General features: G+C 60.6%; 55 protein-coding genes and 1 pseudogene (2 of these 56 only partly in view). 33 read left to right on the top strand and 23 right to left on the bottom strand.

Features of this window, described 5'->3' with window-relative positions:
* Positions 1-109 carry the end of an MBL fold metallo-hydrolase gene (locus tag FBY02_RS07185; protein WP_144925255.1) on the top strand. Its footprint begins 755 nt before the window's first position, so only the last 109 of its 864 coding nucleotides appear in the window; its start codon lies beyond the left edge, outside the window; the stop codon is at positions 107-109.
* A gap of 172 nt (positions 110-281) precedes the next feature.
* On the opposite strand, the gene bkdR is transcribed toward FBY02_RS07185, so the two are convergent.
* Entirely contained in the window at positions 282-770 is a 489-nt protein-coding gene (bkdR, locus tag FBY02_RS07190) for a Bkd operon transcriptional regulator BkdR (protein ID WP_003202929.1), read from the bottom strand.
* 191 nt (positions 771-961) lie between these two features.
* On the opposite strand from bkdR, the gene FBY02_RS07195 reads away from it, so the two are divergent.
* From FBY02_RS07195 to FBY02_RS07215, 5 genes are all read left to right on the top strand, one after another.
* Positions 962-2,197, top strand: coding sequence for a 3-methyl-2-oxobutanoate dehydrogenase (2-methylpropanoyl-transferring) subunit alpha (locus tag FBY02_RS07195; RefSeq protein WP_144925257.1), 1,236 nt, complete (start codon positions 962-964; stop codon positions 2,195-2,197).
* 1 nt (position 2,198) lies between these two features.
* Positions 2,199-3,257, top strand: coding sequence for an alpha-ketoacid dehydrogenase subunit beta (locus FBY02_RS07200; protein ID WP_144925260.1), 1,059 nt, complete (start codon positions 2,199-2,201; stop codon positions 3,255-3,257).
* Positions 3,258-4,526, top strand: a complete 1,269-nt coding sequence (locus tag FBY02_RS07205) for a dihydrolipoamide acetyltransferase family protein (protein WP_144925264.1) — start codon at positions 3,258-3,260, stop codon at positions 4,524-4,526.
* A gap of 14 nt (positions 4,527-4,540) precedes the next feature.
* Positions 4,541-5,926: a dihydrolipoyl dehydrogenase gene (lpdA, locus tag FBY02_RS07210; protein WP_144925267.1), complete on the top strand. Its 1,386-nt coding sequence runs from the start codon at positions 4,541-4,543 to the stop codon at positions 5,924-5,926.
* Between the two features lie 254 nt (positions 5,927-6,180).
* On the top strand, positions 6,181-7,200 hold the full coding sequence (locus FBY02_RS07215; protein WP_144925270.1) for a branched-chain amino acid aminotransferase: 1,020 nt from the start codon (positions 6,181-6,183) through the stop codon (positions 7,198-7,200).
* Positions 7,201-7,305: 105 nt separating this feature from the next.
* On the opposite strand, the gene FBY02_RS07220 is transcribed toward FBY02_RS07215, so the two are convergent.
* The gene (locus FBY02_RS07220) at positions 7,306-8,061 is read right to left on the bottom strand and encodes a helix-turn-helix transcriptional regulator (protein WP_144925273.1); all 756 of its coding nucleotides are present in this window, start codon (positions 8,059-8,061) and stop codon (positions 7,306-7,308) included.
* A 103-nt stretch (positions 8,062-8,164) separates the two neighbouring features.
* Positions 8,165-8,506, bottom strand: coding sequence for an FKBP-type peptidyl-prolyl cis-trans isomerase (locus FBY02_RS07225; RefSeq protein WP_047701034.1), 342 nt, complete (start codon positions 8,504-8,506; stop codon positions 8,165-8,167).
* A 178-nt stretch (positions 8,507-8,684) separates the two neighbouring features.
* Between FBY02_RS07225 and FBY02_RS07230 the strand changes: the two genes are divergently transcribed.
* Together FBY02_RS07230 and FBY02_RS07235 are read left to right on the top strand one after the other, a co-directional pair.
* Positions 8,685-9,746: a M4 family metallopeptidase gene (locus FBY02_RS07230; protein WP_144925276.1), complete on the top strand. Its 1,062-nt coding sequence runs from the start codon at positions 8,685-8,687 to the stop codon at positions 9,744-9,746.
* The gene (locus FBY02_RS07235) at positions 9,746-10,069 is read left to right on the top strand and encodes a protealysin inhibitor emfourin (RefSeq protein ID WP_144925281.1); all 324 of its coding nucleotides are present in this window, start codon (positions 9,746-9,748) and stop codon (positions 10,067-10,069) included. Before FBY02_RS07230 ends, FBY02_RS07235 begins: the two co-directional genes overlap by 1 nt.
* 4 nt (positions 10,070-10,073) lie before the next feature.
* On the opposite strand, the gene FBY02_RS07240 is transcribed toward FBY02_RS07235, so the two are convergent.
* A complete protein-coding gene (locus FBY02_RS07240) occupies positions 10,074-10,382 on the bottom strand; it encodes an RcnB family protein (RefSeq protein WP_041022179.1) in 309 nt (102 codons plus the stop codon).
* 341 nt (positions 10,383-10,723) lie between these two features.
* Positions 10,724-12,802, bottom strand: coding sequence for a bifunctional diguanylate cyclase/phosphodiesterase (locus FBY02_RS07250; protein ID WP_144925287.1), 2,079 nt, complete (start codon positions 12,800-12,802; stop codon positions 10,724-10,726).
* 245 nt (positions 12,803-13,047) lie between these two features.
* On the opposite strand from FBY02_RS07250, the gene pncA reads away from it, so the two are divergent.
* Entirely contained in the window at positions 13,048-13,677 is a 630-nt protein-coding gene (gene pncA, locus FBY02_RS07255; protein ID WP_144925290.1) for a bifunctional nicotinamidase/pyrazinamidase, read from the top strand.
* 4 nt (positions 13,678-13,681) lie between these two features.
* Positions 13,682-14,323: a DUF1345 domain-containing protein gene (locus tag FBY02_RS07260; RefSeq protein WP_144925293.1), complete on the top strand. Its 642-nt coding sequence runs from the start codon at positions 13,682-13,684 to the stop codon at positions 14,321-14,323.
* Positions 14,324-14,380: 57 nt separating this feature from the next.
* On the opposite strand, the gene FBY02_RS07265 is transcribed toward FBY02_RS07260, so the two are convergent.
* Both FBY02_RS07265 and FBY02_RS07270 read right to left on the bottom strand, forming a co-directional pair.
* Positions 14,381-15,682, bottom strand: coding sequence for an ATP-binding protein (locus FBY02_RS07265; protein ID WP_144925296.1), 1,302 nt, complete (start codon positions 15,680-15,682; stop codon positions 14,381-14,383).
* 4 nt (positions 15,683-15,686) lie between these two features.
* Positions 15,687-16,388, bottom strand: a complete 702-nt coding sequence (locus FBY02_RS07270) for a response regulator transcription factor (protein WP_144925299.1) — start codon at positions 16,386-16,388, stop codon at positions 15,687-15,689.
* A gap of 267 nt (positions 16,389-16,655) precedes the next feature.
* Here FBY02_RS07270 and FBY02_RS07275 point away from each other — a divergent pair, with 267 nt between their 5' ends.
* The 3 genes from FBY02_RS07275 (at position 16,656) to FBY02_RS07285 (ending at position 21,550) form a co-directional block, all read left to right on the top strand.
* On the top strand, positions 16,656-17,807 hold the full coding sequence (locus FBY02_RS07275; RefSeq protein ID WP_144925302.1) for an efflux RND transporter periplasmic adaptor subunit: 1,152 nt from the start codon (positions 16,656-16,658) through the stop codon (positions 17,805-17,807).
* A gap of 14 nt (positions 17,808-17,821) precedes the next feature.
* Positions 17,822-20,911: an efflux RND transporter permease subunit gene (locus tag FBY02_RS07280; RefSeq protein WP_144925305.1), complete on the top strand. Its 3,090-nt coding sequence runs from the start codon at positions 17,822-17,824 to the stop codon at positions 20,909-20,911.
* Between the two features lie 192 nt (positions 20,912-21,103).
* On the top strand, positions 21,104-21,550 hold the full coding sequence (locus tag FBY02_RS07285) for a hypothetical protein (RefSeq protein WP_144925308.1): 447 nt from the start codon (positions 21,104-21,106) through the stop codon (positions 21,548-21,550).
* 74 nt (positions 21,551-21,624) lie between these two features.
* On the opposite strand, the gene FBY02_RS07290 is transcribed toward FBY02_RS07285, so the two are convergent.
* From FBY02_RS07290 to FBY02_RS07320, 7 genes and pseudogenes are all read right to left on the bottom strand, one after another.
* Entirely contained in the window at positions 21,625-23,919 is a 2,295-nt protein-coding gene (locus tag FBY02_RS07290; RefSeq protein WP_256662478.1) for an autotransporter outer membrane beta-barrel domain-containing protein, read from the bottom strand.
* A gap of 245 nt (positions 23,920-24,164) precedes the next feature.
* The gene (locus tag FBY02_RS07295) at positions 24,165-26,192 is read right to left on the bottom strand and encodes a hypothetical protein (RefSeq protein ID WP_144925314.1); all 2,028 of its coding nucleotides are present in this window, start codon (positions 26,190-26,192) and stop codon (positions 24,165-24,167) included.
* Positions 26,193-26,241: 49 nt separating this feature from the next.
* Positions 26,242-27,036 carry a hypothetical protein gene (locus FBY02_RS07300; RefSeq protein WP_144925317.1) on the bottom strand — a complete coding sequence of 265 codons (795 nt, stop codon included), beginning with the start codon at positions 27,034-27,036 and terminating at the stop codon, positions 26,242-26,244.
* A 268-nt stretch (positions 27,037-27,304) separates the two neighbouring features.
* Complete coding sequence (locus FBY02_RS07305) at positions 27,305-28,492, bottom strand: pyridoxal phosphate-dependent aminotransferase (protein WP_144925320.1); 1,188 nt, start codon at positions 28,490-28,492, stop codon at positions 27,305-27,307.
* A 42-nt stretch (positions 28,493-28,534) separates the two neighbouring features.
* Positions 28,535-29,398 carry a methyl-accepting chemotaxis protein gene (locus tag FBY02_RS28665; protein WP_371921400.1) on the bottom strand — a complete coding sequence of 288 codons (864 nt, stop codon included), beginning with the start codon at positions 29,396-29,398 and terminating at the stop codon, positions 28,535-28,537.
* A pseudogene (locus FBY02_RS28670) lies at positions 29,393-30,160 on the bottom strand (MCP four helix bundle domain-containing protein); the annotation flags it as partial. The pseudogene FBY02_RS28670 and the gene FBY02_RS28665, both read right to left, overlap by 6 nt.
* A gap of 299 nt (positions 30,161-30,459) precedes the next feature.
* The gene (locus FBY02_RS07320) at positions 30,460-31,596 is read right to left on the bottom strand and encodes a glycerate kinase (protein ID WP_144925327.1); all 1,137 of its coding nucleotides are present in this window, start codon (positions 31,594-31,596) and stop codon (positions 30,460-30,462) included.
* 221 nt (positions 31,597-31,817) lie between these two features.
* Between FBY02_RS07320 and FBY02_RS07325 the strand changes: the two genes are divergently transcribed.
* Positions 31,818-32,831, top strand: a complete 1,014-nt coding sequence (locus FBY02_RS07325; protein WP_144925330.1) for an aldo/keto reductase — start codon at positions 31,818-31,820, stop codon at positions 32,829-32,831.
* Between the two features lie 162 nt (positions 32,832-32,993).
* Entirely contained in the window at positions 32,994-33,878 is an 885-nt protein-coding gene (rarD, locus tag FBY02_RS07330; RefSeq protein WP_144925333.1) for an EamA family transporter RarD, read from the top strand.
* A 120-nt stretch (positions 33,879-33,998) separates the two neighbouring features.
* On the opposite strand, the gene hppD is transcribed toward rarD, so the two are convergent.
* Together hppD and FBY02_RS07340 are read right to left on the bottom strand one after the other, a co-directional pair.
* Entirely contained in the window at positions 33,999-35,075 is a 1,077-nt protein-coding gene (hppD, locus tag FBY02_RS07335) for a 4-hydroxyphenylpyruvate dioxygenase (RefSeq protein ID WP_144925336.1), read from the bottom strand.
* Between the two features lie 248 nt (positions 35,076-35,323).
* Positions 35,324-36,268, bottom strand: a complete 945-nt coding sequence (locus FBY02_RS07340) for a DMT family transporter (protein WP_144925339.1) — start codon at positions 36,266-36,268, stop codon at positions 35,324-35,326.
* A gap of 113 nt (positions 36,269-36,381) precedes the next feature.
* On the opposite strand from FBY02_RS07340, the gene FBY02_RS07345 reads away from it, so the two are divergent.
* Together FBY02_RS07345 and FBY02_RS07350 are read left to right on the top strand one after the other, a co-directional pair.
* Positions 36,382-37,248: a LysR family transcriptional regulator gene (locus FBY02_RS07345; RefSeq protein WP_144925342.1), complete on the top strand. Its 867-nt coding sequence runs from the start codon at positions 36,382-36,384 to the stop codon at positions 37,246-37,248.
* A 318-nt stretch (positions 37,249-37,566) separates the two neighbouring features.
* Entirely contained in the window at positions 37,567-37,932 is a 366-nt protein-coding gene (locus FBY02_RS07350; RefSeq protein WP_144925345.1) for a histone-like nucleoid-structuring protein, MvaT/MvaU family, read from the top strand.
* 93 nt (positions 37,933-38,025) lie between these two features.
* Here the strand turns inward: FBY02_RS07350 and FBY02_RS07355 are convergent, their stop codons facing one another.
* On the bottom strand, positions 38,026-38,562 hold the full coding sequence (locus FBY02_RS07355; protein ID WP_144925348.1) for a DUF4946 domain-containing protein: 537 nt from the start codon (positions 38,560-38,562) through the stop codon (positions 38,026-38,028).
* 173 nt (positions 38,563-38,735) lie between these two features.
* On the opposite strand from FBY02_RS07355, the gene gloA reads away from it, so the two are divergent.
* Positions 38,736-39,257 carry a lactoylglutathione lyase gene (gene gloA / locus FBY02_RS07360; RefSeq protein WP_139648649.1) on the top strand — a complete coding sequence of 174 codons (522 nt, stop codon included), beginning with the start codon at positions 38,736-38,738 and terminating at the stop codon, positions 39,255-39,257.
* Positions 39,258-39,502: 245 nt separating this feature from the next.
* Here gloA and ahpF read toward each other — a convergent pair whose 3' ends face one another.
* The 4 genes from ahpF to galU all read right to left on the bottom strand — a co-directional run bounded on the left by ahpF (position 39,503) and on the right by galU (position 44,370).
* The gene (ahpF, locus tag FBY02_RS07365) at positions 39,503-41,065 is read right to left on the bottom strand and encodes an alkyl hydroperoxide reductase subunit F (RefSeq protein WP_144925351.1); all 1,563 of its coding nucleotides are present in this window, start codon (positions 41,063-41,065) and stop codon (positions 39,503-39,505) included.
* Positions 41,066-41,190: 125 nt separating this feature from the next.
* Entirely contained in the window at positions 41,191-41,754 is a 564-nt protein-coding gene (gene ahpC / locus FBY02_RS07370; protein ID WP_020294651.1) for an alkyl hydroperoxide reductase subunit C, read from the bottom strand.
* A 172-nt stretch (positions 41,755-41,926) separates the two neighbouring features.
* Complete coding sequence (gorA, locus tag FBY02_RS07375) at positions 41,927-43,282, bottom strand: glutathione-disulfide reductase (protein WP_144925354.1); 1,356 nt, start codon at positions 43,280-43,282, stop codon at positions 41,927-41,929.
* Positions 43,283-43,530: 248 nt separating this feature from the next.
* Positions 43,531-44,370, bottom strand: a complete 840-nt coding sequence (gene galU, locus FBY02_RS07380) for a UTP--glucose-1-phosphate uridylyltransferase GalU (RefSeq protein WP_011061681.1) — start codon at positions 44,368-44,370, stop codon at positions 43,531-43,533.
* A 234-nt stretch (positions 44,371-44,604) separates the two neighbouring features.
* Between galU and FBY02_RS07385 the strand changes: the two genes are divergently transcribed.
* Both FBY02_RS07385 and FBY02_RS07390 read left to right on the top strand, forming a co-directional pair.
* Entirely contained in the window at positions 44,605-44,820 is a 216-nt protein-coding gene (locus FBY02_RS07385) for a hypothetical protein (protein ID WP_055129562.1), read from the top strand.
* A gap of 116 nt (positions 44,821-44,936) precedes the next feature.
* A complete protein-coding gene (locus FBY02_RS07390) occupies positions 44,937-45,218 on the top strand; it encodes a hypothetical protein (protein ID WP_047700839.1) in 282 nt (93 codons plus the stop codon).
* Positions 45,219-45,243: 25 nt separating this feature from the next.
* On the opposite strand, the gene FBY02_RS07395 is transcribed toward FBY02_RS07390, so the two are convergent.
* Positions 45,244-45,594 (bottom strand): hypothetical protein, encoded by a 351-nt coding sequence (locus FBY02_RS07395; protein WP_144925357.1) that lies wholly within the window; start codon positions 45,592-45,594, stop codon positions 45,244-45,246.
* Positions 45,595-45,799: 205 nt separating this feature from the next.
* On the opposite strand from FBY02_RS07395, the gene FBY02_RS07400 reads away from it, so the two are divergent.
* From FBY02_RS07400 to ada, 5 genes are all read left to right on the top strand, one after another.
* Positions 45,800-46,102, top strand: a complete 303-nt coding sequence (locus FBY02_RS07400; RefSeq protein WP_144925360.1) for a DUF1883 domain-containing protein — start codon at positions 45,800-45,802, stop codon at positions 46,100-46,102.
* A gap of 25 nt (positions 46,103-46,127) precedes the next feature.
* Positions 46,128-46,298: a hypothetical protein gene (locus tag FBY02_RS28085; protein ID WP_178111985.1), complete on the top strand. Its 171-nt coding sequence runs from the start codon at positions 46,128-46,130 to the stop codon at positions 46,296-46,298.
* Positions 46,299-46,461: 163 nt separating this feature from the next.
* Entirely contained in the window at positions 46,462-47,184 is a 723-nt protein-coding gene (locus FBY02_RS07405) for a 2OG-Fe(II) oxygenase (protein WP_144925363.1), read from the top strand.
* Complete coding sequence (gene alkB / locus FBY02_RS07410; protein ID WP_144925366.1) at positions 47,171-47,851, top strand: DNA oxidative demethylase AlkB; 681 nt, start codon at positions 47,171-47,173, stop codon at positions 47,849-47,851. Before FBY02_RS07405 ends, alkB begins: the two co-directional genes overlap by 14 nt.
* A gap of 88 nt (positions 47,852-47,939) precedes the next feature.
* Positions 47,940-49,013: a bifunctional DNA-binding transcriptional regulator/O6-methylguanine-DNA methyltransferase Ada gene (gene ada, locus FBY02_RS07415; RefSeq protein WP_144925369.1), complete on the top strand. Its 1,074-nt coding sequence runs from the start codon at positions 47,940-47,942 to the stop codon at positions 49,011-49,013.
* Here the strand turns inward: ada and FBY02_RS07420 are convergent.
* Complete coding sequence (locus FBY02_RS07420; RefSeq protein WP_144925371.1) at positions 48,977-49,465, bottom strand: GyrI-like domain-containing protein; 489 nt, start codon at positions 49,463-49,465, stop codon at positions 48,977-48,979. The two genes, ada and FBY02_RS07420, sit on opposite strands and share 37 nt — an antisense overlap.
* A 149-nt stretch (positions 49,466-49,614) precedes the next feature.
* Here FBY02_RS07420 and FBY02_RS07425 point away from each other — a divergent pair, with 149 nt between their 5' ends.
* The 8 genes from FBY02_RS07425 to FBY02_RS07465 all read left to right on the top strand — a co-directional run.
* The gene (locus tag FBY02_RS07425; RefSeq protein ID WP_144925374.1) at positions 49,615-50,682 is read left to right on the top strand and encodes a nitronate monooxygenase family protein; all 1,068 of its coding nucleotides are present in this window, start codon (positions 49,615-49,617) and stop codon (positions 50,680-50,682) included.
* A gap of 306 nt (positions 50,683-50,988) precedes the next feature.
* Complete coding sequence (modA, locus tag FBY02_RS07435; protein WP_144925381.1) at positions 50,989-51,741, top strand: molybdate ABC transporter substrate-binding protein; 753 nt, start codon at positions 50,989-50,991, stop codon at positions 51,739-51,741.
* Positions 51,742-52,422: a molybdate ABC transporter permease subunit gene (modB, locus tag FBY02_RS07440; RefSeq protein ID WP_144925384.1), complete on the top strand. Its 681-nt coding sequence runs from the start codon at positions 51,742-51,744 to the stop codon at positions 52,420-52,422. It begins immediately after the preceding gene.
* A gap of 3 nt (positions 52,423-52,425) precedes the next feature.
* Positions 52,426-53,505 carry a molybdenum ABC transporter ATP-binding protein gene (gene modC / locus FBY02_RS07445; protein WP_144925387.1) on the top strand — a complete coding sequence of 360 codons (1,080 nt, stop codon included), beginning with the start codon at positions 52,426-52,428 and terminating at the stop codon, positions 53,503-53,505.
* Positions 53,506-53,733: 228 nt separating this feature from the next.
* Positions 53,734-54,789 (top strand): DNA topoisomerase IB, encoded by a 1,056-nt coding sequence (locus tag FBY02_RS07450; protein ID WP_144925392.1) that lies wholly within the window; start codon positions 53,734-53,736, stop codon positions 54,787-54,789.
* Positions 54,790-54,892: 103 nt separating this feature from the next.
* On the top strand, positions 54,893-55,456 hold the full coding sequence (locus FBY02_RS07455; protein ID WP_041024891.1) for an ATP-dependent Clp protease proteolytic subunit: 564 nt from the start codon (positions 54,893-54,895) through the stop codon (positions 55,454-55,456).
* 267 nt (positions 55,457-55,723) lie between these two features.
* Complete coding sequence (locus FBY02_RS07460; RefSeq protein ID WP_144925395.1) at positions 55,724-55,906, top strand: general stress protein; 183 nt, start codon at positions 55,724-55,726, stop codon at positions 55,904-55,906.
* Between the two features lie 63 nt (positions 55,907-55,969).
* On the top strand, positions 55,970-55,983 hold the beginning of the coding sequence (locus tag FBY02_RS07465) for a hypothetical protein (RefSeq protein WP_144925398.1). It continues 214 nt past the right edge of the window; 14 of the gene's 228 nt are visible here — the first part of the coding sequence; its start codon is at positions 55,970-55,972; the stop codon falls past the right edge of the window.

Below are 55,983 nucleotides of genomic sequence, written 5' to 3' on the forward strand. Positions count from 1 at the left end.
GCCGACGCTGCTGTTGCCGGCGATCCAGGTCAATGTGCGGGCAGGCAAACTGCCGCCGGCCGAGGCCAATGGCGTGACCTATCTGAAGATTCCGCTCAACCAGCTTTGAGAAAGCCTGTGAGAGCTGTAGTCGGTTCGCACTTCACTGACGCGGACCACCCTTGTGGGAGCGGGCTTGCTCGCGAAGGCGGTGTATCAGTCGACGTTGATGTCGCCTGATACACCGCCTTCGCGAGCAAGCCCGCTCCCACATTGGGTCGGCGGTGACGCGGTATTGAGGTTCAGGTACCCAACGTCAACCCATTGGCCGGCAACGGCAGCGCGGTCTTGTAGCGCACCTGCTTGAGCGCGAAGCTGGAGCGGATATTCGCCACGCCCGGGACCTTGGTCAGGAAGTCCATCATGAACCGCTCCAGGGACTGGATCGTGGGTACCAGTACGCGGATCAGGTAATCCGGATCGCCCGCCATCAAGTAGCACTCCATCACTTCGGGCCGGTCGGAAATCGCCTCTTCAAAATGCTGCAGTGCCTCCTCCACCTGCTTCTCCAGGCTGACGTGGATGAACACATTGACATGCAGGCCCAGCAGGTCGGCATCCAGCAGCGTGACCTGCTCGCGGATCACCCCCAGCTCCTCCATGGCCCGTACGCGGTTGAAGCACGGCGTTGGCGAAAGATTGACCGAACGGGCGAGATCGGCGTTGGTGATGCGGGCGTTTTCCTGAAGGCTGTTCAGAATGCCGATGTCGGTGCGATCCAGTTTGCGCATGAGACAGATATTCCTGATTTTTATCGTTGTGCAGATTTTTTATCTGCAAATAGTCCGAACAGCAAGCCAACAGAGAAAAATATTCTTCGCCGTCGAGCCTATGATTGTTGTAGGACAATTCTTCTTATCCAGGAGATTTGTCAGCTAGCGCGCCCACTACAAGAAATTCACAAGATCGAGCGTAGAAAGCCATGAACCCAGCGTACGAACCGCTACGCCTGCACGTCCCCGAACCTTCGGGCCGTCCCGGCTGCAAGACCGACTTCTCCTACCTGCATCTGAGCGACGCGGGCACGGTGCGCAAACCCTCCATCGATGTTGAACCGTCCGATACCGCCGACCTGGCCCGGAGCCTGATCCGCGTGCTCGACGACCAAGGCAATGCCCACGGCCCATGGGCCGAAGACGTGCCTCTCGACATCCTGAAAAAGGGCATGCGCGCCATGCTCAAGACGCGGATCTACGACAACCGCATGGTGGTCGCCCAACGCCAGAAAAAGATGTCGTTCTACATGCAGAGCCTCGGCGAGGAAGCCATCGGCAGCGGCCAGGCCCTGGCGCTGAACATCGACGACATGTGCTTCCCGACCTATCGCCAGCAAAGCATCCTGATGGCCCGTGACGTACCGCTGGTGGACATGATCTGCCAACTGCTGTCCAACGAGCGGGACCCGCTCAAGGGCCGCCAGTTGCCGATCATGTATTCGGTCAAGGACGCCGGCTTCTTCACCATCTCCGGCAACCTCGCCACGCAGTTCATCCAGGGCGTGGGTTGGGGCATGGCCTCGGCGATCAAGGGCGACACCAAGATCGCCTCGGCCTGGATCGGTGACGGTGCCACCGCTGAATCGGACTTCCACACTGCCCTCACCTTCGCCCACGTCTACCGGGCACCGGTGATCCTCAACGTGGTCAACAACCAATGGGCAATCTCCACCTTCCAGGCCATCGCCGGCGGTGAAGCCACCACCTTCGCCGGACGCGGTGTCGGTTGTGGCATCGCCTCGCTGCGGGTCGATGGCAACGACTTCATGGCCGTCTATGCCGCCTCGCGCTGGGCCGCCGAACGCGCCCGACGCAACTGCGGCCCGGCGCTGATCGAATGGGTCACCTACCGCGCCGGCCCGCACTCCACCTCTGACGATCCGTCCAAATACCGCCCCGCCGATGACTGGAGCCACTTCCCGCTGGGCGATCCGATTGTCCGCCTCAAGCAGCACATGATTCGTATCGGCCAGTGGTCGGAGGAAGAACATGCTGCCGTCACCGCCGAGCTCGAAGCCGAGGTGATCGCCGCGCAGAAGGAAGCCGAGCAGTACGGCACCCTCGCTGGCGGGCAGATTCCAAGCGCCGCGACCATGTTCGAAGACGTCTACAAAGAGATGCCGGAGCACTTGAAGCGCCAGCGTCAGCAGTTGGGAGTCTGACATGAACGATCACAACACCAATATTGCGCTGGATACCGCCATGACCACTACCACCATGACCATGATCCAGGCCCTGCGCTCGGCCATGGACGTGATGCTCGAACGTGACGACAACGTCGTGGTGTTCGGCCAGGACGTGGGCTACTTCGGCGGCGTGTTCCGCTGCACCGAAGGCCTGCAGAACAAGTACGGCACCTCGCGGGTGTTCGACGCGCCGATCTCCGAAAGTGGCATCGTCGGCGTGGCGGTGGGCATGGGCGCCTACGGGCTGCGACCGGTGGCCGAGATCCAGTTCGCCGACTACGTCTACCCGGCCTCGGACCAGATCATTTCCGAGGCGGCCCGCCTGCGCTATCGCTCGGCCGGCGAGTTCACCGCGCCAATGACCCTGCGCATGCCCTGCGGCGGCGGCATCTACGGCGGCCAGACCCACAGCCAGAGCATCGAAGCGATGTTCACCCAGGTCTGCGGCCTGCGCACCGTGATGCCCTCCAACCCGTACGACGCCAAGGGCCTGCTGATTGCCTCCATCGAGAACGATGACCCAGTGATCTTCCTCGAACCCAAGCGCCTGTATAACGGCCCGTTCGACGGCCACCACGACCGCCCGGTGACGCCATGGTCGAAACACCCGACGGCCCAGGTCCCCGACGGCTACTACACGGTGCCGCTGGATGTCGCCGCCATCACCCGTCCAGGCAAGGACGTGACCATCCTCACCTACGGCACCACGGTTTATGTGTCCCAGGCCGCCGCCGAGGAAACCGGCATCGATGCCGAGGTCATCGACCTGCGCAGCCTGTGGCCGCTGGATCTGGACACCATCGTCAAGTCGGTGAAGAAGACCGGCCGTTGCGTGATCGTCCACGAAGCCACCCGCACCTGCGGCTTCGGCGCCGAACTGGTGTCGCTGGTCCAGGAACACTGCTTCCATCACCTGGAAGCGCCTATCGAACGCGTCACCGGCTGGGACACGCCCTACCCGCATGCGCAGGAGTGGGCGTATTTCCCAGGGCCGTCCCGTGTGGGCGCGGCGTTGAAACGGGTCATGGAGGTCTGAATGGGCACGCACGTTATCAAGATGCCGGACATCGGCGAAGGCATCGCGGAAGTAGAACTGGCGGCATGGCACGTCAAGGTCGGTGACCTGGTGACCGAGGATCAGGTCCTGGCCGACGTCATGACCGACAAGGCCATGGTGGACATCCCTTCGCCCGTGCATGGCCGGGTCATCGCTCTCGGCGGTGAGCCGGGTGAAGTCATGGCGGTGGGCAGCGAACTGATCCGTATTGAAGTGGAAGGTGCTGGCAACCTGAAGGAGTCGGCACAGGCGCCGGCTGCGGCGCCAGCCGCCGAGCCCGCGCCGCCCAAAGCACCTGAGCCTGTGACGCAAAAGCCTGTCGCCGCGCAATGCCCGGCCCGGCAACCCCAGACCCCGGTGGCCCGCGATCCCGAGGAGCGCCCACTGGCCTCGCCGGCTGTGCGCAAGCACGCACTGGACCTGGGCATCCAACTGCGTCTGGTCCAGGGCAGCGGCCCTGCCGGCCGGGTCCTGCACGAAGACCTGGAAGCTTATCTGGCCCAAGGGCCTTCGACGCCGGCCAAGGGCGGCTCAGGCTACGCCGAGCGCCACGACGAGCAGCAGATCCCGGTGATCGGCATGCGGCGCAAGATCGCCCAGCGCATGCAGGAAGCCACCCAGCGCGCCGCCCACTTCAGCTATGTTGAGGAGATCGACGTCACCGCCCTCGAAGAGCTGCGGGTTCACCTGAATGAAAAACACGGCGCCAGCCGTGGCAAGTTGACCTTGCTGCCGTTCCTGATGCGGGCGCTGGTGGTGGCTTTGCGGGACTTCCCACAGATGAACGCGCGCTATGACGACGAAGCCCAGGTCATCACCCGCTCCGGTGCGGTGCATATCGGCGTTGCCACCCAGAGCGACGTCGGCCTGATGGTGCCGGTGGTGCGCCACGCTGAGGCCCGCAGCCTGTGGGACAGCGCGGCGGAAATCTCGCGCCTGGCCACGGCGGCCCGCAATGGCAAGGCCAGCCGTGACGAACTGTCCGGCTCGACCATCACCCTGACCAGCCTCGGCGCGTTGGGCGGGATCGTCAGCACACCGGTGCTGAACCTGCCGGAAGTGGCGATCGTCGGCGTGAACAGAATCGTCGAGCGGCCTGTGGTGATCAAGGGCCAAGTGGTGATCCGCAAGATGATGAACCTCTCCAGCTCATTCGATCACCGGGTGGTCGACGGCATGGACGCTGCGCAATTCATCCAGGCCCTGCGCGGCCTGCTCGAACAACCCGCCACCTTGTTTGTGGACTGATACCAGGAGCAGGCATGCAACAGACTTTGAACACCACCCTGCTGATCATTGGCGGAGGCCCTGGCGGTTACGTCGCGGCGATCCGCGCCGGCCAGCTGGGCATCCCGACCATTCTCGTGGAAGGCCAGGCGCTGGGCGGGACGTGCCTGAACATAGGCTGCATTCCGTCCAAGGCACTGATCCATGTGGCCGAGCAATTTCATCAGGCACAACTCCATAGCCAGGGCTCGGCCCTGGGTATCAGCGTGTCGGCGCCGGTGCTGGACATCGGCAAGAGCGTGGAATGGAAGAACGGTATCGTCGATCGCCTGACCACCGGCGTGGCCACACTGCTGAAGAAGCACAAGGTCCAGGTCATTCACGGCTGGGCCAAGGTCATCGACGGCAAGACCGTCGAGATTGGCGATAGCCGCATCCAGTGCGAACACCTGCTGCTGGCGACCGGCTCGAAAAGCGTCGACCTGCCGATGCTGCCAGTGGGCGGGCCGATCATTTCCTCCACCGAAGCCCTCGCCCCCACTTCGGTGCCCAAGCACCTGGTGGTGGTCGGCGGCGGCTACATCGGCCTGGAGTTGGGCATCGCCTACCGCAAGCTTGGCGCCGAGGTCAGCGTGGTCGAAGCCCAGGAACGGATCCTGCCGGCCTACGATGGCGAACTGACCCAACCGGTGCACGAGACGCTCAAACAGTTGGGGGTGAAGCTCTACCTCAAGCACAGCGTCGAAGGGTTCGATGCCCAGGCCAGAACCTTGCAAGTGCGCGACCCCGCTGGCGACACGCTGAACCTGACCACCGACCGAGTGTTGGTGGCGGTCGGGCGCAAGCCCAATAGCCAAGGCTGGAATCTCGAAGCGTTGGACTTGGCGATGAACGGTGCGGCGGTGAAAATCGACCACCGCTGCCAGACCAGCATGCGCAACGTCTGGGCCATCGGCGACCTGAGCGGCGAACCGATGCTCGCCCACCGGGCCATGGCCCAGGGCGAGATGGTCGCCGAACTGATCGCTGGCAAGGCGCGCGAATTCGCCCCAGCGGCGATTCCCGCAGTGTGCTTTACCGACCCGGAATTAGTGGTCGTGGGCAAGACGCCAGACGAAGCCAAGGCCGCCGGCCTGGATTGCATCGTCTCCAGCTTCCCGTTCGCCGCCAACGGCCGGGCGATGACGCTGGAATCGAAGAGTGGTTTCGTGCGGGTGGTGGCGCGTCGGGACAACCATGTGATCGTCGGCTGGCAAGCGGTCGGAGCCGGGGTCTCGGAATTGTCCACCGCGTTCGGCCAGTCCCTGGAAATGGGCGCACGGCTGGAAGACATTGCCGGCACCATCCACGCCCATCCGACGCTGGGCGAGGCGGTGCAGGAAGCGGCGTTGCGGGCGTTGGGGCATGCGTTGCATCTGTGACCAGGGATTGAGGGTGTGAGTGACTGCCTCTTCGCGAGCAAGCCCGCTCCCACATTGGATTGCGTTCGCACAAACGACCGAGATCAACTGTGGGAGCGGGCTTGCTCGCGAATTCGCAAGAACAGCGCCCTTTATCTGCCTGTCACCCATCGAGCAGGCTGCGAAACAGCCCCGGAATGAAGTATTGTTGTCCCCATCCAAAAAACGTCAGAAGCCTTGACCGTTTCGACGGTTATGAAGATATAGAGGGTGTCATGGGTAACGAGAGCATCAATTGGGACAAACTGGGCTTTGACTACATCAAGACCGACAAGCGCTACCTGTCGCACTGGCGCAATGGTGCCTGGGATACCGGCACCCTGACCGACGACAACGTACTGCACATCAGCGAGGGCTCCACTGCCCTGCACTACGGCCAGCAGTGCTTCGAAGGCCTCAAGGCCTACCGCTGCAAGGACGGCTCGATCAACCTGTTCCGCCCGGACCAGAACGCCGCCCGCATGCAGCGCAGCTGCGCACGCCTGCTGATGCCGCACGTCGATACCGAACAATTCATCGAAGCCTGCAAGCAAGTGGTGCGCGCCAACGAGCGCTTCATTCCGCCTTATGGCACCGGCGGCGCGCTGTACCTGCGCCCCTTCGTGATCGGCGTGGGTGACAACATTGGCGTGCGCACCGCACCCGAGTTCATTTTCTCGGTCTTCTGCATTCCGGTCGGCGCCTACTTCAAGGGCGGCCTGACCCCGCACAACTTCCTGATCTCCAGCTTCGACCGCGCCGCCCCACAAGGCACCGGCGCCGCCAAGGTCGGCGGCAACTACGCCGCCAGCCTGATGCCCGGCTCCCAGGCCAAGAAGGCCAGCTTCGCCGACTGCATCTACCTCGACCCGCTGACCCATTCGAAAATCGAAGAAGTCGGCTCGGCCAACTTCTTCGGCATCACCCATGACAACAAATTCGTCACGCCCAACTCCCCGTCGGTCCTGCCAGGCATCACCCGCCTGTCGCTGATCGAGCTGGCCAAGACCCGCCTGGGCCTGGAAGTGGTTGAAGGCGATGTGTTCATCGACAAGCTGTCGGATTTCAAGGAAGCCGGCGCCTGCGGTACCGCGGCGGTGATCACCCCGATCGGCGGCATCAACTACAAGGACAAGCTGCACGTGTTCCACAGCGAAACCGAAGTCGGCCCGATCACCCAGAAGCTCTATAAAGAGCTGACCGGCGTGCAGACCGGCGACGTGGAAGCGCCGGCGGGTTGGATCGTCAAGGTCTGATCCGGTAGTACCGAGGGGGCCTGCCCTCTCGTGTGGTGTTGCTGATGACGCCATCGCGAGCAGGCTCGCTCCCACGGGGTGCCTCGGTGTTCATGGGGCTTGCGTTCAACGCAACTCCACTGTGGGAGCGAGCCTGCTCGCGATAGCGCCGGCGGGTTCGACATCCCGTTCGGCACTGACACCCAATCGCCCAACCATCTCCCGACGCCCCTTGGCCGTCACCGCCAATGCCCGGCTGTCCAGGTCCTGGGTCACCCACTGGCGTTTGATCGCCAATTGCAGCAATGCCGCTCCCAAGGCACCGCCCAGATGGGGCCGACGCATGCTCCAGTCCAGGCAGGGGCAGGCGAATCGGCGTCGCTCACGGGCCAAGGCCTGGACGTCGATGCCCAACGCCTCGAACAGCGTCTTGCCGGACTCACTCAGCCGATAATCCTGTCCTTCCATCTCTAGCAACCATCCGGCTTCGATCATGCGGTCATGCAACCGCACCGCGAGGGTGCCGGCCATATGGTCGTAGCAGGTGCGGGCAAATTGCAGGCGATCCGGAGTGCGCGACACAAAAGCCGGCGCGGTTTTCTGACCGATCACCATCAGCGCTTCCAGCGCCTGGGCGACACGCTTGTCCGCCAGGCTGTAGTAGCGATGACGGCCCTGGACGTGCAACCGCACCAGGGCCAGGTCCTTGAGCTTCGTCAAATGCGCACTGGCAGTGGAGGCGCTGACCTCGGCGATACTCGCCAATTCCGTACTGGTGCGGGCATGCCCGTCCATCAACGAACAGAGCATCCGGGTACGCGCCGGTTCGGCAATGCCCGCAGCCACTTGGGACACACCCGTATCTGAATATTCTGCGCTCATATTTCGCTCCCGGACGAATCAAGCCATGCATCGACTGGAGATAGTAGCAACACTTTCTCCAACACGAACAAGGCAGCGCTTCATGGTGGGTTACCCCACCCCGTCAATCATCCCGGGTCAGCACTTCCAGCAGTTCGATTTCAAAGATGAGGTTGGCGTTGGGCTTGATGTGAGCGCCCATGGATCGCTCGCCATAGGCCAGGTGCGCCGGCACCAACAGCTTGCGCTTGCCACCGACCTTCATGCCCATCAGGCCCTGATCCCAGCCCTTGATCACGCGTCCGGTACCGATCACGCACTGGAAGGGCTTGCCGCGACTGTAGGACGAATCGAACTCGGTGCCATCCTCCAGAGTGCCGCGGTATTGAGTGGTAATCAGTGCGCCTTTGACTACGCTTTTACCGTCGCCCTGTTCCAGGTCGATGATTTGCAGTTCTTCGTTCATGGGCATTCCCGTGTGATTTCCAGGCGCGGGTTTTCGCAGAAATCAGCGCGCCTGGCAACTCCAGTGGCCTGTGAGCGCAGCGTGCGCCTGCAGATGAATCCGGTAAACAGGAGGGAACCGCGGCGCCCGCATCAGTTCACATGGGTATCGACCCTGCTATTCAGATAAGGATGTTCTGATGATCGACTCTCGCCCGCTCCATGGCTTCATTCCTCCTTATATTCTCAATCGCATCATCGCCCACGGCTCCGAACAACAACGCTCCAGTGCCCTCGGTACCCTGACCCATGTGCGCAGCCTGCGGCACAACCCCGGGCCGCCCAGCACTCCTCCCGCCGCCGCAGCACTGCCCAAGCCAGGCAAGGCCGGACACCCGCAACGCAGCGTGCACGATGCACAGAATGGCATGGAGCTGCCTGGCCAGCCGGTGCGCCTTGAGGGTCAAGCGGCCAGTGGCGACGCGGCCGTGGACGAGGCCTACGACGCCCTGGGCGCCACCTATGATTTCTTCTGGAAGGTCCTGGGTCGCGACTCCATCGACAACAAGGGCTTCGCCCTGGTGGGCAGCGTGCATTATGGCCAAGGTTACGAAAACGCCTTCTGGAACGGCGCGCAGATGGTCTTTGGCGACGGCGACGGGGAAATTTTCCAGCGCTTTACCCGCTCCCTGGATGTCGTGGCCCATGAGCTGGCCCATGGCGTCACTGAAAGCGAAGCGGGATTGATCTATGCCAATCAATCCGGTGCCTTGAACGAATCCATCTCCGACGTGTTCGGCGTGCTGGTCAAGCAGTTCGTCCTCGAACAGACGGCCGATCAGGCCGATTGGCTGATCGGTGCCGACCTGCTCACCGACAGGATCAACGGCGACGGCCTGCGCAACATGGCCAATCCCGGCACCGCCTACGATGACCCGCTCCTGGGCAAGGACCCACAGCCCGCCCATATGCGCCAGTTCGTCATCACCCGCGAAGACAACGGCGGCGTACACATCAATTCCGGTATCCCCAACCGCGCCTTTTATCTGATAGCTACCGCACTGGGCGGATTTGCCTGGGAAAAGGCCGGCCGTATCTGGTATGAAACCTTGTGCGACAGGAGTCTGGCCAACGATGCGACCTTCAGTGCCTTCGCCCACCTCACCGTCGAGCATGCCCGCCGGCGTTTCGGCGAGCGGGAGGTACGCGCGGTACAGGACGGCTGGGCCCAGGTCGGCGTCAACCTGACCGAGGAGAGCTGATGAAAACCCTTCCAGACCTTGACGACAACGCCGTGGTACGCCTCTCACGCCAGGGCGGCGTGGCGGCGATCCACGCCTTGACCCGCCCACGGGAGATCGAATTCGCCCAATGCGACCTCGACCAGCGCACGCGCATCTGTTCGGTTCTGGAGGGTTGCCTGCCGCTGACCTCCTCCGCCTCGGGCCGCGGGGATCAACGCTTCTTCCAGATCGAAGTGCGTTATCGCGCCAACGATCAGGACGATGAAATGGTGTTGCAGGTGCCCGAGGACCGGGCACCTGGCGAGCTGGTTCATCTGTGGGACAAAGGCGAAATACTCTGAAGGCCTAACGCGTGGCCGGAACGATCTTGACGATCGCGCCGGACACGGTTTCGATCAGCAAGTACTTATCGTCGATATGCACCCATTGCTGGTCGTTTGTCGGCTGTTCGAGCTTCTTCTGCTTCCAGTCTTTCATGGCTCTGTCCGCGCGCTGGTAATCGGCGGGTACCCGGTCGTTCTCCACCAGCCTGCGGCCATTGCTCGGCGAATGCTCCAAGGCATCCCCGGTTTTCTCGACCGCTTGTGCAACAGGCCCAAGGGCTCCGAGGCCAACGATCAGGGCCAGGCTGGCGATCAGGGTTGGTTTGCGCATAGAAAGACTCCAGTTATCAAGGTACTGAATCTCCGACTTCAACGGCGGCGAATCATTCCTTTTACTGTAGCGACCAACAGGATGCACAAAACCTGTGGGAGCGGGCTTGCCCGCGAAAGCGGTGCATCTGCCACAAAGATATTGAATGGACCGCCACCTTCGCGGGCAAGCCCGGCTCCCACAGGGTCCTGTGGCGTACAAAAAGGCTGCGTACCCCCGAATCCAGTGTGGGAGCGAGCCTGCTCGCGATAGCGGCGGTTCATTAGACAGCTTTGTGGCAGATACACCGCTATCGCGAGCAGGCTCGCTCCCACAGGGGAATTCCCACAAGAGACGCAGTTTCAGACCACCGCCAAGCGTGGCGCCTTGCGGATATTCTGCAGAAAGCGATCGGCCGGCAGCGGATGGCCCAGCAGGTAGCCTTGCAGCGAATCGCAGCCCAGTTGGGTCAAAAAGTCCTGCTGCACATCGGTTTCCACCCCTTCGGCGACGATCCGCAGGCCTAGGGCCTGACCGAGGGCGACGATGGCCGAGACGATGGCGGCGTCGTCGCTGTCGTGCTCCAGGTCGCGCACGAAACCGCGATCGATCTTCAGCTCATTGGCCGGCAAGCGCTTGAGGTACATCAGGCTCGAATAGCCGGTGCCGAAATCATCGATGGACAGGTCCACGCCCATGTCCGAAAGCTGCTGCAGCACCGTCATGCTGGCATCGGCATCGCTCATGGCGGTGGTTTCAGTGATTTCCAGAGTCAGGTTATTGGGCAGCAGTTGATGAACCTCCAGCGCCTTGGCGACACTTTGCACCAGCCCGGTGTGGCAGAACTGCAAGGCCGAGAGGTTCACGGCGATACGCCAATCGGTATAACCGAGCACGTACCATTCCCGCATCTGGCGACAGGCCTCGTTCAGTACCCATTCGCCGATGGGAATGATCAGCCCGGTCTTTTCCGCCAGGTCGATGAAGGTGTCGGGCATCAACAGGCCCTGGGTCGGATGGTGCCAACGCAACAACGCCTCGGCGCCGACCGGGCGACCATTGGCGGCATCGAACTTGGGTTGGTAATGCAGGCTGAACTGCCGCTGTTCGACGGCGATGCGCAAGTCTTGCAGCAACTGCAATTGCTTGCGGGCATTGCTGTTCATCGAGGCATCGAAAAAACTGTAGCCGTTTTTGCCGGCGCCTTTGGCGTGATACATCGCCGCATCGGCGTTCATCAGCAACTCTTCAGCACTCAGCCCATTGCCCGGATACACCGCGATACCGACGCTGGCGGAAATCTGCAGATCATGCTCGGCGACCCGGAACGTGCGGCCGATCAAGCCGACCTGGCGCGCCGCCAGCCGCAACGCATCGTCAGGCTCGGCCAGTTGCACCAGCAGCACGAATTCATCGCCGCCGATCCGCGCCAGGGTGTCCTGGCTGCGCAAGTCTTCGCGCAGGCGCAGGGCCACGTCCCGCAACAGTAAATCCCCCATGTGATGGCCGAAGGCGTCGTTGACCGGCTTGAAGCCGTCCAGGTCAATGAACATCAAGGCGAAGCAGCCACCCTGCTCCTGCACCCGGTGCATGGCCTGGTCGATACGGTCGGCCAGCAGCACCCGGTTGGGCAATCCGGTGAGAGGGTCGTGCAAGGCCAGTTGAGTCAGTTCCCGGTTCGCCAGGGTCAACGATTGGGCCAATTCCGCGGTACGGGCTTCCAGGCGTGCGTCGAGAATCGACGTGAGCAAGGCAATGGCCAACACCGCTAAGGTCGTGATCAACACCACGTTGTCCAGGCCCTTGCCGCTCAAGCCATCCAGGGAGCCACAAAAGCTGCCCTCCCTGAACTGCGCCCCGGCCATGCCGGTGTAATGCATGCCGACAATGGCGATGCCCATGATCACGGCAGCACCGGCACGGGCCAGTCGCACATGCGGGCTGTTGTGGCGCAGGCGAAAGGCAATCCACAACGCCGCCGCGGAGGCCGCTACCGCGATCACCAGCGAAGCACCGAACAGCGTCGGGTCGTAGTCGATGCCCGGCTGCATCCGCAGGGCCGCCATGCCGGTGTAATGCATGGCGCTGATGCCGGCGCCCATGATCAGCGCGCCGAAAGCCAACTGCCAGGCCGGCAAACGTGGCTGGCTGACCAGCCACAGGGCAAAACCGCTGGAAAAGATGGCGATCAACAACGACAGCGCGGTGATCGACACATCGTAGCCAAGCTCCACCGGCAGGGTGAATGCCAGCATGCCGATGAAATGCATCGACCAGATGCCAACCCCCATCGCCAGCGCACCACCGGCCATCCAGAGGTGGGCAGCACGGCCACGGGTGGTGGCGATACGCCCGGCCAAGTCCAACGCGGTATAGGACGCCAGTACCGCAACCAATAGGGAAATCGAAACAAGGGCGGGGGAATAACTGCCGATGAGCATGGGGGTTTTCTCGTAACTGAAACACCGAACTGCCTCCATGCCCGGTTGAGGCCTGGATTGTACCCAATCCCTTTAGAAGAAGTATCAAAAAGCCATCAATCTTGGAATTTTGCGACGAAAGACATCTTGGTCTGTATGGAGATTGTCAGTGGATGTGCCACCGTTGCGCAGGCAGACCCTGTGGCGATACTGGATCCGACCCGGTTCGGCTAAGCTTGCACACGGACTTCAAGGAGAACGCAGCAATGACCCGCGCCACAACCACTGCATTATTGGTGATAGACGTACAAAACGACTTCATCCCGGGTGGGCCGTTGGCCGTGCCAGGAGGCGACGACATCGTACCGCTGATCAACCGCTTGGGCCGTTCATTCAACCAGGTCGTCCTGGCCCAGGACTGGCACCCGGCCGGGCACGCTTCGTTTGCGTCCAGCCACCCTGGCAAGCAACCCTTCGACACCACCCAGTTGCCCTACGGCGAACAAACGCTGTGGCCCGACCACTGCATACAAGGCAGCCAAGGTGCGGCGCTGCACCCGGCACTGGACCTGCCCCACGCCCAACTGATCATCCGCAAGGGCTGCAACCCGGACATCGACAGTTATTCGGCGTTCATGGAGGCCGATCGCCAGACGCCCACCGGGTTGGCGGGATACCTCAAGGAGCGTGGCGTCGACACCGTTTACGTAGTGGGGCTGGCCCTGGATTTCTGCGTGATGTTCACCGCCCTGGATGCCCGGATCGCGGGGTTCAATGCCGTCGTGGTACTCGACGCTTGCCGGGGCATCGATATCGAGGGTTCGATGGAAACGGCGATCCGCCGGATGCAGACAGCAGGCGTGGAGCTGATTCAGTCCACTGCCATGACGGCCTGACCCGGTGCCCTTCCTCGCTCGCACCCACCCACGCCTGTCCGGCGCAACGGCCCTTGGCCTGATCGCGGGACTCCTGGTTCCCGCGGACTCTGTCATCAGCAAAATCCTGGTCGGCTGGAATGTCGGGGTCTGGACGTACCTGACGCTGATGTTCTGGTTGACCGTCCGGGCCAAGGCTCCCGACGTCAGGCGCATCGCCGAGATCGAAGACGAAAATGCCGGGCTGGTCCTGCTGGTGGTCTGCATCGCGGCGCTGGCCAGCCTGGCGACCATCACCTTCGAGCTGGCCGGCAGCCGCGACCTGCAAACCGCGGGCAAACTGATGCACTACGGTTTCACCGCGCTTACAGTCATCGGTTCATGGCTGCTGATCGGGGTGATCTTCAGCGTTCATTACGCGCGGTTGTATTACACCTGGGACGGCAAGGAGCCGGCCCTGCGGTTTGCCGAAGGACTGACCACGCCCAATTACTGGGACTTCCTGTACTTCTCGTTCACCATCGGCGTGGCCGTCCAGACCTCGGACGTGGGCGTAGCCACCCGGCAGTTACGCAAGATCGTGCTGGCGCAGTCGTTGATCGGGTTCGTGTTCAACACGGCGATTCTCGGGTTCTCGATCAATATTGCGGCGGGGTTGTTTGGGTGATGAGGGGGGCGGTGCGACGTTTCGCTGAATCCCCTCGCCACAGGAAACTGCCGATTATTACCGGGGCATTGGCAGCCACAACCTGAAGCGTGCGCCGCCCAGCGGTGAGACGTCAGCCGTCAAGCTGCCGCCCTGGGCTTCCAGGGCGCGGCGGCTGATGGCCAGGCCCAGGCCGAAGCCGCCCGTGGCGCGGTCGCGACTGCGGTCCAGGCGGTAGAACGGCTCGAACACCCGCTCGCGTTCACCGTCGGGAATGCCGATGCCGTCGTCATCGACCCAGATCTGGCAGCCCTCATCGCCCACCCGCACGCCGACCTGGATCCGCTTCTCGCAATAACGCATGGCATTGCGCAACAGGTTCTGCAGCGCCCGGGCCGTCAGCCGCGGGTCCAGCACAAAGCGCTCCAACGTCCCATGCAAGAGCACGTCAATCACCACGTCCGGCGCCGCCAGGTCCTCGTCGACGCTGCCAAGGATGCTGTCGATGAACTCGTCCAGCGGCACTTCGACCTGCTCCGGCAGACGCTCGGGATTCTGCAACCGGCTGTAGGAGAGCAATTCCAGCACCAGCTCGTCCAGTTCGCGAATATGCGCCACCAACCCTTGCAGGCGCTCGCGGCTGGCCGGCGGCAAGTCATCGGACAGCGCCAGGGCCAGGCCGAAGTCGAGCCGGGTCAAGGGCGTGCGCAGTTCGTGGGAGACCGCGTTGAGCAGGTCCCGTTGCTGATTGAGCAGGCTTTCGATATCGCTGGCCATGGTATCGAACACATGGGCCAGGCTACCGATGTTCGAGCTGGAGGCGATGTGTGTGCGCTCGCTCAAGTGACCCTTGCCGAAGCGTTCGGCGGTGCTCCTGAGACGCTCCAGGTCGCGCCAGTGCGGCCGCAGCCACAGCAACAGGCACGCCAGCATCGTCGCGCCGATCAACACGTTGATGCTCCAGTACAACCAACTGACGTCGGCCGGATCCGGAGGAACGACCATCTTGACCGCCATGCGCTCGTCCAGCGGCGCCACCGCCAGGGTTCGCCAGGCCCAGTCGCCGAGGCGTACCACATTTTCACCCTGCTTGAGGCGGGCTTGTTCATCGGCACTGAAGTCCGCATCATCGATGGCAGCCAGCTCGATGCGCAGCGGTTCGAACTCCTTGTCCATCTGCGCCGCCAACGCCGGCCATTGCTCCCTCGGCACGGCCTGGAACTGCTTGCTCATCAGGGTTTGCAGGCCACGGGAATAGTCGAGGTTGTAGCTCATGAACCGCTCATGGAACAGGCGGATCACCAGTTCCGGCATCAGGTAGATCGCGGCGCTGTAGGACACGATGGTCACCAGATAAAGGCGGATCAACAGCTTCCACATCGACTCAGCACTCCCACTCGGAGCGGCTGAACAGATACCCCTTGCCCCACACCGTCTTGATCTTGCGCGCTTCGCCGGCGTTGTCGTCGAACTTGCGCCGCAACTTGGAAATCGCCACGTCCACCGAGCGGTCGGTGCCGTTGAATTCGATGCCACGCAGGCGTTGCAGGATCTGGTCGCGGCTCAGCACTTCACCGGAATGACGGGCCAGCACCACCAGCAGGTTGTATTCGCCGCTGGACAGCTCCACCGCCTGCCCGCGCCAGGTCACGGTGCGCTCGGACAAGTCGATACACAGGTTGCCCATGAGGATGCGGTCGTTGGCCGTCTGCGGCTCGCTGAGGCTGCTGCGCCGCAGCAAGGTCCGTACACGGGCCAGCAGCACCCGTGGCTCGCACGGTTTGGTGACATAGTCGTCGGCGCCCATCTCCAGGCCCAGCACCTGGTCGTGACTGTCGTCCCGGGCGGTCAGCATCAGGATCGGCAATGTCGCTGAATCGGCCCGCAGCAAGCGGCACACCTGCAAGCCGTCCAGCCCCGGCAACATCAGGTCGAGAATCACCAGATCCGGCGGGTCGACCCGCGCCCGTTCGCGTACATGATCGCCCCGGCTGAGCACATTGACCTGATAGCCGTTGCGTTCCAGGTAACTGGCGATCAATTCGCTGAGGGCGGAGTCGTCTTCCACCAGGAGGATGTTGGGCATGGGTACTTCCAGAAAAGTGCTGTGGCGCCTGACAGACCCTCTTCGCGAGCAAGCCCGCTCCCACAGGAGTTATCGTGAACCTTGTGGGAGCGGGCTTGCCCGCGAAGGCGTCAGTACAGTCACCTGAAAATCCAGCTGCCAAGGATATACGCCCCCGCCCGTCCCCGAGCAAACCCCTTACACAATTTCACACACCCCCTACAAAGCTTTACCGCTGTGCCCCACCGTCCCCCGTAGCATGGCGATGTTCATCATTGGGGAAGCACCATGCCAAAGAACTCTTTCGCCACCCTGGGCCTGTTGCTCGGGGTACTGTCGTTGAGCGCCTGCGACAAGGCCTCGCCGCCCACGGACGAAGCGCCGCGCCCCACCGTTGCCATCGAAACCGTCGAAGCTCGGCCACTGTCCATCAGCAGCGAATTGAGCGGACGTATCGCCGCGCCGCGCATCGCCGAAGTCCGTGCACGAGTGCCCGGCGTGGTCTTGCAGCGGGTCTACCGCGAAGGCAGTGATGTGAAGAAAGGTGATGTGCTGTTCCGCATCGACCCGGCGCCGTTCAAGGCCGACCTGGACAGCGCCGAGGCGGCGTTGCGCAAGGCCGAGGCCAACGCGTTCCAGGCGCGCTTGCAGGCACAGCGCTACGCACGATTGATCGAAGACAACGCCATCAGCGCCCAGGACTACGACAACGCCCGCGCCGCCGCCCGCCAGACCGCCGCCGACGTCGCCGCCAGTCAGGCAGCCGTCGAGCGGGCCCGGTTGAACCTGGGTTATGCCACGGTCACCGCGCCGATTGCCGGACGCATCGGCCGGGCGCTGGTCACCGAGGGCGCGCTGGTGGGGCAGAACGAAACCACGCCGCTGGCGCTTATCCAGCAACTGAACCCGATCCACGCCGACCTCACCCAATCGACCCGCGAACTCAACGAACTGCGCCGGGCCCTGCGCGCCGGCCAGTTGCAGCAGGTTGGCCAGGACCAGGCCAAGGTCACGTTGATCCAGGACGACGGCAGCCTCTATCCACTGCCGGGCAAGTTGTTGTTCACCGACATCAGCGTCGACCCGGGCACCGGCCAGATCACCCTGCGCAGTGAGTTCCCCAACCCTGATCTCGACCTGCTGCCTGGCAGCTTCGTGCGCGTGCGCCTGGAGCAGGCCTTCGACCGCCAGGGCATCAGCGTGCCGCAACGGGCCATCCAGCGTGACAGCGCAGGCACAGCCCAGGTGCTGCTGGTCGACGCCGAGCAGCAAGTCAGCCTGCAACCGGTGGAACTGGGCAGCGTACAGGACAACCGCTGGATCGTTACCCACGGCCTGAAGCCGGGCGACCGCATCGTCGTCGAAGGCCTGCAACATGCCCGCCCCGGTGAAAAAGTCCAGATCGACAACTCCCCTCTTCCACTTGCCTCTGGTCAGTAAGCAGGACATTTCCCATGCCGCAGTTCTTTATCGACCGTCCGGTATTCGCCTGGGTGGTCGCGCTGTTCATCCTGCTGGCCGGTGTGCTGGCGATCCCGCAATTGCCGGTGGCCCAGTACCCGGACGTCGCGCCACCGCAGATCGAAATCTACGCGGTGTACCCCGGTGCCTCGGCGCAAACCGTGGACCAGAGTGTCGTCAGCCTGATCGAGGAAGAACTCAACGGTGCCGACAACCTGCTGTACTTCGGTTCCCAGAGCAGCCTGGGCAGCGCCACCATCACCGCGACCTTCAAGCCCGGCACCAATCCGGAACTGGCTCAGGTCGACGTGCAGAACCGTCTCAAGGCGGTGGAGTCGCGCCTGCCCCAGGCGGTCACCCAGCAAGGCTTGCAAGTGGATAAGGTCTCGGCCGGCTTCCTACTGCTGATCACCCTCACGTCCAATGACGGCAAGCTCGACGACGTTGCCCTCAGCGACTACCTGGCACGCAACGTGATGAACGAAATCAAGCGCCTGGACGGTGTCGGCAAGGCGCAGTTGTACGGCGCCGAACGGGCCATGCGAATCTGGATCGATCCGCAGAAGCTGCTCAGCTTCAGCCTGACCCCGGCCGATGTGAACGCTGCCGTCCAGGCGCAGAACGCCCAGGTTTCAGCGGGCAGCATTGGTGACCTGCCGAGCCGCGGTAACCAGGAAATCACCGCGACCATCCTGGTCAAGGGCCAGTTGTCGACGCCGGAAGAGTTCGCCGACATCGTACTCAAGGCCAACCCCGACGGCTCCACGGTACGCATCGGCGACGTGGCACGGGTGGAAGTCGGCAGCCAGGAGTATCAGTTTTCCACGCGCCTCAACGGCAAGCCCTCCACGGCGGTCGGCGTGCAGCTATCGCCGGGGGCCAATGCCCTGAATACGGCGACCCTGGTACGGGCGAAAATGGACGAACTGGCGCGCTACTTCCCGGCCGGCGTGGAGTACAAGATCCCCTACGACACCTCGCCATTCGTCAAGGTCTCCATCACCAAAGTGATCTATACCCTGGGCGAGGCCATGCTGCTGGTGTTCGCCGTGATGTTCCTGTTCCTGCAGAACATCCGCTACACCCTGATCCCGACGCTGGTGGTGCCGGTGGCGCTGATGGGCACGTTCGCCATCATGCTTGCCCTGGGCTTTTCCATCAACGTGCTGACCATGTTCGGCATGGTGCTGGCCATCGGCATCCTGGTGGACGACGCCATTGTCGTGGTGGAGAACGTCGAACGGATCATGGCCAGCGAAGGGCTGTCGCCCAAGGACGCGACGCGCAAGGCGATGCAGCAGATCACCGGGGCCATCATCGGCATCACCCTGGTCTTGGTGGCAGTGTTCATTCCGATGGCGTTCATGCCCGGATCCGTCGGTGTCATCTATCGGCAATTCTCGCTGTCCATGGCCACGTCGATCCTGTTCTCGGCATTGCTGGCCCTGAGCCTGACGCCTGCGCTGTGCGCCACCTTGCTCAAGCCCATCGTCCAGGGCGAGCATCACGCCAAGGGCGGCTTCTTTGGCGGGTTCAATCGCCGCTTCGATCGACTGGGCGAGCGCTATCAAGGCTGGGTCGCCTATGCCCTCAAGCGTACCGGTCGCTACCTGGTGATCTACGGCGTGCTGCTGGTGGGCATGGGCCTGTTGTTCAGTCGCCTGCCCTCCTCGTTCCTGCCGGTGGAAGACCAGGGCTACACCATCACCGACATCCAACTGCCGCCCGGCGCGAGCAAGAACCGTACAGTGCAAGTGGTCGAGCAGATCGAAGCCCACAACGCCGGCGAGCCGGGTGTGGGGGACAGCACGGTGATCCTGGGCTTCAGTTTTTCCGGCAGCGGGCAGAACGCAGCGTTGGCGTTCACCACCCTCAAGGACTGGTCGGAACGTGGCAGCGACGACTCGGCCAGTGCCATAGCCGAGCGCGCCAACCAGGCCTTCGGCGGGATAAAGGACGCCATGGCCTTCGCCGTATTGCCACCCCCGGTGGATGGCCTGGGGACGTCCAGCGGCTTCGAGTTCCGATTGCAGGATCGCGGCGGTCTCGGCCATGCCACGCTGATGCAGGCCCGCGACGCATTGCTTGCCGCCGCCGAAAAGAGCCCGCTGCTGATCAACGTGCGCGAGAGCGCCCTGGCCGAAGCGCCGCAGGTGCAACTGGAAGTCGACCGCAAGCAGGCCAATGCCCTGGGGGTATCTTTCGCCGACGTCGGCAACGTACTGGCGACCGCCGTGGGTTCAAGCTACATCAACGATTTCCCCAACCAGGGGCGCATGCAGCGGGTGGTGGTCCAGGCCGAAGGCGACCAGCGCAGCCAGGTGGCCGATCTGCTGAAGATCCATGTGCGCAACGATGCCGGGAAAATGGTGCCGCTGTCGGCCTTCGTCCAGGCCAAGTGGACCCAGGGCCCGACGCAACTGACCCGCTACAATGGCTACCCGGCCATCAGCATTTCCGGCGAACCGGCACCGGGCTACAGCACCGGCCAGGCCATGGCGGAAATCGAACGGCTGGTGGCCCAGGGACCAGCCGGGTTGGGCCAGGAATGGACCGGGTTATCGTTGCAGGAACGCCTGTCCGGCAGCCAGGCGCCGATCCTGCTGGGCCTGTCGCTGCTGGTGGTGTTCCTGTGCCTGGCGGCGCTGTACGAGAGCTGGTCGATTCCTGCCTCGGTGCTGCTGGTGGTGCCGCTGGGGGTACTCGGCGCGGTGCTGGCGGTGTCACTGCGGGGCATGCCCAACGACGTGTTTTTCAAGGTCGGCCTGGTGACCATCATCGGCCTCTCGGCCAAGAATGCGATCCTGATCATCGAGTTCGCCAAGAGTCTCTACGACGAAGGCCATGACCTGATCGACGCCACCCTCCAGGCCGCACGCCTGCGCCTGCGGCCAATCATCATGACCTCCCTGGCGTTCATTCTCGGCGTGGTGCCCCTGGCGATCGCCACGGGAGCCAGTTCGGCGAGCCAGCAGGCCATCGGGACCGGGGTGATTGGCGGGATGATCAGTGCAACGTTGGCGGTGGTGTTTGTGCCGGTGTTTTTTGTGGGGGTGATGAGGTTGGTGCTTAAATACCGATAAGGACGTTTGACACACCTCTGTACCCATCAAAATTCGTAGCATTGTTATCAATCACAAAAACGCCGCCCTGTATAGTTGTCAGCTCTGACAGTATACAGAGCATGCACATAGGGCTTAGATAAACGCTCCATGCATATGACATCGCAGGATGCCCGCTGGATCTCCCGTCGATCATTTACGGAGCTTTTACTCATGAGCAGAGCAGCCACGAAACTGGATCAAGAAGCCCTTGCGAGCGAAGTCAACTTCACTGCCAATCTTGAAGACAATTCAAACTTCAACGCAGCCATAACCACACTAAAAAGTTCTACCACTCCCAATCGGGGTGAAGTGTGGGTGGTGGTAGCAACGGAATGGAAGAATGGCCTGCCAAGAACCTTCACGATCACTTTCTCAAAAGACATCAAAGAGGAAACGGATGGCGTCATTACGGATAATGACGAGCACGTCAGCTTGATCTACAACAATTATGCAGATCCAAACAGTCCTACACTGCAAAAAGCCAGAAGAGGCTCCATTCAGTACACAATGGGCGCTGATATGCGCTTCACTGGATCATTCACGGCGTATATCGACAAAGCTCAAGGAAACGATAGCTATCTATGCACCGGCCTCTTCGACACAGAACTCAGTTGGTAACCAAGCGTAAAAAAGCCCTGATCTTTCGATCAGGGCTTTTTCTTTGTCTTCAGTCGATTACCGATCTGGACGACTCACCATTTGAATTGCACGCCGACGGTACCACCTATGGGCATCTCAATACCTTTACCGTTCATATATTCAACCTCAGCGTGTGCCTGCCAGCGCTGGGACAGATTGACGGCAATACCAGCACCCAATTCGGCGCGTGATCCCGACAGGTCGTTATTGAACACGTTATTGTTGACCTTCACTTCGTTGTTTTTGGCGAACTCATGGGCCAATGCCGCACGCACATAGGGTTGTACTGTCGCGCCATTGTCCAATTGCATATCACGCCCCACCGTCACGCCGGCCTTGCCGAGCAACGAATAAGTACGATCACCCTCGGCCTGCAAACCGTTGTCAAGATGGTAGTCCTTACCCTGAATAGCCACCGCGGACCACTGGGTAAACGGCTCGATGAAATAACCATCGTTCAGTTTGATATTGCGACCGACTTCCACCGAACCGCCAAGGCCACTGTTGTCGTAATCACCCTTGGACCGTTTACCATCGCTCATGCCGACCTTGGCATCGTTCTGGAAGCGGTTGAGTTTAAGTACGCTGTCGACGTAGTAACCACTGTCCTCATCCATCCAGGTCAGGTAGGTACCAATGTAATAGCTTTTGATCGTGCCAGAAGTACCGCGATGCAAATCCAGATCCGAGGTACTGTGCCCTGCCATCACACCCAGCAGCCATTGCCCGTCGCCCAACGGCAGAGGTGCATCGGCACCCAGCGCGAAGCCTTGTTGAGCTTGGCGGTATCCCCCCCCGTAACTATCAGACACGTTGTACTTGTTGCCATAGGCCCTGAGCCATGCGCCGGACTTTTGTGAATTGAAGCGTAATTCCCCCATTCGACTACGCAATGGACTCAACTCACCGTACCAAACCGTCGGCGCGGTATTGAACAACGCCATAACGGCACGGGTCGAAGGGCTGACCGTACGGGCCGTGGGGTCAAGGAACCAGTCGTTACCAGTATCACTCTGCTTCAATCCATAGGAATAGGTGCCCAGATCAACCGCGCCATCGGCGTTTGCCAGGGCGAAAGTAGCGTCTCCTCCTCCGGTGTGAACCACCTGGATCGGCTGACCACTGGCCGGGTCAACGCCGCTGCTGGCAATCATGATTTGATGGCTGCCCGTTGCTGTGCCCGTGACATTAAGGAAATCGGTCTGATTAGTCGCGAAATCTGTGCCGATTTCGAACAGGCCGTTACCGGACAAACTTTCCACATTCAATCGATAGAAGGCGTTATCGGCGCCGAATCTTACCGTGCCGCCGGTGAGGACCAAGTCACCGACCTGGCTATCACCCGTCATGACCCAACTCGACTGGTCGATGCTGGCCGTGGCCACGTTATCCATGACACCAGTCATCTGCGAACCTTGCAGCAACGCCACCGTAGCGGTGCCGCCTGCGTCAGCGCGCACATCACCGGTCAATGAAGCCTGAGTGAAAGCTAGCGCGGCAACACCGTCGCCAGCCACCTGGACATTACCTGTCAGATTGCTGCGCTCGACATTCATCGCTGCATTACCGGCACCTCGTACTTCGAGAATCGTCCCGTTGCTACCGGTCAGCGTCGATCCGTTGAGCACATCTATCTGCGAAACCGCTGCTGAAGTGCCCGCATAATCGACAACAATAGCGGAACCGTTCCTACCCTCGACGCTAGACTGATCCAGCGTCAGCTTATTGACTTCGGATACGCCAGTTTCAAGCCCCAATATGACGCCATTCTGACCACCGATAATGCGCGTGCCATTGCTGGCAGAGGCTGTGCTGCTCAACAGTGAAATACCGAAACTCGTAGCCCCCGTACCCTCGACGATCGAATTTGAGAAATCCAGGACACTGAAAGCCGTCGCGCGGGCACCGCCTGTAACACCTGTAATGGTGCTATTAGTGGCCGTTACTGTTGAGCCGATCGTGGTACCGACAACATGCAAGGCCGTTAAACCCAGCTGATTTCCGGTGACGGTGCTGCCATTGATGGTGGCGTCACTGTCGGCGAGTTCCAGTCCAGCAAGTACATTTCCACCAGTAACCGTCGTGTTAGAAAGATTTATTGATGCACCCTGTCTACCAATAATTCGTCCAGTCGTGGCTCCACTGGTATTCAATGTGGATTGTGAGGCAAGGATACCTAGGGTTTGCGCGCCGTTAACGTTCAATGTGGAGTTCTGCGAGAGCGACCATGTTTCCACGGGGTCACCGTTGGTGATGGTCTGGCTTTGACCGACTAATGTTCCAGCCAGCGTTGGCTCAACCAGCAACAACGATAAGGACAGAGACGAACCCCTCAGCCATAACGCCATTGCCGGTGTCATTCCAGCGTACTTTATTGATCGCATAGTAGAACTACCCACAATTTGTCATCAGATAAAATTGATGAAGTTTATTTAGCGAGCGATAGACCCCTCACCCAGACGGCCGACAAATTACAGATATACGTCACAAATTGATGTAGGACTAATCCGATCACGCACAGGGATTTTTCCTCATATCAGCCAACGCCAATGCCGGGAAAACCCGATAGTTCCCCGACATTGGACACTGCCAATTATTTTGTAGGCGTCCCCTCACAATAGTTATAGCTGGTATTCAGCAAAGAAACCTCATTCAAAAATTCAGCAGAAGGCGTCAACACCCCGCCAATGGTGACCTCATACCATATTTTTATGAAACCATTCGGCAGGCCAGAGCTATGTGGCGGCTGGATAGGCTTAATTTTCGACAAATAAGGTTCTATATTTTTTACAAAAATCGCGCCCGTCTCCGAGCCTGTAATCGTGTAAGTACCCGTATAGTCAGTCCCATCGATGGGAATGAGCCCCGCAGCATCGGTTGTCCCAACGGACTTCAGAGTAACCACCGTATTAGCCGGCATATGAGTCGGATCGATATCAACAGTAACAGGCAGCTCCCAGGTATTTCTTATCAAGGAAGCACATGAAACAAAATTGCCCGAGCCATACAACCTGACTCTGGGTGGAGGCAAATTGATCCGAACGGCATCTACCTGCACCTCGGTAGGCAGCGACCTCATTCTGTTGCGGCCACCGTCCTCCTCAATTGTCCAATAGGCTATTTTTTTACCGGTCCCGGCATTATCAATAACACTGGCAAGCATCTCAAACGTTAACAACGGCACCGTACCGGCAGCTAATTGTTCACTGTGGACTTCCACACCGTTAAACCATAACTTGGCGATCTCATCGCCAATCGGCACCCAAGTAGTAGGTGCCTCAATCATCGGCGTACTAATGTCCGCCGGCTTTCCACGGTCATCTGCAGTAATATGGTTTTCCGTGCCGGAACCACCTACCGCTACAACCTTGACCTTCGTCATATTAGGGTTTTCCAGCCCGGGAAAAATCGGATTGATAGGCCCACGGTAGGTAAAATCAAGAGCCGATGGTGTGGGGTTGGAAGGAACCAAAGCTTCAGTCCCACGTGAAAAATCATATTCAGCAGTGATGGGTAATTCTGCGGTAGAATTCCCCCAAAGCGCAATTAACCTATTAATAGCCACGAGAAATTTAAGAGTCTTATTAGGGGTTTCCTCTCCCAGCAACTGCCCCGTTAAGGGGATTACCGTATTACCATTGGCGTTACTGATTTTCGGGATGATCCGATCAGTCTCCTGTCCATTAGTGGTATAGGGCACCTCTAGAAATACGTCACTCTCCAGGTCCTCCAGATCTATGACATCTGGCAATTGTCCTTTAGGAATAAAACAATCAATAAGTTGTGGTCGCGGACGACGCCGAACAATGAGTGGTCTAGGAAGTGCGGGCTCACTTTCATTTCCCACCACATCGAACAACACATACCAAACATAATGCTGACCATCCATTTGAGGGAGAGCAGCCTTTGGAATCGACACTTCGCCAGGTGACGTAAGCAATTGTGTATGTATCGGTGTGCCCGAGCCATAATTCGGCCCCACGTAAACCTCAACGCGGTCGTCCTCGCGATGAAACTCATAGCCCGTGTTAATGGTTAATTCGAGGGCTGTATTGTTATCGAGCCAATCATCGTCGATGACCGCCCCAGCTGGCAAATTCACCAGCACAGCCGCTTCCGGTTTCAGTCTCAAACCTGTTTTCTCATGCTCAGGTGCGAACCGGTCAATTTCAGCAGGGACGAACTCCAGCGGGTCCCAGTTACCATTCGGCCCCCAAATAACTACCAGCTCGAATTCGTAGGTAGTTGAAGCTTTAGTGGTGTCATCGTCCACAAGCCCCGCGGTTGGCACCGGGATGTCAAGCGTCGCGGGGCGAGTGGCAACGAGACCGAAAGGCTGCTCATCGAGCTCCGTTTCTACGCCTCCTTTATGTAGAACCAGTCTCCATATATCAGCATCATCCGGATCGGGGATATCACTGGATTTAAATCGAAGAGTCATCGTCCCTGAGTCAAGGATCGTTTTGGGGATCAAATCATCTACTATCTGTCCGACAATGATTGGAGGGTCCAGCAGGATGCCCGAATCAGACGTCGAGGAGCGTAACGCCGCCCGAGAACGGTCTGCGATTTGCCGCAGCGTCAACACTTCACCATTAACGTTTATGCTTTTACTGGTCATTTTGATTCTCCAAGATATTTATTGATCAGGTCATCTGGAACTCCATTCCTCAGGCAAATCCCCCACAAGGCTGTTCTTCCCCAGGTATTATGCGATCAATCTTGACGAGGCCCTTTCCTGACCTGCCTTTAGGAATACCATTTCGATAAATCGTATATTGAGCAACTCCGGAATCGGAATCCACCATGGGCCTTACATAGGGTACAAATGGAATTTCCATGATAAATCCATTGATCGCCTCGCTATCGCTTAACGTTTTGCGAAACTCGTAAACAGGTGTCAAAGCCGGGGGGCTGCCGTTTAATGTGTCGAAACCCTGCCACTGAAGAACACATTCATCCTGTCCACGAAAAATAGATTCCGGCAATATCTCTACTCTTACCTTTTCCCAGATCGGAACTGGCGAACTGCAGTTCAGATACCCCCATAAGTTGCTATCAGGGAACTTAGGCGCCGTCAACGTAGGCGCAGGTGTATGGTCAATAGTCAGTTTGCGTTTCGGTGAGGGGTCTTTATTACCGTCATGCTTGATCAACAGATAATGAATATAAGCGATACCGTCTACGCTCATATCCTGAGGACTTATCGGAAACGTAAACTCCGGCCTGTCGTCGGCGGGGAGATATCTGCGTTGATAAATCTCTCTGTCGTTAGGCTGCGCCCAATATACAAAAAGATCCGTATACTGCCCGGTAGTGTCAGGAAAGTCTGCCCAACGCGGTATTCTTCCGATCGTTCCGTTAGTCAGTTGTTCAAGCGGTATCCAACCCTCCGGATCCTGATCGTCGACTCCGTCTATACGCAAAGGTAGCGCAGTGATTTGCTCGTTGGGTTGTGGCATCACGTATTCGCTCCGGAGAAAGTGCTTTAGGCACACGTTATCTAGAGAAATCTTCGATGCAATTAGGCCTCGGACATACCAGATTGCCTACTGGTATATCTGACAGGTCTGGATACCGTTTATCGGATTTGACGGAGCGACACGTCCAGAATATACCTGCACGATGTTTGGATGATTTGAGCGAATGGTCGTATGGATCAAAGGCACGAAAGCGCTTGGATATAGACTCACGCTGCGTAGATGAATATTTCGAAGACCGGAATACAACCCCTTAAGCCCACTGCACCGGCAGCAACTCTGCGGCACACAACGCAATCCGCTGGCACGCCTGGGCTAACTTCTCCTGATCAACCACCAACCCGATCCGTATATGCCCCGCCGCACTGGGCCCGAACGCCTCCCCCGCTAGCACCGACACGCCATACCCGTCCAACAGCCGCTCGGCAAACGCCTGGGCATCGAGTCCCGTCCGGCGCACGTCCACCATCACGAACATGCCACCGTTGGGCCGCAGCGGGGTAAGCCCCGGGCAATCATCCAGCATGGCGCACACCAGGTCCCGGCGCTGGCGATACTCATCTTGCATGGACGCCACTTCAGGCAGCTCTTCCTCCAGTGCCACCTGGGCCGCCCGTTGCACGAACTCCGGCAGGCCGAACAGCATGCACAGCGACAGGTTCGCCAGGTGTTCGGCCAAGGGCTCTGGGCCGATGACCCAGCCGATGCGCCAACCGGTCATGGCGTGGGATTTGGACAGGCTGTTGATGGTCGCGGTGCGGTCGGCCATGCCCGGCAGGCTGGCCGGGCTGATGTGCTCGCCTTCGTACAACAGGTCGCTGTAGACCTCGTCACTGATCAGCCACACGTCATGCTCGATGCACAGTTGCGCCAGCGCCTGCCAGGTGGGCAATCGCAGGCTCGCGCCGGAGGGGTTGTTGGGGCTGTTGAGCAGCAGGGCTCGGGTCTTTGGGGTGATCAGGCGGGCGACATCGGTCGGTTCGACCCGGAACGCATTCTCCGGGCGTACCGCCACCGGTATCACTTTCGCGCCGCAGGCGCCGAACACCGCTTCGTAGGTGACGTACATCGGCTCGGCCACGATGACTTCGTCGCCAGGGTCGAGCAGGCATTGCGCGACCGCATACACCGCGCATTGCGCGCCCGGCAGTACCGTGACGTGCTCAGCCCCGACCGGCTGGCCGCTACGCCAACGATGACGGGTCGCGATGCTGGCGCGCAGACCGTAAAGGCCGCGCACGTCGCAATAGTGAGTATCCCCGGCCCGTAGGCTGCTCACCGCAGCATCGACGATGGCCCGCGGCGTGTCGAAATCCGGATCGCCCACCGACAGCAACAACACGTCCCTGCCCTGTTCACGCATGGCCAGTGCCCGGTCGTGGATCTGCCACGCGGCAGCCCCCTCGCCAGTGATGCGTTGGGTCAAGGCTGAATAGCGCATGTACGGCTCCTGGTTTATGCGGTGTCCAGCCTCAACCCTATCTCAAATCACAAACCGCGCCACCATCGCATTCAAACCCACCGCCAGGCGCGACAGTTCGTGGGTCGCGTCGCTCGTCTGTTGCGCGCCCGAGGCCGACTGCGTCGCCAGGTCACGAATGTTCACCAGGTTACGGTCCACCTCTCGGGACACCTGGGCCTGTTCTTCCGAGGCACTGGCGATGACCAGGTTACGTTCGTTGATCTGATGGATCGACTGGGTGATCTGTTCCAGGGCGACGCCGGCGGCACGGGCCAGTTCCAGGGTGCTCTGGGTGCGCTGGTTGCTCTGCTGCATCGATTGCACCGCCTCGCCGGTGCTGTTCTGGATGCCGGCGACCATCTTTTCGATTTCCTGGGTCGATTGCGCGGTGCGATGGGCCAGGGCCCGGACTTCATCGGCCACCACAGCGAAACCGCGTCCGGCCTCCCCCGCGCGGGCCGCCTCGATGGCGGCGTTGAGCGCCAGCAGGTTGGTTTGTTCGGCGATGGCACGGATCACGTCCAGCACCTTGCCAATGTCGCGCCCCTGAACGGCCAGGCCCTCGACCATGGTGGCGGTGGCTTGCACATCGTGGGTCATGGTCTGGATCGCCTCGACGGTCTCCACCACCCGGCTGCGACCTTCCTGTGCGGCCTGGGTCGACTGGTTCGACGCTTCGGAGGTCGACACGGCGTTGCGGGCAACCTCTTCCACGGCGGCGGTCATCTCATTGACGGCGGTCGCGGCCTGTTCGATTTCATTGTGCTGGCGTTGCAGGCCACGGGAAGATTCCTGGGTCACCGCACTCAGCTCCTCGGCGGCCGCGCCCAATTGTGTGGCGGAACCGGCGATCTGCTCGATGGTCTTGCGCAGGCTGCCTTGCATGTCGGCCAGTGCCTGGAGCAAACGAGCCGGTTCATCCTTGCCATCGATTTCAATAGCCTGGACCAGGTTACCGCCGGCGATGACCCGTGCCGCCTCCAACGCGCGGTTCAACGGTGTAACGATGCTGCGAGTCAGGAGCAGCGCCAGCACCACGGTAGCCAGCGCGGCGGCCACCGAGACGACGATGATGCCGGTGATCGCACTGTCATAGTGCTCACCCGCCACGGCCGAGGCTTCGCCGGCGCCGGTCACGTTGATCGCGATGAGCTTGTTGAGCTGCTCGCCCATCAGGTCGGTGCCTTCCTTGATCCGCGTATTGATGAGGGTGCGCAATAAATCGACCTTGTCCTGGCGCGACAGCTCCAGCATTTCCTTCTGGGCTTGCAGGTATTTATCGAGGGTCGCCGAAAAGGTTTTGTAGAGCTCGATCTCCTGCGCAGCGGGCGGCAGCTTGGCGTAGCTGCCGTTGGCCTTCTGCAGCTTTTCTACCAGCACACCGATGCGGGTCTCGGCCTCCGCGAGACTGGCCGGGTCCCGGTTGACCAGGATCCGGAACGAAAGAATGCGCATGCGCAGCACGTTCTCCAGTACGTTGGCCAGGTAGCCGACACTGGGGACTTGGGTCTGCTCCATGTCAATCGAGGCCTGGCGGATGACGGACATGCGATTGGCGGCAAATACACCGAGGGCGATCACTAGCAAGGCAATGAAGGCAAAGCCGAGAAAGGCCCGGGGAGCGATATTCAGGCTACGTAATGACATGGTAGGACCTCGGGTGATGGGGTCGAGCGTCCATGCCGGGCAGCGTATCGATTGAAAACGTTATGGGCACGCTTAACCCCTTATCGGCTGGGCTTGAGCCTTCTTTTAGGGGGCCGGTGAAATATATTTCATGATGTGTCAAAAAATCGTGGCAAGGGAGCCTGCTGTGGCGAGGGAGCTTGCTCCCGTTGGGTCGCGCAGCGGCCCCAAGAATCGATCTGCCATCGCGATCGATTCGATAGACCAAGGGTCTGCTGCGCAGCCCAGCGGGAGCAAGCTCCCTCGCCACAGTTGGCCGGTTATCGGTTTGCAACTCGCCAGAGCCGGGCAATGTCCCGGGCTCGTTCGCGCAGCAAGCGTGGTGCGTCGGCACAGGCCTGCTGCAGCGTCATCGGCCCGCTGACCAGTGCGAAGGCGGCATCGATGCCGTGCTCATACAGCGCCTGGTACCCCTCCCCCAACGTGCCGGCAATGACCACCACCGGTACGCCATGACGGCGTGCAACCCGGGCCACGCCAAACGGCGTCTTGCCCCGCAGGGTCTGGGCGTCGAAGCGGCCTTCCCCGGTAATCACCAGGTCGGCGTCCTTGATCGCATCGGCCAAACCCGTCAGTTGGGCGACGACGTCCACCCCAGTCCGAAACTGCGCTCCCAGAAACGCCTTGGCCGCGAACCCCAGGCCGCCGGCGGCGCCGCTGCCCGGTTCGTCCCTGACATCGCGGCTCAACACTTGGGCGCACTGTCCGGCGAAGTGCGCCAGGGCCTGGTCCAGTTGCTGAACCTGCTGCGCGGAGGCGCCTTTCTGGGGACCGAAAATCACTGAAGCGCCGTGGGACCCGCACAGGGGATTGTCGACATCGGCGGCAATCTCGACACTCACGCCAGCCAGACGCGGGTCCAGGCCACTCAGGTCAATGCGCGACAGGTTTGCCAGGGCCAGGCCGCCGGGTGGCAGCGGTTGCCCATGTTCATTCAGCAACGCCACGCCCAGCGCTTGCAGGGCACCCGCGCCGGCATCGTTGGTGGCACTGCCGCCGATCGCCAGGATCACCCGCCCGGCCCCTTCATCCAGGGCCGCGCGAATCAACTCGCCAGTGCCGTAGGTGCTGCTGGTACAAGCATCCCGTTGCCCCGGCGGCACCAGCTGCAAGCCACTGGCCTCGGCCATTTCAATGATCGCCGTGCGGCTGTCGGCCAACCAGCCCCAACGCGCCTCGACCGCGGCACCCAAGGGCCCCCGGACGCAGGTATGACGCCATTCGCCGTTGCACGCGGCCAGCACCGACTCCACCGTCCCCTCGCCGCCATCGGCCATCGGGCATTTGATCAACTGCGCATCCGGCCAGACCTCACCCAGCCCGGCGGCGATGGCATCGGCGACGCCCTGAGCGCTGAGGCTGTCCTTGAACGAGTCGGGGGCGATGATTATTTTCATTTTGGTCTCCGGTTCCGATGCTCAGCATGCTGCCAGCTGACCGCAGACGTGGCGCCGGTCTGCGGCACAAAAGACACCTGGGATTATTGTTCAATTTCACAAATGCCGATGCGTACACCCAAAATCCATTGTGGGGTCAGGGTGTTTGATAAATCTGTTTGATCCATACGGTGGTTCTGGGGTTTGATTGAGCCTTTCCCATCGATAAAAAGGATCTTGTCATGAGCTACCGCACGTTGGGTCACTCCGGGTTACAAGTTTCGACATTGACCCTGGGCACGATGATGTTCGGCGAACAGACCAGCACCGAGGATTCGTTGCGGATCATCGACAAGGCCTGGGACCAGGGCATCAACTTCATCGACACGGCGGACGTCTACACCAATGGCCGCTCCGAAGAAATCGTCGGCGAGGCGATTGCCAGTCGCCGCCAGGAATGGGTGCTCGCCACCAAGGTCGGCTTCGGCCCGGCGGATGGCGTGCCCAACCGCAGCGGCCTGAGCCGCAAGCATCTGTTCAATGGGATCGAGGCCAGCCTCACCCGGCTGGGCACCGATTACCTGGACATCTACTACCTGCATCGCGAAGACCACAACACCCCGCTGCACGTCACCGTGTCGGCCATCGGCGACCTGATCCGCCAAGGCAAGATCCGCTATTGGGGCCTGTCGAACTACCGTGGCTGGCGCATCGCCGAAGTGATCCGCATCGCCGACAGCCTGGGCATCGACCGGCCGGTGATCAGCCAGCCGCTTTACAACATCGTCAATCGCCAGGCGGAAACCGAGCAGATCACCGCCGCCCAGAACTATGGCCTTGGCGTGGTACCCTTCAGCCCCCTTGCCCGGGGCGTGCTCAGCGGCAAATATGCGCCGGACGTCGCGCCGGACGCCAACAGCCGCGCCGGTCGCCAGGACAAACGCATCCTGGAAACCGAATGGCGGGTCGAGTCCCTGCGCATTGCCCAGCAGATCCAGCAGTACACCCGGGAACGGGGCGTGGGTATCGTCGAGTTCGCCATCGCCTGGGTGCTGAACAACCGCGCCGTCACCTCGGCCATCGTCGGGCCGCGCACCGAGGAGCAATGGGATGGCTACACCAAGGCGCAAGCCGTGACGATCACCGCCGAGGACGAAGCCTTCATCGATTCGCTGGTGACGCCGGGGCATGCGTCGACACCGGGGTTCAACGATGTGGGGCATTTCGTGTCGGGGCGTGTGCCGCGTACGTCATAACCAAACAGTGAAATGAAAGCCTTCTGTGGCGAGGGAGCTTGTTCCCGCTGGACCGCGTAGCGGGCCCGTTGTTTGCGATTGCTACGCAATCGAGCGGGAGCAAGCTCCCTCGCCACAAGCAAGCTCCTTCCCGTCGAACTTCAATCCTTGAAAGAGGCTTCAGTGTCCAAAGGCATCGCCCTATCGGTTTCGGCCTCCGCGCTGTTCGCCGTCATGTATTACTACACCTCGCTGCTCGCACCGCTGACCGGCGTGGAGATTTTTGGCTGGCGCATGCTGCTGACGATGCCCTGTATGACGGTGTTCATGCTGGTGGCGCGGGAATGGAAGCTGGTCACCGCGCTGGTTCAGCGCCTGATCGCCACCCCACGATTGCTGATCGGCGCGATGGTGTCTTCGGCACTGATGGGCGCGCAAGTCTGGCTGTTCATGTGGGCGCCGCTCAACGGCTACAGCCTGGATGTGTCGTTGGGATATTTTCTGTTGCCGCTGTCGATGGTCCTGACCGGGCGCATCGTCTATGGCGAACGCCTGTCATACCTGCAGAAAGTCGCGGTGTTCTTCGCCACCCTTGGCGTGTGCAACGAGTTCTATCAAGTCGGTGGTTTTTCCTGGGCGACCTTGCTGGTGGTGATCGGTTATCCCATCTACTTCGTCCTGCGCAAACGCACCAAGACCGATAACCTGGGCGGGCTCTGGCTGGACATGACGCTGATGCTGCCCGTAGCACTCTGGTTCGTGCAGAGCGGTGAACAAGGCTTCAATGTGTTCGATCAGTACCCGTGGCTGTCGCTGCTGATCCCGGTGCTCGGGGTGATCAGCGCGTCGGCGCTGGTGTCCTACATCATCGCCAGCCGGCTGTTGCCGTTCGGCCTGTTCGGGTTGTTGAGCTACGTCGAACCGGTGCTGCTGCTGGTCGTTGCGTTGTTGCTGGGCGAAAGCATCAAGGCCGGAGAATGGCTGACCTATATCCCGATCTGGATGGCTGTGGCGGTGCTGGTGTTCGAAGGGTTCAAGCACCTGATGCGGCAGCGACGTCGAGCCTGAGGTTTACCCTGATCCCATGTGGGAGCGGGCTTGCTCGCGAAAGCAGAGTGTCAGGCGCCATTGATATGACTGACACTCCGTCTTCGCGAGCAAGCCCGCTCCCACATTCAGGGTTTACCGTTACTCAGTCGCCAACACCCCACGCCGCACCTGGTCACGCTCGATGGACTCGAACAACGCCTTGAAGTTGCCTTCGCCAAACCCATCGTCGCCCTTGCGCTGGATGAATTCGAAGAACACCGGCCCCATCAGGGTTTCCGAGAAGATCTGCAGCAGCAGGCGCTTGTCGTCCGGGTTGGAAGAACCGTCCAGCAGGATACCCCGCGATTGCAGTTCATCCACCGGCTCGCCGTGGTTCGGCAAACGGCCTTCGAGCATTTCGTAGTAGGTGTCCGGCGGCGCGGTCATGAAGCGCATGCCAATCTTCTTCAGCGCGTCCCAGGTCTTGACCAGGTCGTCGGTGAGGAACGCTACGTGCTGGATGCCTTCGCCGTTGAACTGCATCAGGAACTCTTCGATCTGCCCGGCGCCCTTGGACGATTCTTCGTTCAACGGTATACGGATCATGCCGTCCGGGGCGGTCATGGCCTTGGACGTCAGGCCGGTGTACTCGCCCTTGATGTCGAAGTAACGGATCTCGCGGAAATTGAACAGCTTCTCGTAGAAGCCGGCCCAGTAGGCCATGCGGCCTCGATAAACGTTGTGGGTCAGGTGGTCGATGATCTTCAGACCCGCGCCCACCGGATGACGGTCGACGCCTTCGAGGAACACGAAGTCGATGTCATAGATCGAGCTGCCTTCGCCAAAACGGTCGATCAGGTAAAGCGGCGCGCCACCGATGCCCTTGATCGCCGGCAGGTTCAGCTCCATCGGACCGGTTTCGATATGGATCGGCTGGGCACCGAGTTCCAGGGCACGCCGGTAGGCCAGCTGCGAATCCTTGACCCGGAACGCCATGCCGCATACCGACGGGCCATGCTCGGCCGCAAAGTACGAGGCCACGCTGTGGGGTTCGTTGTTGAGGATCAGGTTTATCGCGCCCTGGCGATACAGGTGCACGTCCTTGGAACGGTGCGTGGCGACCTTGGTGAAGCCCATGATCTCGAAGATCGGCTCCAGGATATTGGGTGTAGGGGATGCGAATTCGATGAATTCAAAGCCCATCAGGCCCATCGGGTTTTCGTATAGATCTGCCATGTCGGCGCCTCATCATGCTTATCAATTAACGGAACGTTAGTTGCTGGCCATGCTGAGGGCACGCGGTGGCGCGCAGGAGATACCGCGAACGCTGCGGGCGAGAAAATCGCCATAGATCAGTTGTAACCCAAGTATCTTCATTGTCGACCCAAGGCTTTTGCGGGCGAGGCTTCTGCTGCCAGAAGACGTTATTCTTATATGCGTAAATCGATTCTACACAGCGTAACCGGATTTGTCCGCCTCCTCTATCAAATCGGCTTTTTCGCCGCCCGCGCAAGGGGGCTGTTGCACAGGAAAATACCGGTCAGGATCAACCCGCCGCCCACGCACATCAAGGTCGTGAGCCGTTCGTCCAATAGCAGCGCACCCAGCAGGACCGCCGTCAGCGGGTTGAGGGCGATGAATACACCGGAACGGGTTGCGCCGATCCGGCGAATACCGTCATACCAGGCGATATAGGCCAGGGCCGAGCCCAACACGCCAAGATAAAGCAGGCTCAGCCACTGCCTCATGTCCAGCCCGCGCAGGGCTTCGAAGTGAACCTCCCCCCCGGCTGCACAGACCAGCCACAACATCACCGTGCCCAGCAGGATCGACCAGGTTACCGTTTGCAATGGGCCGAGGCTTTCATTCAGGTTTCGGGAAAACAGCGAATAAATGCCCCACCCCAGTACGCAGCCGAAAATCAGCAGATCACCGATCCAGCTCTGCGCGGACGCCTCCAGCAAGAGAGGATCGCGACTGACGATGACCAGCCCCGCGCCGCCGATGCACAGCACGATTGCGCCTACTTTCAACCGACTTAACCGCTCCTTGAACAGCCACCAGGACGCCAGGCCGATCACCGCCGGGTTCAAGGCCACGATCAGCGAGGCCCGCGAGGCATTGATGTAGTGCAAGCCGTAGAAGAAACACAGGTTGTAGAAAAGGATGCCGAAGAACCCCAGCACCGCCAGTTGCACCCCCTGTTTCAACGTAGGCCTGGCCAGCGGGATCCTTGCCAGGAAGAGGAACAGCAACAGCGCCACACTGGCCAGCAGGAAGCGCAGACTGGCGGCCAGCAGGGGCGCCAAGGCATCGGACAGGATCCTGCCAGCCACGAAAGTGCCGCCCCAGATCATGGTGACCATGGATAGCTTCAGGTAAACAGACAGGTCCGAGGGCGTTGGTAAGGCTTGTTCGAGGGTTTTCATGGGTCACCGCAGACAATTAAAGCAAGGTACACAACCTTGTGGCGCTATCCGATTCAACCCGGATACCTCATTATCCAGTTCATATTAAGTCATCGTAAAATGAGCAATCCCTCATGACCCTCACCCAACTCGAAATCTTCTCCCTGGTCGCCGAGCTACGTGGTTTCACCGCTGCTGCGACGCGTCTGGGCATCGGCCAGTCGGCGGTGTCCCACGCCATCAAGTCGCTGGAGCAGGAGCTGGGGGTCGAGCTGCTCAAGCGTCACCAGTCCGTGGTTGAACTCAGCGACATCGGCCAACAGTTGCTCCTGCGCGCCCGCGCCATGCTTGGGTTGGCCAATACCTTGCGCCAGGAAGCCGCCGACGCACGCGGCATGCGCCGTGGTACTTTGCGCATCGGCTCGTTCGGCCCGACCTCATCGATCAAGCTGTTGCCCGCCATCCTGCAGCGCTATCGGGCCCTGCATCCAGGAATTGAGGTGCACATCGACGAAGGGCCGGACCGGCAAGTCATCCAATGGCTGGATGAGCGGCGGATCGATGTCGGCTTCGTGGTGCTGCCTGAGGAGCGTTTCGATACGTTCGCCCTGATGCAAGACCAGATGGTCGCGCTCCTCCCCACTGCCCACCCCCTCGCCGCCCGAACCAGCCTGAGCCTGCATGACCTGTGCGGCGATCCCTTCGTGCTCACCGAGGCCGGATCGGCAGAGTTGGTCACGCGCCTGTTCAATGCCGCCCGGCTCGCACCCAACGTGCGCTATCGCTGTTCACAACTGCTCAGCACATTGAACACCGTCAGCCGGGGTGAGGCCGTGACCGTGGTCTCCGAGGGCTCGCTGCCTGAGGGGGATCACCCGGGCTTCGTGGTACGGCCCTTGTCGCCTCCGGTTCCGCGCCAGATCGGCCTGGCGGTGCTGGACAGCCGCCAGGTTTCACCCGCCACTCGGGCATTTATCGAGTTGGCCTTGTCTATCGAATGAAGAAAGCTCGGTTCTAGCGGACGATATCGTAATGCCACCCATGGACAATCGAAGCACAACTTCCATTGGACTACCCAGTTGAATCTATACTTGGTACACAACGGCCTCGCGCAGACAGCGCTGCAACTTGAGGAAAACGTTTGCTCTTGTTACATGACGAAAAAGATACGATTTACACTGCCCGGTTTAACTACTACAATTTTTCTGCCTGTGCTGGATAGCAGGAGAGTCATTTATCACCGAGGCGCGTCAAAGCGCTTGGCTTATAGCTTTGTCTGCGGTTGGTCTCAGCCAAATATTTGATTGGAGTAACGATAATTGTCCAGACTCGTTGAATTTCGTAAAGCCGAAAAGGCCCTTCAGGATCAGCTCAAACAGCTGGAAATGCTGAAGAATGATGCCGGGCTCAAGAAAGAAATCGAATTCGAAGAAAAGCTCCAGGCACTGATGAAAACCTACGACAAGGGCTTGCGCGACATCATCGCAATTCTTGACCCGAACCCGTCAAAAGCGGGGTCTTCATCGACCAAGGCGCCTAAGACCCGCCGTGCACGAGTGGTCAAGGTCTATCAGAACCCGCACACCGGCGAACTGATCGAAACCAAGGGCGGCAATCACCGCGGCCTGAAAGCATGGAAAGAACAATACGGCGCGAGCACCGTCGACTCCTGGGTACGCAGCTGACACCCAGGATGAATAAAAAAAGCCCTGAATACCTCAGGGCTTTTTCATGGACTCAAACTTCTGGAATAAGCCTGACGTATTAGCTTGATAGCCCTATAGTTTCAGACTATTTCGTACCGCCTGTATTTCATCCTGGCTTTCAACAAATACCTGCGCCTGTCCCGCATAGGACAGTACATAGGCCCGGCCTTCATTAAGTGCTGCGACCAGTGTCTGAGACAACACATGTCGGCCATTCTGTGTGATCGTGCAGGTAGTTTCCAGGGCGGTTACCCCGCCCAACAGGGAAGCATGAATCTTATTGCATACACTTTGATAACCACCCTGGAAAAAATCCTTCTGGATTGACTTGCGCATTTCCAGGAGCACGCCTTGCAAATTGACTTGATGATCGGGATCGACGGGCGTTGCGGTCAGCTCCATGACCATGACGGCATTGCCTGTCGAGTCATTCTTGGTCGCCCGTTGCCGAGAGGTGCCTGGCGCCGCCGGCGCGGCAGACGCAGCGGAAGGCAGCGGCTCGATGAACCAGCCCTGGGGCCAGGTGACCTGCGGTTCGGCGGCCTGGCCGCTGGCACTCGCAGCAATGGCAAAAAACAGGACGAACAACGAAAGGAACGGTCGAATCATTGCACTGCACTCAAGGACGAATCGCGAAGTCTGAAGCTCACCGCATGACCAGGCAATAGCCGCACACGGTTTGGCGATGTCGCGGCCTCTGCGTATCATGCCTGACGCAAGCCACAGAACCGTCGCGCCAAGCCCTGCGACGTCGTTTGCCCCACTTATTTTCCGGAGGGCCCATGAGCCTGCACGAACTCGACACTTTCCCGGGCGTCACCGCCCAACCCGATGCCGCCACGGCTAACTTCGTCTTCAACCACACCATGCTGCGGGTCAAGGACATTACCAAGTCCCTGGACTTCTATACCCGCGTCCTGGGCTTCTCGCTGGTGGAAAAGCGCGACTTCCCTGAAGCCGAATTCAGCCTGTACTTCCTCGCCCTGGTGGACAAGCGCCAGATTCCGGCGGACGCCGCGGCACGCACCGAGTGGATGAAATCGATCCCCGGCATCCTGGAACTGACCCACAACCACGGTACCGAAAGCGACCCGGCATTCGCTTACCACAACGGCAACACCGATCCGCGCGGGTTCGGTCACATCTGCATCTCGGTACCGGATGTAGTCGCCGCCTGCGAACGCTTCGAAGCGTTGGGCTGTGACTTCCAGAAGCGCCTGAGCGACGGCCGCATGAAAAGCCTGGCGTTCATCAAGGACCCGGATGGCTACTGGGTCGAGATTATCCAGCCTGCGCCGCTCTAAGCAGCACTGAGAGCCAGCTGTAGAAGTGAGCTTGCTTGAACTGATGCAGGCTGCACCGACGCTTTCGCGAGCAAGCCCGCTCCCACACTGGAATCAGGTCGTACAGGATTGCTGTGATCGACGCGCACTACTGTGGGAGCGGGCTTGCTCGCGAATGGGGCGGCCCGGTCTTGAGCTGATCTGCAAAAAATAAAAAACCCCATGAGCCTGGCCCATGGGGTTTTGTTTTTCCAGCGCGCGGCTGCTTATGCCGGAGCGGAGGTACGGATCAGATGGTCAAAGGCGCTCAACGAAGCCTTGGCGCCCTCGCCTACGGCGATCACGATCTGCTTGTACGGCACGGTGGTCACATCGCCGGCCGCAAACACACCGGGAATGGAGGTTTCCCCCCGGGCGTCGACAATGATCTCGCCACGTGGTGACAGCTCGACGGTCCCCTTGAGCCAGTCGGTGTTGGGCAACAGGCCGATCTGCACGAAGATCCCCTCCAGGGCCACGTCCAGCACTTCACCGCTCGGACGATCCTTGTAGCGCAGGCCGTTGACCTTCTGACCGTCGCCCGTCACTTCGGTGGTCTGGGCGTTGGTTATCACCGTCACGTTCGGCAAGCTGTGCAGCTTGCGCTGCAACACCGCATCGGCGCGCAATTGCACATCGAATTCCAGCAAGGTGACATGGGCGACGATGCCGGCCAGGTCGATGGCCGCTTCGACACCAGAATTGCCCCCGCCAATCACGGCCACGCGCTTGCCCTTGAACAGCGGACCGTCACAGTGCGGGCAGTACGCCACGCCCTTGTTGCGGTATTGCTGCTCCCCTGGCACGTTCATTTCACGCCAGCGGGCGCCAGTCGCCAGGATCACGGTCTTGGCCTTGAGGCGCGCACCGCTGGCGAACCGGACTTCGTGCAGTGCGCCGTCCGTGCCAGGCACCAGCGCATCGGCACGTTGCAGGTTCATGATGTCTACGTCGTATTGCTTGACGTGCTCTTCCAGGGCCACGGCCAGTTTCGGTCCTTCGGTTTCCTGGACCGAGATGAAGTTCTCGATGGCCATGGTATCGAGCACCTGACCGCCGAAGCGTTCGGCCGCCACACCAGTGCGGATGCCTTTACGGGCCGCATAGATCGCCGCCGACGCGCCGGCCGGGCCACCGCCGACCACCAACACATCGAAGGCGTCCTTGGCGCTGATTTTTTCGGCCTGGCGTTCGATGCCGCTGGTGTCGATCTTGGCGAGAATCTCTTCCAGGCCCATGCGGCCCTGACCGAAGTTCTCACCGTTCAAGTAGATGCTCGGCACGGCCATGATCTGACGCTCATCGACCTCGGCCTGGAACAGCGCGCCGTCGATGGCGACATGGCGGATGTTCGGGTTCAGCACCGCCATCAGGTTCAGCGCCTGGACGACGTCCGGGCAGTTCTGGCACGACAGCGAGAAATAAGTCTCGAAGTTGAACTCGCCTTCAAGGGCGCGGATCTGTTCAATGACTTCGACACTGGCCTTCGAGGGGTGACCGCCGACTTGCAGCAAGGCCAGCACCAGCGAAGTGAATTCGTGGCCCATGGGAATGCCGGCGAAACGCAGGCTGATATCGGCTCCCGGGCGGTTCAACGAGAACGATGGCTTACGCGCATCGGTGCCGTTGTCGAGCAAGGTGATCTGGGTGGAGAGGCTGGCAATGTCTTTGAGCAGCGCCAGCATTTCCTGGGATTTCGCACCGTCGTCGAGGGATGCAACGATCTCGATCGGTTGGGTGACCCGTTCCAGATATGACTTCAACTGAGCTTTAAGATTGGCGTCCAACATACGGGCGATTTCCATTTTTTGAATTTCAGAAAAAACAACGCCCGAGCGAATCTCGCCCGGGCGTTTTTTTGTGGGCGGTGCGGCTTACTTAAGTGCGGGTGACCGCCCTCAAAGGACTCACGGTCTTAGATCTTGCCAACCAGATCCAGGGACGGAGCCAGGGTGGCCTCGCCTTCTTTCCATTTGGCCGGGCAGACTTCGCCAGGGTGAGCGGCAACGTACTGGGCGGCTTTGATCTTGCGCAGCAGCTCGGAAGCGTCACGGCCTACACCACCGTCGTTGATTTCGACAATCTTGATCTGACCTTCCGGGTTGATTACGAACGTACCGCGGTCAGCCAGGCCAGCTTCTTCGATCAGCACGTCGAAGTTGCGGGAGATGGTCAGGGTCGGATCGCCGATCATGGTGTACTGGATCTTGCCGATGGCTGGCGAAGTGTTGTGCCAGGCAGCGTGGGCGAAGTGAGTGTCGGTCGACACACTGTAGATCTCGACGCCCAGCTTCTGGAACTCGGCGTAGTTGTCGGCCAGGTCTTCCAGCTCGGTTGGGCAAACGAAAGTGAAGTCAGCCGGGTAGAAGAACACGACAGACCACTTGCCTTTCAGGTCGGCGTCCGATACTTCGACGAAAGCGCCGTTTTTGAATGCGGTAGCTTTGAACGGTTTGACTTGGCTGTTGATGATAGGCATCGGTGTTTCTCCATCAGGGTTGAAAGTTGATGGAGAGAAGCTTACCCACTCACTCTCCACCTGGCTCGTTGGCAAAGCTGATGCGAATAATTGGTTTTGACTATCAGGGAACTGTATAGATAGAAAAAATCTGTAGAAGCTGCCACAACCCGGCAGCTTCTACACAACAGCGTCAGGCCGCGGGTGTACGCATGGTGACGAACTCTTCGGCGGCGGTAGGATGCACGCCGATGGTTTCGTCAAAATCGCGTTTGCTGGCGCCGGCCTTGAGGGCAATGGCCAGACCCTGAACGATTTCCCCGGCGTCGGGACCGACCATATGGCAACCCAGGACCTTGTCGGTCCGGGCATCCACCACCAGTTTCATCAGTGTGCGCTCCTGGCAGTCGGTCAGGCTCAGCTTCATCGGCCGGAAACGGCTTTCGAAAATCTGCACCTCATGCCCTTCTTCCCTGGCCTGTTCTTCGGTCAGGCCGACCGTGCCGATGTTCGGCAGGCTGAATACCGCGGTGGGAATCATCCGGTAGTCCACCAGCCGGTACTGCTCGGGCTTGAACAGACGCCGCGCCACCGCCATGCCCTCGGCCAGGGCGACGGGTGTCAGCTGTACTCGGCCGATCACATCGCCAATGGCGAGGATCGACGGCTCGGTGGTCTCGTATTTTTCATTGACCTTTACAAAGCCTTTCTCATCCAACGCGACAGCGGTGTTCTCCAGACCGAGGTTATCGAGCATCGGCCGCCTACCGGTGGCGTAGAAGACGCAATCGGTCATCAGCGTACGGCCGTCCTTGAGGGTCACTTCCAGGCTGCCATCGGCCTGCTTGTCGATGCGCTGGATATCGGCATTGAACTGCAGGTCCAGGCCCCGGCGCGTCAACTCTTCAGCCAGGTGCTTGCGCACCGCAGCGTCAAAGCCGCGCAGGAACAGCTCGCCGCGATACAGCAGAGACGTCTGCGCGCCCATGCCGTGGAAAATCCCGGCGAACTCCACCGCGATGTAGCCACCTCCCACCACCAGCACGCGCTTGGGCAGTTCCTTGAGGAAAAAAGCCTCATTGGAACTGATGGCATGCTCGCGCCCTGGAATCTGCGGGATGACCGGCCAACCACCGGTGGCGACCAGGATGTGCTCGGCGGTATGGCGCTGGCCGTTGATCTCCACCTCATGGGGGCCAGTGATCTTCGCATGGCCCTCATGCAACGCCACGCCGCTGTTGACCAGCAGATTGCGATAGATACCGTTGAGGCGGTTGATCTCCTGGTCCTTGTTGGCAATCAGCGTGGCCCAGTCGAAACTCGCCTCCCCCGCCGTCCAGCCATAGGCCGAAGCCTGCTCGAAGTCTTCGGCATAATGCGCGCCATAGACCAGCAGCTTCTTCGGAACGCAACCGACGTTCACGCAGGTACCACCCAGGTAGCGGCTCTCCGCCACGGCCACCCTGGCGCCAAAACCTGCGGCGAACCGTGCAGCCCGCACACCACCGGAACCGGCGCCAATCACATACAGGTCAAAATCGTAGGCCATTACTCTCTCCTTTGGCAGGCCACCAGCATACCCGCTGTTTCCAGACGGGTCAGCGTTGGGTGGGTTATGGGGGCGAAAAATGAAAATGCCAGGGTGAAGTTCATCAAGGATAAAGCTGAGCGCCGCCCCTTGTGGCGAGGGGATTTATCCCCTCGCCACAAGGTTCTATGCCAGACATGGCAATGCATTGCCCGCAAAAAAAAAGCCCCGAACCAGTCGGGGCGTTTTTCAGTTCGCGGCGTGGGCTATCAGTAAGCCTTGCCGGTCTTGTAGAAGTTCTCGAAGCAGAAGTTGGTCGCGTCGATGTAGCCTTCGGCGCCACCGCAGTCGAAACGCTTGCCCTTGAACTTGTAGGCCATGACGCAGCCGTTCTGGGCCTGTTTCATCAGGGCATCGGTGATCTGGATTTCACCACCCTTGCCAGGCTCGGTCTGTTCGATCAGGTCGAAGATGTCCGGCGTCAGGATGTAGCGGCCGATGATCGCCAGGTTCGACGGAGCGTCTTCAGGCTTTGGCTTTTCAACCATGCTGTGCACGCGATAGATGTCGTCGCGGATCATTTCGCCGGCGATCACGCCGTACTTGTTGGTTTCCTGCGGATCGACTTCCTGGATTGCCACGATGGAACAGCGGAATTGCTTGTACAGCTTGACCATCTGGGTCAGCACGCCGTCGCCTTCCAGGTTGACGCACAGGTCGTCCGCCAACACCACGGCGAAAGGTTCGTCGCCGATCAATGGACGGCCGGTCAGGATCGCGTGGCCCAGGCCTTTCATTTCAGTCTGGCGGGTGTAGGAGAACGAACACTCATCCAGCAGTTTGCGGATACCGACCAGGTACTTTTCCTTGTCGGTGCCCTTGATCTGGTTTTCCAGCTCATAGCTGATGTCGAAATGGTCTTCCAGCGCGCGCTTGCCACGGCCGGTCACGATGGATATTTCATTCAGGCCCGCATCGAGGGCTTCTTCGACACCGTACTGGATCAGTGGCTTGTTCACCACCGGCAGCATTTCTTTGGGCATGGCCTTAGTCGCTGGCAGGAAGCGAGTACCGTAACCGGCTGCAGGGAACAAGCATTTCTTGATCATATGAATCCTTTAAAAGGCGGTGTGTACGACGGGTTTCGGCGCAGTCTAATCAGGCCGCGGGCACCTTACAATGCCTGCACTGGCCAACCGATGCCATCATAGAGAAATAAACCGGCGGATAGTTCAATCGCCTTTCGTTTCGGGGGTTCAACGGTCCAACGGTAAGCCCGCTGGCACCGTTTGCATGCATTTGGCGTATCATGGCGCCCTCGATCCCGCCAATGAGGCAGCTAGATGTCGGCAACACGAAACGCAAACGGTTATTCGGTCAGTCAGGACAAGGACGGCCAATGGTGGATTGTCAATTACCATGGCGAGCAGGTTGCCGGTCCCTTGCCTACCAAGACCATGGCGGTGGAAGTGGCCGCGGTGTTCCAGGACGAGCGTCCTGCGCCCGCCGCCAAGGAGCGCGAAAAAGCGCCGGCCCGCAACGATCGCCGCAAGAAATAACCGCAAGGGCCTGCATCAGTCGCCTTGCGGCAGGGTGCAGGCCAGCTGTTTATCTGTACCGCAATGACCATTCGCTATAACCTCGCGCAGTCCCCTCCCTTTTCGATGACCACTCCATGAAAACTTATCTGGCGCTGTTTACGGTCCTGGCCCTGGCGGGTTGTGCCTCGACGGAAAGTACCTACCTGGCCAACGGCGAGCAGGGCCTGACCATCGACTGTTCAGGCGAAGCCAATTCCTGGGCCGCCTGCTATGAAAAAGCCGATGCCTCCTGCGCCGGCACCGGCTACCGTATCGTTGGCACCGATGGTACGCCCCAGGCCAATGAAAGCGACAAGACCCTGGGCGTGAATGTCGGCAACTTCACCAGTCGCAGTGTCGTGGTCGTGTGCAAGTAAGGTCAGGCCGGAGCTGATACCGTTATCAGCCGGAAATGCAGGCGTTGGCCGCGTCCTGCACATCACCCGGGCGCACCGGTACATTGGACATGCTTTCATGCAGCTTGATGCTGCTGCCGCTGGAGCGTTCGTCAATGTCGAACACCGCGGCCGGCAGGCTCGAAAGTTTGCCGGGGACGATCAGGCGGACGCCGTTCTTGTGGGGTTCCATCTGCAACGCGCCGCGGCTGTCGGCCAGCTTGTCAGCGACGCACCGGGCATATTCGTGGGGTTTCTTACCGGAGATAACACTCATGGTGGGCGGCGTCTGGTTGATGTCCGATACCGATGCACATCCACCCAAGGCCAATGCCAACACCCACGCACTACGCTTCATATGATTCCTCCGACAAAGACCCTCCGACAGCGTAGAAGCCGTTTTTCTCCGGTGCCCCGCGCTTTTTTATTTGGCACCGTCGTGTCAAATCGCGGAAGTCGGGTCAGGGACCGGCTTTTAACCCACGGTGCTGATAAACTGCGTCCCATTATTGCAGCCTCTACCGTGTCGAGCGTGTAGAAAAAAAGCCCTTCTGGAGGCGCCCATGAAATTCATCCACCAACGCGAGCACCTCAACGAAGACGATATTGTCGTCATCGAATGCTCCCAGACGTGCAACATCCGCCTGATGAACGACGCGAACTTCCGCAGTTTCAAGAATGGCGGACGCCACACTTACCACGGCGGCGCGTTCGATACGTTCCCGGCGCGAATCACCGCACCGAGTACCGGCTTCTGGAACATCACCATCGACACCGTCAGCCGCCGGGCCATTAGCGTCACGCGCAAGCCGACCCTGACCCACAAGATCAAAATCGTCCGGCGCTCCAGCTCGAAACTGAGCTGAGCCCCCTGCTCACATAGGCAAAACCGTGGCCCAGACAACCAAATACGTCATCAAATACAAACTCAACGACAAACGCCGCTTCGAGTTCGCGCAGCTGGAAACCGGCACTGAGGAAGAAGCCCGAGCAGCGCTGGAGGCGATGCATGGGCAGAGCGACGATGTGATCAGCGACGTCAAGGTCAGCAAGGCGTTGTAGTCCCCTCCGAGGCTTTTGTGGCGAAGGGATTTATCCCCTCGCCACGGGGTGATGCAATATCAGATGGCCGCGGGCCACAAACAAACATTAACCGCAAGCGCCGGAGTGCCGGACAGCCCAACACCCACCAGACTGACCAATCCTATTCCCCAGGATTGTCACCATGCCCTCTACCTCACATTCGCTGAGCCAGTCCCTCGATGCAATCGACCAGCCAGCCCTGGAACAAAGCCTCGAGCAGCATGGCAGTGGCGTGCTTCGCCGTCTTTTGCCGGTGACTCAATGTCATCAGCTCAGCAGCCTGTACCCACAGCCCGGGCTGTTCCGTTCCCGGGTGATCATGGCCCGCCATGGATTCGGGCGCGGCGAATATCAATATTTCCGCTACCCGTTGCCCGCTATCGTCCAGCAGCTGCGTGAAACGTTGTATCCGCTGCTGGTGCCCCTGGCGAACCGCTGGAACGAACACATGGGCCTTGAAACGAGATACCCCGACGCACACTGCGATTTCATTCGGCATTGCCATGGCGCCGGGCAACAGCGTCCGACGCCGTTGCTGCTGCAATACGGCCCTCAGGATTACAACTGCCTGCATCAGGATCTGTACGGCGAGCAGGTATTCCCGCTGCAGGTGGCGATACTGCTGTCGGAACCGGGCCAGGACTTTACCGGCGGCGAATTCGTGCTCACCGAACAACGCCCACGCATGCAGTCGCGCCCCCAGGTCATCGGTCTGAAACAAGGCGATGCCGTGGTGTTTGCCGTGCATCAACGACCGGTCAAAGGCGTTCGCGGTTATTATCGGGTGAACATGCGCCATGGCGTCAGCCGCGTGCACAGCGGCCAACGGCACACCTTGGGAATCATTTTTCATGACGCGCAATGACGACACCCCGATCACGCTGGACCTGTTCGCCGACGAGTCGCCGGCGACACCCGGCCAGATCGAACAGATTGGCCAGCAGGCGTTCGTGCTGCGCGGGTTTGCCCTGCCTTGGCTGGAGCAGTTGCTGCCGGCCCTGGAAACGGTCTTGCAGACCGCGCCGTTCCGGCAGATGGTCACGCCCGGCGGCTTTACCATGTCGGTGGCCTTGAGCAGTTGCGGTGCGCTGGGCTGGACCACCGACCGCTGCGGCTATCGCTACACCGCCCATGACCCACAGAGCGGCCGCCCCTGGCCCGACATGCCGACGCTGTTCCGCGAACTGGCCCAGGCCGCCGCACGAGCAGCGCATTTCGAGCACTTCGAGCCCGACGCCTGCCTGATCAACCGCTATGTGCCGGGGGCGCGGATGTCGTTGCACCAGGATAAGAATGAACGCAGCCTCACCGCCCCCATCGTCTCGATATCCCTGGGCCTGCCGGCGGTGTTCCAGTTCGGCGGATTCGAGCGCAGCGACAAGCCCTTGCGCGTTCCGCTGTTTCACGGCGACATCGTGGTCTGGGGCGGCGTCGACCGGCTGCGTTACCACGGCGTGCTGCCGCTCAAGGACGGTCGGCATCCACGGCTGGGCGCGCAGCGGATCAACCTGACGTTCCGCACCGCCGGATAACCATGCAGAATTCAACCGCAAGACCCGGAGTGTCGCCCTCCCACCGGCTGGTTACTGTAGCCAAAACGGGCCAATGGACAGAACGACCATGAACACCACTTCGAACACCCTCGCCCCTGAACTCGATCCTCGCTGGGCCGCCGTGCTCGCCCGGGACCCTCGCGCCGACGGGCAATTCGTCTACGGCGTGAAAACCACCGGCATCTACTGCCATCCCAGCAGCCTGTCGCGCCTGCCCAATCCGCGCAACGTCGAATTCTTCGACACCCCGGAACAGGCCCAGGCAGCCGGCTATCGCCCCAGCAAACGCGCCGCCAGGGACCAGACCCAGGTGGCCGCCCAACAAGCCGCCCGGGTCGCGGCGGCCTGCCGGCAGATCGAAGCGGCGGAGGAACTGCCGGGGCTCAATGAGCTGGCCCGAAGCGCAGGCTTGAGCCCGTTCCACTTCCATCGGATCTTCAAGACCGTCACCGGCCTGACCCCCAAGGGCTACGCCGCCGCCCACCGCTCGCGCAAGGTGCGTGAACGCCTGGCCGACGCCGGGACCGTCACCGAAGCGTTGTACGACGCCGGTTTCAATTCCAACAGCCGCTTTTACGAAGCAGCCGATAAAGTGCTGGGTATGAAACCCGCCGACTACCGTGCCGCCGGGCAGAACACCGATATCCGCTTCGCCGTCGGACAATGCTCCCTGGGAGCGATCCTGGTGGCGCAAAGCGAACGCGGCGTGTGCGCCATCCTTTTGGGGGACGACCCCGACGCACTGGTCCGCGACCTGCAGGACAAATTCCGCCGCGCCAACCTCATCGGTGCCGACCGGGAATTCGAGCAACTGGTCGCGCAGGTGGTCGGTTTCATCGAAGCGCCCGCCCTGGGCCTGAATCTACCCCTGGATCTGCAGGGCACGGCATTCCAGGAGCGGGTCTGGCAGGCCCTGCGAGAGATTCCGCCGGGCAGTACCGCCAGCTACGCCGAGATCGCCCAGCGCATCGGCCTGCCCAAAGCCGTGCGTGCGGTGGCCCAAGCCTGTGGCGCCAACAGCCTGGCCGTGGCAATCCCCTGTCACCGGGTGGTGCGCAGCGACGGCAACCTCTCGGGCTATCGCTGGGGGGTGGAGCGCAAGCGTCAGTTACTGGCGCTGGAGCGCTCGGCCGGGGACTGAACGCCGATGTAGATCGCCACCGAGTCAGGGCCGTTGTAGACCTCGAAATCGGTGACAAAACGGCGCAGGGTCTGCGGGTTGTCGGCAAAGTATGCCCAGATCAGGCCCCAGGTCTGGATCACACAGTCGGGCATCGGTCCCTTGGCCGAGAACACCAGGTAATCGCCACCCTCGATGTCCACGACGGGGTAGCCCGGGCTCGTCGCGTCGACCTCCACGCCGGCGGTTACATCGAAGTGGCCGGTCGCATCCGATTCATAGTTGGAATACACCCCATAGACGAACGACTCCGAGCGCCTGGCCGGAATCCGGTCGAACAGCCCCTCGGTGAAGAACCGCTCCCACATCGGGCCGATCCTTGCCGTTTCCGGTTGCTGCTCGTCGGTGTTACGGGTACGGACTTGCAAGCCCGCCACGCTGAAGGGTTCGACTGCCTTGAGTTTTACGTCCATGGCTAGGGCTCCTGGGTAAGTGAAGCACGCATGGTAATCCTCTCACCCGGGGGATCAAGCGCTGGCCTTCGATTGAAAAACTCGACTGGCCCAAGCGGGGTCACACCTGCTACAAACAGGGTTTCTTGCCCTGCCGGAGCACCCTGCATATGAGTCAATGGCCAGACACTCGCATCCTCGACCTGCTCGGTATCGAGCTGCCCATCATCCAGGGGCCGCTGGCCGGGGTGACCGGCCCCGCCATGGTGATCGCCACTTGCAACGCCGGCGGGCTGGGCTCGATGCCGGCAGCGATGCTGGATGTCGAGCAACTGCGCCAGGCGCTGACGACGATCAGCGAGCAGACCGACAAGCCGTTCAACGTGAATTTTTTCTCCCATCGGCCACCGGCCTTCGACGAGCAGCGGGCCGAGGCCTGGAAGCAGCGGCTCAAGCCCTACTATGAGGAACTGGGGGCCGACTTCGAGGCACCGACGCCGGTATCAAACCGCACGCCATTCGATGACGCGGCCTGCCAGGTGCTGGAGGAGATGCGACCAAAAGTGGTCAGCTTCCATTTCGGCCTGCCGGAGCAATCCCTGCTGGATCGGGTAAAGGCCACCGGGGCGAAGATCCTTTCATCGGCGACCACCGTCGAGGAGGCCATCTGGCTGGAGCAACGCGGTTGCGATGCGATCATCGCCATGGGCTACGAGGCCGGCGGCCATCGTGGGATGTTCCTCAGCGACGATCTGAACACCCAGGTGGGCCTGTTTGCCTTGCTGCCCCAGGTGGTGGATGCGGTGAAAGTGCCGGTAATCGCCACCGGCGGCATCGGCGATGCGCGGGGGATCGTCGCGGCGTTTGCCCTGGGCGCATCGGCGGTACAACTGGGCAGCGCGTACCTGTTCACGCCCGAGGCCAAGATCAGCGCATCCCATCACCGGGCGTTGCGCACCGCCAGGGAAAGCCAGACCGCCGTGACCAACCTGTTCACCGGGCGACCGGCCCGGGGTATCGTCAACCGGGTGATGCGTGAAGTCGGCCCGATGAGCCCGCTGGCACCGGCATTCCCCCTGGCAGGTGGCGCCTTGATGCCACTGCGGGCCAAGGATGAAGCCGACTTCAGCAACCTCTGGGCGGGCCAGGCGTTTCCCATGGGCCGGGAGTTGCCCGCCGGCGAACTGACCCGGCGCCTGGCCGATGAAGCATTGGCAAGGCTTGGCAAGGGGATTTGACTCCACAAGGATCTTTACAGCGGCCACATAACCCTGTGGGAGCGGGCTTGCTCGCGAAAGCGGTGGGCCAGTCACTATCCATGTTGGATGTGCCGACGCCTTCGCGAGCAAGCCCGCTCCCACAGAGGTCTGGTACTTCAGCAGCATCTGTTTCAAACACAAATCCTTGTGGGAGCGAGCCTGCTCGCGATGAGGCCGGCACATTCAACCAATACCAACTGCAACAGCGCAAAACTCACATTCCGTTTGCCAGGCATTCGCTATATATTTCCGTATACAGCGAACCCACCCCCTACGGAGTCTTCAATGCGCCCCATCCGCTTCTCGCCATGGCTGCTGTCCACCTTCCTGATCGCCGGCGCAGCCCAGGCCGATGAAGTGCAGGTGGCCGTGGCCGCCAATTTCACCGCACCGATCCAGGCCATTGCCGCCGACTTCGAAAAGGACACCGGGCACAAACTGGTGGCAGCCTATGGCGCAACGGGGCAGTTCTATACCCAGATCAAGAATGGCGCGCCCTTCGAAGTGTTCCTCGCCGCCGACGACACCACCCCAGCCAAACTGGAAAATGAAGGCGACACTGTCAAGGGCTCACGCTTCACCTACGCCATCGGCACGCTGGCGCTGTGGTCGGCCAAGGACGGCTATGTCGATGACCAGGGTCAGGTGCTCAAGAACAACGGTTTCCAGCACCTGTCCATCGCCACCCCCAAGGCCGCGCCCTATGGCCTGGCCGCGACCCAGGTGCTGGAGAAATTGGGGTTGGCCGCACAGGTCAAGGGCAAGATCGTTGAAGGCCAGAACATCACCCAGGCCTATCAATTCGTCTCCACCGGCAACGCCGAACTTGGCTTCGTGGCGCTGTCCCAGGTGTACAAGGACGGCAAGCCCACCGGCGGTTCGGCATGGATCGTCCCGGCCGAACTGCATGACCCGATCAAACAGGACGCGGTGATCCTCGGTAAAGGCCGCGACAATCCTGCCGCCAAGGCCCTGATGGACTACCTCAAGGGCCCGAAAGCCGCCGCCATCATCCAAGCCTACGGTTACCAACGCTAAATGCCGCTGACCAGTGCCGATTATTCAGCGATCTGGCTGACCCTGAAGCTCGCCGCGCTGACGACAGTGATTCTGCTGCTCATAGGCACGCCCATCGCCCTGTGGCTGTCGCGCAGCCGATCCTGGTTGCGCGGGCCGGTGGGCGCGGTGGTGGCCCTGCCGCTGGTGCTGCCACCCACGGTGATCGGCTTCTACCTGCTCCTGGCATTGGGGCCCAATGGCTGGATCGGCCAACTGACCCTGGCCCTCGGATTGGGCACCCTCACGTTCAGTTTCACCGGGTTGGTGATCGGCTCGGTGATTTACTCCATGCCGTTTGTGGTGCAGCCGTTGCAGAACGCGTTCTCGGCCATTGGCAATCGTCCCCTGGAGGTCGCCGCCACCTTGCGCGCCGGTCCCTGGGACACCTTCTTCAGCGTCATCCTGCCCTTGGCCAGCCCCGGCTTCATCACCGCAGCCATTCTCGGCTTCGCCCACACTGTCGGCGAGTTCGGCGTGGTACTGATGATCGGCGGCAATATCCCGGACAAGACCCGGGTGGTGTCGGTGCAGATCTACGACCACGTCGAAGCCCTGGAATACGCCCAGGCCCACTGGCTGGCGGCGGCGATGCTGGTATTTTCATTCGTTGTGCTGCTGGCGCTGTATTCCAGCCGCAGGACCCGGACAGCCTGGAGCTGATCGATGATTCAGGCGCGCTTGCAGCTCGACCATGGCAGTTTTTCCCTGGACCTGGATGTGCAACTGCCGGGCCGCGGCGTGACGGCGCTGTACGGTCCGTCCGGCTCCGGCAAAACCACCTGCCTGCGCTGCATCGCAGGCCTGGAACGCGCGCCGCAGGGTTTGGTACGCATCAATGGCGACGTGTGGCAGGACAGCGAACGCGGCGTGTTCGTGCCGCCCCATCGACGAGCGCTGGGGTATGTGTTCCAGGAGGCGAGCCTGTTCAGTCATCTGTCGGTGCGGGCCAACCTGGCATTCGGTCTCAAGCGCATCGCCCCGGGGCAACGGCGGGTGGACATGGACCAGGCCACCGAACTGCTGGGCATCGGCCACTTGCTCGAGCGCCGGCCCCACAACCTGTCCGGCGGCGAGCGCCAGCGGGTGGGCATCGCCCGCGCCCTGCTGACCAGCCCGCGGCTGTTATTGATGGATGAGCCGCTGGCCGCACTCGACACCCGACGCAAGAACGAGATCCTGCCCTACCTGCAACGGCTCCACGACGAGTTGGACATCCCGGTACTGTACGTCAGTCATTCCCAGGACGAAGTGGCGCGCCTGGCCGACCACATTGTGGTGCTCGATGGTGGACGCGCGTTGGCCAGCGGACCGATTGGCGCAACCCTGGCGCGACTCGACCTGCCGCTGGCCCAGGGGGACGACGCGGGCGTGGTGATCCAGGGCACGGTCAGCGGTTACGACCCCGCCTACCAGTTGCTCACCCTGACACTGCCTGGTAGCTCACTGCACGTGCGGGTGGCCCATACGCCGCTGGCCGTCGGGCAGTCGCTGCGTTTCAAGGTCCAGGCCCGGGACGTCAGCCTCAGCCTGGGGAACGATGCTCACACCAGCATCCTCAATCGCTTGCCGGTCACGGTGACCGGCGAACTGGCCGCCGACAATGCCGCCCACGTGCTGATCCGACTGGAAGCCGCCGGCACGCCGCTGCTGGCACGCATCACCCGCTATTCCCGCGATCAGTTGGCGTTGTATCCAGGGCAGATGCTCTGGGCGCAGATCAAGGCCGTGGCGGTGTTGGCGTAACAGCCAATCCCTCGACATCCCTTGTGGGAGCGGGCTTGCTCGCGAAGGCGGTGGGTCAGCAACCATTAATACTGGAGGTGCCGACACATTCGCGAGCAAGCCCGCTCCCACACAGGTTCAGAGGCTTCCCCTCAGATGGAGGGCTGTTTTCAGAATTTCGGCACGACCGCAACCGGCCGAGGTCAATCAATCCATAGGCCACCGCATTCGCTGCCCAAGGATTTCTCCATGCCCGACACCTCACCACCGGAAGCATTGCCGGCCGACCTGCATTATGTTGATGACACCAGCCCGGGCATCACCCGCAAGAAGCTGCGGGGCAAGTTCTGTTACTTCGATCCTCAGGGCCAACGCATCACCGAGGCGGCCGAAATCCAACGCATCAATGCTCTGGCGGTGCCGCCGGCCTACACTGATGTGTGGATCTGCAGCGACCCGCGCGGCCATCTCCAGGCCACCGGCCGGGACGCCCGAGGGCGCAAGCAATACCGTTACCACGCGCGCTGGCGCGAGGTGCGCGATGCCGACAAGTATTCGCGAATGTTGGAATTCGGGCGCACCCTGCCCCGCCTGCGCAAACGCCTGGAGGCGATTCTCGCGACCCCCGGCTTCAGTCGCGACAAAGTCATGGCCACCGTCATCACCTTGCTGGACGTGACCCTGATCCGCGTCGGCAACAGCCAATATGCCCGGGAGAATCGCTCCTACGGCCTGACCACCCTGCGCAGCAAACACGTTGAGGTCAACGGAAGTGCTATCGCCTTCCAGTTCCGTGGCAAGAGCGGCGTCGAACACCAGATCACCGTGAAGGACCGGCGCCTGGCGCGGATCATCAAGCGCTGCCAGGAAATGCCGGGGCAGAATCTGTTCCAGTACCTGGACGAAAACGGCGAACGCCACGCCATCAGTTCCTCGGACATCAATGCCTACCTCAAGACCCTGACCGGCGCCGAGTTCACCGCCAAGGATTACCGCACCTGGGCCGGTAGCGCGGCGGCCCTGGCAGGCTTGCGGGCGTTGCGCTGGGAAACCGAGACGGAGGCAAAAAAACACATCGCCGAGATGGTCAAGCAGGTCGCCCGGCAGCTGGGCAACACACCGTCCGTTTGCCGCAAGTGCTACATTCATCCTGCGGTACTGGAAGGTTTCCTGCTCGGCACGTTGAAGCAACTGCCCAAGCCTCGGGCCCGTAAAGGCCTCAGCGAAGAGGAAGCCGGGCTGGCGATGTTTTTGCAACGGGTGATGCAAGCCACACAAGCGTGCGAGTCGAAGTTCGGTGCCTGACACCCCGAACAACGGCTCTCCCATCCGGAACATCCAGCCAGCGCTGAACTCCCAACTGTACGATCCCGCAACACCTCACGCGTGAAATCGACAGGAGTCCTCGATGTCCGAACACATTGTCCATTTTCATTGCCAGATCGATCAGGGAACCACCGAACGCTTTCGCGACAACTGCCTGGAAGCGATCGAGAAAGGCGCAGACTCGCTGATGCTCAATCTCTCCACGGTCGGAGGCAGCACCAACTTCGGTTTCACCCTCTATACCTTCATCAAGTCCCTCCCGGTGCCGGTACGTGCAGTCAACGCCGGCAATATCGAGTCGATGGGCATCGTCATGTACCTGGCCGCCAGCGACCGCACCACCACCCCTCATTCACGCTTCCTGATCCATCCCATGAACTGGTATTTCGGCCAGAAATCGGTGGATCACTCGCGGCTGCGCGAATACCTGTCCAGCTTGGACAACGACGTCGCGCGGTACGTGGAAATCTACGTCAAGGAAACCGCCGGGGCCGCCACGCAGTTGGATATCTTCAAATGCCTGTGCAACGAGGAACGGGTCATCCCGGCAGAAAATTCCCTGGCGTTCGGCATCGCCCACCGGGTCGAACAGGTAGTATTTCCTACAGATGCCAAGCATTGGAAAGTCAGTGGTGGCGAGGATTAGGCGCTCAGGTGGCCCCAACGACTTCAGTCAAGTCATTTTTCCGACAGGGGAAACTGTAAATAATAAAATAAGACATCCGCTGTTCCATGTATAAAAGAGTTCAATACCTTACAACAACGAAACGAAGCGGCAAGGCGCGCTTTAATAATTACCAGGAATGACCATTCGTCGCCAGCGCAACGCTTTTATTAAACTTCCCCCGCCGCTTACCTTTCACATTTAATGCGAGGCACGTTGCTCGCTTAAACCAGTATGAGGATTCTCGAAATGGCTAACAGCGGAAACAAAAACCCAGGCAACTTCGCAAATGATCGTGAAAAAGCATCTGAAGCCGGTAAGAAAGGCGGACAGGCGTCGGGCGGCAACAACACCAACGACCGTCAAAAAGGCTCTGGCGCCGGCAGCAAAGGCAACGAACGCGGCCAAAGCGGCGGTGGCCGGAAGTCGTAACTCCTGAGACCCGCCGGGGCGCAGCCTTGCTGCGCCCTGGTGCTGGATAAGTCGAGGTGAAGCATGAGCAATCAGGA

This window comes from Pseudomonas sp. SJZ078, from assembly GCF_007828255.1.
Taxonomy (GTDB): domain Bacteria; phylum Pseudomonadota; class Gammaproteobacteria; order Pseudomonadales; family Pseudomonadaceae; genus Aquipseudomonas.

What these genes read in the sequence shown, in the direction of transcription:
- FBY02_RS07200 (WP_144925260.1), top strand. Translation starts at nt 2,199, where the DNA reads ATGAACGATCACAACACCAATATTGCGCTGGATACCGCCATGACCACT.
- hppD (WP_144925336.1), bottom strand. Translation starts at nt 35,075, where the DNA reads ATGGCAGATCTATACGAAAACCCGATGGGCCTGATGGGCTTTGAATTC.
- FBY02_RS07235 (WP_144925281.1), top strand. Translation starts at nt 9,746, where the DNA reads ATGAAAACCCTTCCAGACCTTGACGACAACGCCGTGGTACGCCTCTCA.
- FBY02_RS07395 (WP_144925357.1), bottom strand. Translation starts at nt 45,594, where the DNA reads ATGAAGCGTAGTGCGTGGGTGTTGGCATTGGCCTTGGGTGGATGTGCA.
- bkdR (WP_003202929.1), bottom strand. Translation starts at nt 770, where the DNA reads ATGCGCAAACTGGATCGCACCGACATCGGCATTCTGAACAGCCTTCAG.
- FBY02_RS07205 (WP_144925264.1), top strand. Translation starts at nt 3,258, where the DNA reads ATGGGCACGCACGTTATCAAGATGCCGGACATCGGCGAAGGCATCGCG.
- FBY02_RS07405 (WP_144925363.1), top strand. Translation starts at nt 46,462, where the DNA reads ATGCCCTCTACCTCACATTCGCTGAGCCAGTCCCTCGATGCAATCGAC.
- FBY02_RS07240 (WP_041022179.1), bottom strand. Translation starts at nt 10,382, where the DNA reads ATGCGCAAACCAACCCTGATCGCCAGCCTGGCCCTGATCGTTGGCCTC.
- FBY02_RS07220 (WP_144925273.1), bottom strand. Translation starts at nt 8,061, where the DNA reads ATGAGCGCAGAATATTCAGATACGGGTGTGTCCCAAGTGGCTGCGGGC.
- galU (WP_011061681.1), bottom strand. Translation starts at nt 44,370, where the DNA reads ATGATCAAGAAATGCTTGTTCCCTGCAGCCGGTTACGGTACTCGCTTC.
- FBY02_RS07420 (WP_144925371.1), bottom strand. Translation starts at nt 49,465, where the DNA reads ATGGACGTAAAACTCAAGGCAGTCGAACCCTTCAGCGTGGCGGGCTTG.
- FBY02_RS07295 (WP_144925314.1), bottom strand. Translation starts at nt 26,192, where the DNA reads ATGACCAGTAAAAGCATAAACGTTAATGGTGAAGTGTTGACGCTGCGG.
- modC (WP_144925387.1), top strand. Translation starts at nt 52,426, where the DNA reads ATGATTCAGGCGCGCTTGCAGCTCGACCATGGCAGTTTTTCCCTGGAC.
- FBY02_RS07215 (WP_144925270.1), top strand. Translation starts at nt 6,181, where the DNA reads ATGGGTAACGAGAGCATCAATTGGGACAAACTGGGCTTTGACTACATC.
- FBY02_RS07345 (WP_144925342.1), top strand. Translation starts at nt 36,382, where the DNA reads ATGACCCTCACCCAACTCGAAATCTTCTCCCTGGTCGCCGAGCTACGT.
- FBY02_RS07225 (WP_047701034.1), bottom strand. Translation starts at nt 8,506, where the DNA reads ATGAACGAAGAACTGCAAATCATCGACCTGGAACAGGGCGACGGTAAA.
- gorA (WP_144925354.1), bottom strand. Translation starts at nt 43,282, where the DNA reads ATGGCCTACGATTTTGACCTGTATGTGATTGGCGCCGGTTCCGGTGGT.
- FBY02_RS07280 (WP_144925305.1), top strand. Translation starts at nt 17,822, where the DNA reads ATGCCGCAGTTCTTTATCGACCGTCCGGTATTCGCCTGGGTGGTCGCG.
- FBY02_RS07320 (WP_144925327.1), bottom strand. Translation starts at nt 31,596, where the DNA reads ATGAAAATAATCATCGCCCCCGACTCGTTCAAGGACAGCCTCAGCGCT.
- FBY02_RS07460 (WP_144925395.1), top strand. Translation starts at nt 55,724, where the DNA reads ATGGCTAACAGCGGAAACAAAAACCCAGGCAACTTCGCAAATGATCGT.
- FBY02_RS07290 (WP_256662478.1), bottom strand. Translation starts at nt 23,919, where the DNA reads ATGGCGTTATGGCTGAGGGGTTCGTCTCTGTCCTTATCGTTGTTGCTG.
- FBY02_RS07275 (WP_144925302.1), top strand. Translation starts at nt 16,656, where the DNA reads ATGCCAAAGAACTCTTTCGCCACCCTGGGCCTGTTGCTCGGGGTACTG.
- alkB (WP_144925366.1), top strand. Translation starts at nt 47,171, where the DNA reads ATGACGCGCAATGACGACACCCCGATCACGCTGGACCTGTTCGCCGAC.
- modB (WP_144925384.1), top strand. Translation starts at nt 51,742, where the DNA reads ATGCCGCTGACCAGTGCCGATTATTCAGCGATCTGGCTGACCCTGAAG.
- lpdA (WP_144925267.1), top strand. Translation starts at nt 4,541, where the DNA reads ATGCAACAGACTTTGAACACCACCCTGCTGATCATTGGCGGAGGCCCT.
- FBY02_RS07340 (WP_144925339.1), bottom strand. Translation starts at nt 36,268, where the DNA reads ATGAAAACCCTCGAACAAGCCTTACCAACGCCCTCGGACCTGTCTGTT.
- FBY02_RS07425 (WP_144925374.1), top strand. Translation starts at nt 49,615, where the DNA reads ATGAGTCAATGGCCAGACACTCGCATCCTCGACCTGCTCGGTATCGAG.
- modA (WP_144925381.1), top strand. Translation starts at nt 50,989, where the DNA reads ATGCGCCCCATCCGCTTCTCGCCATGGCTGCTGTCCACCTTCCTGATC.
- ahpF (WP_144925351.1), bottom strand. Translation starts at nt 41,065, where the DNA reads ATGTTGGACGCCAATCTTAAAGCTCAGTTGAAGTCATATCTGGAACGG.
- gloA (WP_139648649.1), top strand. Translation starts at nt 38,736, where the DNA reads ATGAGCCTGCACGAACTCGACACTTTCCCGGGCGTCACCGCCCAACCC.
- FBY02_RS07355 (WP_144925348.1), bottom strand. Translation starts at nt 38,562, where the DNA reads ATGATTCGACCGTTCCTTTCGTTGTTCGTCCTGTTTTTTGCCATTGCT.
- FBY02_RS07325 (WP_144925330.1), top strand. Translation starts at nt 31,818, where the DNA reads ATGAGCTACCGCACGTTGGGTCACTCCGGGTTACAAGTTTCGACATTG.
- FBY02_RS07270 (WP_144925299.1), bottom strand. Translation starts at nt 16,388, where the DNA reads ATGCCCAACATCCTCCTGGTGGAAGACGACTCCGCCCTCAGCGAATTG.
- FBY02_RS07385 (WP_055129562.1), top strand. Translation starts at nt 44,605, where the DNA reads ATGTCGGCAACACGAAACGCAAACGGTTATTCGGTCAGTCAGGACAAG.
- FBY02_RS07285 (WP_144925308.1), top strand. Translation starts at nt 21,104, where the DNA reads ATGAGCAGAGCAGCCACGAAACTGGATCAAGAAGCCCTTGCGAGCGAA.
- FBY02_RS07305 (WP_144925320.1), bottom strand. Translation starts at nt 28,492, where the DNA reads ATGCGCTATTCAGCCTTGACCCAACGCATCACTGGCGAGGGGGCTGCC.
- FBY02_RS07195 (WP_144925257.1), top strand. Translation starts at nt 962, where the DNA reads ATGAACCCAGCGTACGAACCGCTACGCCTGCACGTCCCCGAACCTTCG.
- FBY02_RS07455 (WP_041024891.1), top strand. Translation starts at nt 54,893, where the DNA reads ATGTCCGAACACATTGTCCATTTTCATTGCCAGATCGATCAGGGAACC.
- FBY02_RS07250 (WP_144925287.1), bottom strand. Translation starts at nt 12,802, where the DNA reads ATGCTCATCGGCAGTTATTCCCCCGCCCTTGTTTCGATTTCCCTATTG.
- pncA (WP_144925290.1), top strand. Translation starts at nt 13,048, where the DNA reads ATGACCCGCGCCACAACCACTGCATTATTGGTGATAGACGTACAAAAC.
- ahpC (WP_020294651.1), bottom strand. Translation starts at nt 41,754, where the DNA reads ATGCCTATCATCAACAGCCAAGTCAAACCGTTCAAAGCTACCGCATTC.
- ada (WP_144925369.1), top strand. Translation starts at nt 47,940, where the DNA reads ATGAACACCACTTCGAACACCCTCGCCCCTGAACTCGATCCTCGCTGG.
- FBY02_RS07265 (WP_144925296.1), bottom strand. Translation starts at nt 15,682, where the DNA reads ATGTGGAAGCTGTTGATCCGCCTTTATCTGGTGACCATCGTGTCCTAC.
- FBY02_RS07230 (WP_144925276.1), top strand. Translation starts at nt 8,685, where the DNA reads ATGATCGACTCTCGCCCGCTCCATGGCTTCATTCCTCCTTATATTCTC.
- FBY02_RS07390 (WP_047700839.1), top strand. Translation starts at nt 44,937, where the DNA reads ATGAAAACTTATCTGGCGCTGTTTACGGTCCTGGCCCTGGCGGGTTGT.
- FBY02_RS07400 (WP_144925360.1), top strand. Translation starts at nt 45,800, where the DNA reads ATGAAATTCATCCACCAACGCGAGCACCTCAACGAAGACGATATTGTC.
- FBY02_RS07450 (WP_144925392.1), top strand. Translation starts at nt 53,734, where the DNA reads ATGCCCGACACCTCACCACCGGAAGCATTGCCGGCCGACCTGCATTAT.
- FBY02_RS28665 (WP_371921400.1), bottom strand. Translation starts at nt 29,398, where the DNA reads ATGCAAGGCAGCCTGCGCAAGACCATCGAGCAGATCGCCGGTTCCGCC.